This window comes from Micromonospora sp. LOL_021 (assembly GCF_048060215.1).
Lineage (GTDB): Bacteria > Actinomycetota > Actinomycetes > Mycobacteriales > Micromonosporaceae > Micromonospora_E.
Genome location: NZ_JBHMIN010000008.1, coordinates 1 through 57,306, shown reverse-complemented (window position 1 = coordinate 57,306; position 57,306 = coordinate 1). Strand labels below are relative to the sequence as shown.

The 57,306-nt window shown below is 71.3% G+C and carries 49 protein-coding genes, 1 tRNA gene and 2 pseudogenes (1 of these 52 only partly in view); 31 read left to right on the top strand and 21 right to left on the bottom strand.

Going from position 1 to position 57,306, the window contains the following annotated elements:
• The 5 genes in view from ACFHWT_RS08210 to ACFHWT_RS08190 are tightly spaced (at most 22 nt apart) and all read right to left on the bottom strand, a layout consistent with a single transcriptional unit that may run on beyond the window.
• Positions 1 to 1,454 carry the 5' portion of a heparinase II/III domain-containing protein gene (locus ACFHWT_RS08210; protein WP_416593972.1) on the bottom strand. It extends 121 nt beyond the left edge of the window, so 1,454 of the gene's 1,575 nt are visible here — the first part of the coding sequence; it begins with the start codon at positions 1,452 to 1,454; its stop codon lies beyond the left edge, outside the window.
• Positions 1,451 to 2,218 carry an SDR family NAD(P)-dependent oxidoreductase gene (locus ACFHWT_RS08205; protein ID WP_416593971.1) on the bottom strand — a complete coding sequence of 256 codons (768 nt, stop codon included), beginning with the start codon at positions 2,216 to 2,218 and terminating at the stop codon, positions 1,451 to 1,453. Before ACFHWT_RS08205 ends, ACFHWT_RS08210 begins: the two co-directional genes overlap by 4 nt.
• Positions 2,219 to 2,230: 12 nt before the next feature.
• Entirely contained in the window at positions 2,231 to 3,094 is an 864-nt protein-coding gene (locus ACFHWT_RS08200; RefSeq protein WP_281554214.1) for a carbohydrate ABC transporter permease, read from the bottom strand.
• Positions 3,084 to 4,013 (bottom strand): carbohydrate ABC transporter permease, encoded by a 930-nt coding sequence (locus tag ACFHWT_RS08195; RefSeq protein ID WP_416593970.1) that lies wholly within the window; start codon positions 4,011 to 4,013, stop codon positions 3,084 to 3,086. The genes ACFHWT_RS08200 and ACFHWT_RS08195 overlap by 11 nt, the downstream gene beginning before the upstream one ends.
• Before the next feature lie 22 nt (positions 4,014 to 4,035).
• A complete protein-coding gene (locus tag ACFHWT_RS08190) occupies positions 4,036 to 5,322 on the bottom strand; it encodes an ABC transporter substrate-binding protein (protein WP_416593969.1) in 1,287 nt (428 codons plus the stop codon).
• Between the two features lie 255 nt (positions 5,323 to 5,577).
• Between ACFHWT_RS08190 and ACFHWT_RS08185 the strand changes: the two genes are divergently transcribed.
• The 3 genes from ACFHWT_RS08185 to ACFHWT_RS08175 all read left to right on the top strand — a co-directional run bounded on the left by ACFHWT_RS08185 (position 5,578) and on the right by ACFHWT_RS08175 (position 8,662).
• Positions 5,578 to 6,639: a LacI family DNA-binding transcriptional regulator gene (locus ACFHWT_RS08185; protein WP_281554211.1), complete on the top strand. Its 1,062-nt coding sequence runs from the start codon at positions 5,578 to 5,580 to the stop codon at positions 6,637 to 6,639.
• A gap of 9 nt (positions 6,640 to 6,648) precedes the next feature.
• Positions 6,649 to 7,401 carry an IclR family transcriptional regulator gene (locus ACFHWT_RS08180; protein ID WP_416593968.1) on the top strand — a complete coding sequence of 251 codons (753 nt, stop codon included), beginning with the start codon at positions 6,649 to 6,651 and terminating at the stop codon, positions 7,399 to 7,401.
• A gap of 142 nt (positions 7,402 to 7,543) precedes the next feature.
• Positions 7,544 to 8,662, top strand: a complete 1,119-nt coding sequence (locus tag ACFHWT_RS08175) for a polysaccharide lyase family 7 protein (protein ID WP_416593967.1) — start codon at positions 7,544 to 7,546, stop codon at positions 8,660 to 8,662.
• A 141-nt stretch (positions 8,663 to 8,803) separates the two neighbouring features.
• Here the strand turns inward: ACFHWT_RS08175 and ACFHWT_RS08170 are convergent, their stop codons facing one another.
• The 3 genes from ACFHWT_RS08170 to ACFHWT_RS08160 form a co-directional block, all read right to left on the bottom strand.
• Complete coding sequence (locus ACFHWT_RS08170) at positions 8,804 to 9,655, bottom strand: fumarylacetoacetate hydrolase family protein (RefSeq protein ID WP_416593966.1); 852 nt, start codon at positions 9,653 to 9,655, stop codon at positions 8,804 to 8,806.
• A 364-nt stretch (positions 9,656 to 10,019) separates the two neighbouring features.
• Positions 10,020 to 10,094 (bottom strand) — tRNA-Val (locus ACFHWT_RS08165).
• A 61-nt stretch (positions 10,095 to 10,155) separates the two neighbouring features.
• On the bottom strand, positions 10,156 to 10,725 hold the full coding sequence (locus ACFHWT_RS08160) for a TIGR02611 family protein (RefSeq protein ID WP_416594049.1): 570 nt from the start codon (positions 10,723 to 10,725) through the stop codon (positions 10,156 to 10,158).
• Positions 10,726 to 11,024: 299 nt separating this feature from the next.
• Between ACFHWT_RS08160 and ACFHWT_RS08155 the strand changes: the two genes are divergently transcribed.
• The 5 genes from ACFHWT_RS08155 (at position 11,025) to ACFHWT_RS08135 (ending at position 13,931) form a co-directional block, all read left to right on the top strand.
• Complete coding sequence (locus ACFHWT_RS08155) at positions 11,025 to 11,456, top strand: SsgA family sporulation/cell division regulator (protein ID WP_416593965.1); 432 nt, start codon at positions 11,025 to 11,027, stop codon at positions 11,454 to 11,456.
• A gap of 181 nt (positions 11,457 to 11,637) precedes the next feature.
• Positions 11,638 to 12,627 carry a helix-turn-helix domain-containing protein gene (locus tag ACFHWT_RS08150; RefSeq protein WP_416593964.1) on the top strand — a complete coding sequence of 330 codons (990 nt, stop codon included), beginning with the start codon at positions 11,638 to 11,640 and terminating at the stop codon, positions 12,625 to 12,627.
• Entirely contained in the window at positions 12,582 to 13,037 is a 456-nt protein-coding gene (locus ACFHWT_RS08145; protein WP_123600883.1) for an RrF2 family transcriptional regulator, read from the top strand. Before ACFHWT_RS08150 ends, ACFHWT_RS08145 begins: the two co-directional genes overlap by 46 nt.
• An 89-nt stretch (positions 13,038 to 13,126) precedes the next feature.
• Entirely contained in the window at positions 13,127 to 13,306 is a 180-nt protein-coding gene (locus ACFHWT_RS08140; protein WP_416594048.1) for a DUF4236 domain-containing protein, read from the top strand.
• Between the two features lie 73 nt (positions 13,307 to 13,379).
• On the top strand, positions 13,380 to 13,931 hold the full coding sequence (locus ACFHWT_RS08135) for a potassium channel family protein (RefSeq protein WP_416593963.1): 552 nt from the start codon (positions 13,380 to 13,382) through the stop codon (positions 13,929 to 13,931).
• On the opposite strand, the gene ACFHWT_RS08130 is transcribed toward ACFHWT_RS08135, so the two are convergent.
• Both ACFHWT_RS08130 and ACFHWT_RS08125 read right to left on the bottom strand, forming a co-directional pair.
• Positions 13,882 to 14,847: a hypothetical protein gene (locus ACFHWT_RS08130; RefSeq protein WP_416593962.1), complete on the bottom strand. Its 966-nt coding sequence runs from the start codon at positions 14,845 to 14,847 to the stop codon at positions 13,882 to 13,884. The genes ACFHWT_RS08135 and ACFHWT_RS08130 overlap by 50 nt on opposite strands.
• 94 nt (positions 14,848 to 14,941) lie before the next feature.
• Entirely contained in the window at positions 14,942 to 15,463 is a 522-nt protein-coding gene (locus tag ACFHWT_RS08125; protein WP_416593961.1) for a VOC family protein, read from the bottom strand.
• A 50-nt stretch (positions 15,464 to 15,513) separates the two neighbouring features.
• Here ACFHWT_RS08125 and ACFHWT_RS08120 point away from each other — a divergent pair, with 50 nt between their 5' ends.
• Together ACFHWT_RS08120 and ACFHWT_RS08115 are read left to right on the top strand one after the other, a co-directional pair.
• Entirely contained in the window at positions 15,514 to 15,987 is a 474-nt protein-coding gene (locus ACFHWT_RS08120) for a MarR family winged helix-turn-helix transcriptional regulator (protein WP_416593960.1), read from the top strand.
• A 58-nt stretch (positions 15,988 to 16,045) separates the two neighbouring features.
• A pseudogene (locus ACFHWT_RS08115) lies at positions 16,046 to 16,975 on the top strand (tetratricopeptide repeat protein); the annotation flags it as partial.
• Positions 16,976 to 18,631: 1,656 nt separating this feature from the next.
• On the opposite strand, the gene ACFHWT_RS08110 reads toward ACFHWT_RS08115, so the two are convergent.
• Entirely contained in the window at positions 18,632 to 20,152 is a 1,521-nt protein-coding gene (locus ACFHWT_RS08110) for an ATP-binding protein (protein WP_416593959.1), read from the bottom strand.
• Entirely contained in the window at positions 20,149 to 20,805 is a 657-nt protein-coding gene (locus ACFHWT_RS08105; protein WP_416593958.1) for a response regulator transcription factor, read from the bottom strand. The genes ACFHWT_RS08110 and ACFHWT_RS08105 overlap by 4 nt, the downstream gene beginning before the upstream one ends.
• Positions 20,806 to 20,941: 136 nt before the next feature.
• Here ACFHWT_RS08105 and ACFHWT_RS08100 point away from each other — a divergent pair, with 136 nt between their 5' ends.
• The 3 genes from ACFHWT_RS08100 to ACFHWT_RS08090 all read left to right on the top strand — a co-directional run bounded on the left by ACFHWT_RS08100 (position 20,942) and on the right by ACFHWT_RS08090 (position 24,352).
• The gene (locus ACFHWT_RS08100; RefSeq protein WP_416593957.1) at positions 20,942 to 22,153 is read left to right on the top strand and encodes a LolA family protein; all 1,212 of its coding nucleotides are present in this window, start codon (positions 20,942 to 20,944) and stop codon (positions 22,151 to 22,153) included.
• Between the two features lie 257 nt (positions 22,154 to 22,410).
• Complete coding sequence (locus ACFHWT_RS08095; RefSeq protein WP_416593956.1) at positions 22,411 to 23,775, top strand: cellulase family glycosylhydrolase; 1,365 nt, start codon at positions 22,411 to 22,413, stop codon at positions 23,773 to 23,775.
• Between the two features lie 136 nt (positions 23,776 to 23,911).
• Positions 23,912 to 24,352 carry an NUDIX hydrolase gene (locus ACFHWT_RS08090; protein ID WP_416593955.1) on the top strand — a complete coding sequence of 147 codons (441 nt, stop codon included), beginning with the start codon at positions 23,912 to 23,914 and terminating at the stop codon, positions 24,350 to 24,352.
• 31 nt (positions 24,353 to 24,383) lie between these two features.
• Here ACFHWT_RS08090 and ACFHWT_RS08085 read toward each other — a convergent pair whose 3' ends face one another.
• Both ACFHWT_RS08085 and ACFHWT_RS08080 read right to left on the bottom strand, forming a co-directional pair.
• Entirely contained in the window at positions 24,384 to 25,082 is a 699-nt protein-coding gene (locus ACFHWT_RS08085; protein WP_416593954.1) for a DedA family protein, read from the bottom strand.
• 258 nt (positions 25,083 to 25,340) lie between these two features.
• Positions 25,341 to 26,882, bottom strand: coding sequence for an alpha-N-arabinofuranosidase (locus ACFHWT_RS08080; protein WP_416593953.1), 1,542 nt, complete (start codon positions 26,880 to 26,882; stop codon positions 25,341 to 25,343).
• 110 nt (positions 26,883 to 26,992) lie between these two features.
• Between ACFHWT_RS08080 and ACFHWT_RS08075 the strand changes: the two genes are divergently transcribed.
• Positions 26,993 to 27,196 (top strand): hypothetical protein, encoded by a 204-nt coding sequence (locus ACFHWT_RS08075; RefSeq protein ID WP_416593952.1) that lies wholly within the window; start codon positions 26,993 to 26,995, stop codon positions 27,194 to 27,196.
• A gap of 57 nt (positions 27,197 to 27,253) precedes the next feature.
• Here the strand turns inward: ACFHWT_RS08075 and ACFHWT_RS08070 are convergent, their stop codons facing one another.
• Together ACFHWT_RS08070 and ACFHWT_RS08065 are read right to left on the bottom strand one after the other, a co-directional pair.
• Complete coding sequence (locus ACFHWT_RS08070; protein WP_416593951.1) at positions 27,254 to 28,081, bottom strand: SAM-dependent methyltransferase; 828 nt, start codon at positions 28,079 to 28,081, stop codon at positions 27,254 to 27,256.
• 320 nt (positions 28,082 to 28,401) lie between these two features.
• Positions 28,402 to 29,067 (bottom strand): HAD family hydrolase, encoded by a 666-nt coding sequence (locus ACFHWT_RS08065; RefSeq protein WP_416593950.1) that lies wholly within the window; start codon positions 29,065 to 29,067, stop codon positions 28,402 to 28,404.
• Positions 29,068 to 29,210: 143 nt separating this feature from the next.
• Between ACFHWT_RS08065 and ACFHWT_RS08060 the strand changes: the two genes are divergently transcribed.
• From ACFHWT_RS08060 to pflA, 8 genes and pseudogenes are all read left to right on the top strand, one after another.
• Positions 29,211 to 30,071: a universal stress protein gene (locus tag ACFHWT_RS08060; RefSeq protein ID WP_416593949.1), complete on the top strand. Its 861-nt coding sequence runs from the start codon at positions 29,211 to 29,213 to the stop codon at positions 30,069 to 30,071.
• A gap of 109 nt (positions 30,072 to 30,180) precedes the next feature.
• Complete coding sequence (gene ppdK, locus ACFHWT_RS08055) at positions 30,181 to 32,874, top strand: pyruvate, phosphate dikinase (protein ID WP_416593948.1); 2,694 nt, start codon at positions 30,181 to 30,183, stop codon at positions 32,872 to 32,874.
• Positions 32,875 to 32,937: 63 nt separating this feature from the next.
• Positions 32,938 to 33,390, top strand: a complete 453-nt coding sequence (locus ACFHWT_RS08050) for a hypothetical protein (protein WP_416593947.1) — start codon at positions 32,938 to 32,940, stop codon at positions 33,388 to 33,390.
• Between the two features lie 96 nt (positions 33,391 to 33,486).
• A pseudogene (locus ACFHWT_RS08045) lies at positions 33,487 to 33,780 on the top strand (helix-turn-helix transcriptional regulator); the annotation flags it as partial.
• A gap of 179 nt (positions 33,781 to 33,959) precedes the next feature.
• A complete protein-coding gene (locus ACFHWT_RS08040; protein ID WP_416593946.1) occupies positions 33,960 to 34,409 on the top strand; it encodes a universal stress protein in 450 nt (149 codons plus the stop codon).
• Positions 34,410 to 34,425: 16 nt separating this feature from the next.
• On the top strand, positions 34,426 to 35,289 hold the full coding sequence (locus tag ACFHWT_RS08035) for a universal stress protein (RefSeq protein ID WP_416593945.1): 864 nt from the start codon (positions 34,426 to 34,428) through the stop codon (positions 35,287 to 35,289).
• A 107-nt stretch (positions 35,290 to 35,396) separates the two neighbouring features.
• A complete protein-coding gene (gene pflB / locus ACFHWT_RS08030) occupies positions 35,397 to 37,640 on the top strand; it encodes a formate C-acetyltransferase (RefSeq protein ID WP_416593944.1) in 2,244 nt (747 codons plus the stop codon).
• Between the two features lies 1 nt (position 37,641).
• A complete protein-coding gene (gene pflA / locus ACFHWT_RS08025; RefSeq protein ID WP_416593943.1) occupies positions 37,642 to 38,373 on the top strand; it encodes a pyruvate formate-lyase-activating protein in 732 nt (243 codons plus the stop codon).
• A gap of 51 nt (positions 38,374 to 38,424) precedes the next feature.
• Here pflA and ACFHWT_RS08020 read toward each other — a convergent pair whose 3' ends face one another.
• A complete protein-coding gene (locus tag ACFHWT_RS08020) occupies positions 38,425 to 39,723 on the bottom strand; it encodes an FAD-dependent oxidoreductase (RefSeq protein ID WP_416593942.1) in 1,299 nt (432 codons plus the stop codon).
• A gap of 412 nt (positions 39,724 to 40,135) precedes the next feature.
• On the opposite strand from ACFHWT_RS08020, the gene ACFHWT_RS08015 reads away from it, so the two are divergent.
• From ACFHWT_RS08015 to ACFHWT_RS07995, 5 genes are all read left to right on the top strand, one after another.
• On the top strand, positions 40,136 to 41,158 hold the full coding sequence (locus ACFHWT_RS08015) for an Acg family FMN-binding oxidoreductase (protein WP_416593941.1): 1,023 nt from the start codon (positions 40,136 to 40,138) through the stop codon (positions 41,156 to 41,158).
• Positions 41,148 to 43,892 carry a cation-translocating P-type ATPase gene (locus tag ACFHWT_RS08010; protein ID WP_416593940.1) on the top strand — a complete coding sequence of 915 codons (2,745 nt, stop codon included), beginning with the start codon at positions 41,148 to 41,150 and terminating at the stop codon, positions 43,890 to 43,892. Before ACFHWT_RS08015 ends, ACFHWT_RS08010 begins: the two co-directional genes overlap by 11 nt.
• A gap of 23 nt (positions 43,893 to 43,915) precedes the next feature.
• Entirely contained in the window at positions 43,916 to 45,010 is a 1,095-nt protein-coding gene (locus ACFHWT_RS08005; protein WP_416593939.1) for an Acg family FMN-binding oxidoreductase, read from the top strand.
• On the top strand, positions 45,007 to 45,885 hold the full coding sequence (locus tag ACFHWT_RS08000; protein WP_416593938.1) for a universal stress protein: 879 nt from the start codon (positions 45,007 to 45,009) through the stop codon (positions 45,883 to 45,885). Before ACFHWT_RS08005 ends, ACFHWT_RS08000 begins: the two co-directional genes overlap by 4 nt.
• Before the next feature lie 120 nt (positions 45,886 to 46,005).
• Positions 46,006 to 47,682, top strand: a complete 1,677-nt coding sequence (locus tag ACFHWT_RS07995; protein WP_416594047.1) for a GAF domain-containing protein — start codon at positions 46,006 to 46,008, stop codon at positions 47,680 to 47,682.
• 76 nt (positions 47,683 to 47,758) lie between these two features.
• On the opposite strand, the gene ACFHWT_RS07990 is transcribed toward ACFHWT_RS07995, so the two are convergent.
• Positions 47,759 to 48,397 (bottom strand): response regulator, encoded by a 639-nt coding sequence (locus ACFHWT_RS07990; RefSeq protein ID WP_123600861.1) that lies wholly within the window; start codon positions 48,395 to 48,397, stop codon positions 47,759 to 47,761.
• A 207-nt stretch (positions 48,398 to 48,604) separates the two neighbouring features.
• Between ACFHWT_RS07990 and ACFHWT_RS07985 the strand changes: the two genes are divergently transcribed.
• A complete protein-coding gene (locus tag ACFHWT_RS07985) occupies positions 48,605 to 49,582 on the top strand; it encodes an Acg family FMN-binding oxidoreductase (RefSeq protein WP_416593936.1) in 978 nt (325 codons plus the stop codon).
• Positions 49,579 to 50,454 carry a universal stress protein gene (locus ACFHWT_RS07980; protein ID WP_416593935.1) on the top strand — a complete coding sequence of 292 codons (876 nt, stop codon included), beginning with the start codon at positions 49,579 to 49,581 and terminating at the stop codon, positions 50,452 to 50,454. Before ACFHWT_RS07985 ends, ACFHWT_RS07980 begins: the two co-directional genes overlap by 4 nt.
• Positions 50,455 to 50,492: 38 nt before the next feature.
• Here the strand turns inward: ACFHWT_RS07980 and ACFHWT_RS07975 are convergent, their stop codons facing one another.
• The 3 genes from ACFHWT_RS07975 to ACFHWT_RS07965 form a co-directional block, all read right to left on the bottom strand.
• A complete protein-coding gene (locus ACFHWT_RS07975) occupies positions 50,493 to 51,596 on the bottom strand; it encodes a Vms1/Ankzf1 family peptidyl-tRNA hydrolase (RefSeq protein WP_416593934.1) in 1,104 nt (367 codons plus the stop codon).
• 145 nt (positions 51,597 to 51,741) lie between these two features.
• Positions 51,742 to 53,739 carry a glycogen debranching N-terminal domain-containing protein gene (locus ACFHWT_RS07970; RefSeq protein WP_416594046.1) on the bottom strand — a complete coding sequence of 666 codons (1,998 nt, stop codon included), beginning with the start codon at positions 53,737 to 53,739 and terminating at the stop codon, positions 51,742 to 51,744.
• Between the two features lie 32 nt (positions 53,740 to 53,771).
• A complete protein-coding gene (locus ACFHWT_RS07965) occupies positions 53,772 to 54,146 on the bottom strand; it encodes an SCP2 sterol-binding domain-containing protein (RefSeq protein WP_416593933.1) in 375 nt (124 codons plus the stop codon).
• Positions 54,147 to 54,388: 242 nt separating this feature from the next.
• On the opposite strand from ACFHWT_RS07965, the gene ACFHWT_RS07960 reads away from it, so the two are divergent.
• Positions 54,389 to 55,843 carry an RICIN domain-containing protein gene (locus tag ACFHWT_RS07960; RefSeq protein WP_416593932.1) on the top strand — a complete coding sequence of 485 codons (1,455 nt, stop codon included), beginning with the start codon at positions 54,389 to 54,391 and terminating at the stop codon, positions 55,841 to 55,843.
• 289 nt (positions 55,844 to 56,132) lie between these two features.
• The gene (locus tag ACFHWT_RS07955) at positions 56,133 to 57,218 is read left to right on the top strand and encodes a lytic polysaccharide monooxygenase auxiliary activity family 9 protein (RefSeq protein WP_416593931.1); all 1,086 of its coding nucleotides are present in this window, start codon (positions 56,133 to 56,135) and stop codon (positions 57,216 to 57,218) included.
• Positions 57,219 to 57,306: the final 88 nt, after the last annotated feature.

The window sequence follows — 57,306 nt, the reverse complement described above, 5'->3', positions numbered from 1 at the left end:
ACGTCGGCGTCGACCGAGACGGTGTGCCGGCCGTGCAGGGTCTGCCGGCCGGGCCAGACCGTTTCCAGGGTGCGGTCGGCGGTAGCCCGAACCGCCAGGTCGACATCCGGTCTGAGCTGCGCGCTGATCCGGCGGGGCCGGTCGGTCTCCACCCGCAGCTCGTCGACCAGCACACCGCCGCGCAGGGTCAGGTGGCGCCGGGCGGTCACCCCGGGATACGCGGTGTCACAGCCGATGGCGACCGAGTTGCTGTCGTACCCGATCAGATGCCCGGTGCACTCCGCCTGCTCGAGCCCGTCGACTGCGAAGGTGGGATGGGCGGCGGTCGAGGCGTAGTGGTGCCGCCAGCCACGGTGGCCGTACGGCACCTGACCCGGGTCGGGCTGCCAGGGAGTGTCGGCACCGTACAGGTACAGGGCCAGCTTGTCGCGGTGCCCGTGCGGGCCACCGTGCGGGCCGAAGTCGGCGACAGCGTGCAGCCCCGATCCACGCAGCACCACATAGCCCCCGTCGGGAAAGATCGTCACCGGCTGCGGCTCCGTCGGCCCACGGCCCAGCAGGGGCAGCAGTTCCCGGAGTTCGTCCAGCTCGTACCGGGCCGGTGGCCGGTCGTACGGGCCGTCGTGCAGGGCTGGTAGCAGACCTCCGTCGGTGGTCAGGGTCTCGAGCACCGTGGCCATGGCGGCGAGTCGGCTCTGCGTCTGCGGTGGCACCGGAGTCTGCGGCAGTGACTGCAGCGTCAACAGGTACGCCCGCAGGACGAAGCCGTGGTAGTAGGTGGCTGCCTCCCACTCCCACCCGTCCGGACGAATCGCCGTCGAGACGTGGTCACACAGCCCGTGCCGACCGGTCAGCCAGTCGGGGCGGCCCGAGCAGACCGCGCCGGCGGCAATCAGCCACGCGGTGTAGTTGGACTCGAACTTACCGGCGTCGACCAGCGCCTGGCGGGCCTGCCCGGCCGCCTCGACGAGGGCTTGGAGCAACTCGTTCACCTCCATGGGCAGTGGTTCACCGCCCGCCCGCAGCGCTGCGGCGGCCTGGCCGATGGTCACCGCCCAGATCGCCTCGGTCAGCGCCTGATGGAACAGCCGACCACGCAGCATCCAGCCGGCGGCTCCGTCGTGCGGTGCCGCGCCGAGTGCCGCGTACTGGCGGGCGTACGCGGTCAGCAGGTCGACAGCCGTGCGGCGGTCGTCGTCCCGGGGTGACCGGGCGAGCAACCGGATGCGCCGGGCACTCGCCTGATGCGCCAGGACGGTCCAACCGCCCCGCACCGACGGATCGTCGATCCGGCAGCCGTGGCGGCACCGCGCGCCGGTGTCCGGAAACTCGCCGTCGAGCAGCCGGTCGTGATCGAGTTCCACGCCGTGCGCGGGGCAGACGTACGCGTGCCACCAACCGCCCCGCTCGGGCGGGAGTACCGGCGGACGCAGGGTCGGCGTCGGCACGGTCACCGGAACCAGGCTCCACCGTCGATGTCGATCGTCGCCCCGGTGACGTAGGAGGCCGCCTCGGAGGCGAGCCACACGACTGCGCCGGCGACGTCCTCGGACCGGCCGCCACGACCGAGCGGCACCCCCGCGATGATCGTTTCCTGAGTCTGTGCCGGGGTGAACGTCTCGTGGAAGGCGGTGCCGCCGATGAATCCCGGGGCGACGGCGTTCACCGTGGTCCCGGTCGTCGCCAACTCCTTGGCGAGCCCCTTGGTCAGGCCCCGCACCCCCGCCTTCGCCGCCGCGTAGACCGCTGATCCGGCACCGCCACCGTTCTGCGCAGCCAACGACGACATGGTGATCACCCGCCCCGCCGTACCGGCGGCCCGCAGGTGCGGGATCGCGGCCCGCACCGTTCGGAAGGTGGCGCCCAGGTTGAGATCAACGACCTGGGCGTAGTGCTCGTCGGTCATCTCCGCCACCGGGCTGCGGCCGACCATTCCACCCGCGTTGCAGACCAGGATCTCCAGTCCGCCGAGAAAGCTGGTGGCCTCCCCGACAAGATCGGCCACCTCGCTGGTCCGGGTGAGGTCGGCCTGCCGGACGACGGTCTTGCGACCCAGCGTCTCGATGGCCGAGGCCACTTCGGCGGCCGGACCGGCGGAGTGTCCGTGGTGGACGGCCACGTCCGCCCCGGCCCGGGCGAGTGCTACGGCGATAGCGGCTCCGATACCGTGGCCGGCACCCGTGACCAGGGCCCGACGCCCAGCTAGATCGATATTCATCGAGATACCCCTTTACTTGATTCCGGCGGTGGCGAAGCCCTGCACGAAGTACCGCTGGGCGAACAGGAACAGCACGATCATCGGTACGGTGGCCAGCGTCGATCCGGCCATCAGGTAGGACCATTCGGTCCGCTCGGCCTGTTGGAAGGCCGCCAGACCGACCTGGATCACCCGCAGGTCGTCGCGGGTGGTGACCAGCAGCGGCCAGAGGAAGTTGTTCCAGCTGTTCTCGAAGGTGACCAGGGCGACCGTCGCGACGGCTGGTTTCACCAACGGGGTCATCACCCGGGCGAAGATCCCGAACTCCCCCATACCATCTATTCGGGCGGCCTCCTCCAGCTCACGGGGCAGAGAGAGGTAGAACTGCCGGAACAGAAAGATCGCGAACGGGGTGAGCGCGCCCGGAACGATCAGGACCCACCACGAGTCGAGCCAGCCGTAGCCGCCCCGGCCGAGGTGGTCGTTGCCACCGAAGAACGGCATCCCCTTGGCGATCAGATACTGCGGGACGATCTTCGTGTAGGTCGGGATCATCATCATCGCGAGGATGGCCATGAACAGCACGGTCCGACCCCGGAACGAAACCCGGGCCAGCGCGTAGCCAGCCATCGTCGCCAGCATCAGGTTGATCACCGTGTGCCCGATGGCGATCAGCAGGCTGTTGCGGAAGTACGTCCCGAACGGGGCGTAGTCCAGTGCTGCCTGGTAGTTGCTCCACACCCATTCGGTCGGCAGCAGTTGTGGCGGGTAGGCGGCGATGTCGGCGCGGCTCTTGAGCGACGTCAGGATCATCCAGACGAACGGAACGACCATGATGAGTCCGCCGAGGCCAAGCAGCAGGTGCAGCACCCAGCGGGCGTCGAACTTACGCTTCATCGCCGTCCTTCCCGGTCAGTCGGCGCCCGATCACCGTCAGGACGAGCAGGAAGGCGAAGAGCACCACGCTCTGCGCACAGGCCGCCGAGATGTCGAACTCGCCGAACGCCGTCCGGTAGATCTCGTACGTCATGACGGTCGTCGAGTTCGCCGGGCCGCCGTCTGGGGTCAGGACGTACACCTGGTCGAAGACCTGGAACGCGTCGATCATGGAGACGATGAAGACGAAGAACGTGGCGGGTTTCAGCAACGGCAGGGTGATCGCGAAGAACTTGCGGGGGCCGGAGGCACCGTCGATATTCGCCGCCTCGTACAGGTCGTGCGGAATGTTCTGCAGCGCTGCCAGGTAGATGAGCATCTTCAGGCCGATGCCTTTCCAGATGCTGACGAGGATGACCGCCGGCATCGCCCAGTCGGGGTCCGACAGCCAGGCCGGCCCGTTGACCCCGATCCAGCCCAGCAGAAGATTGAACAGTCCCAGGTTGGGCTCGAACATCCACATCCAGACCAGTGCGATCGCGACGGTGGCGGTGATGTGCGGCATGAAGAACGCCGCGCGGTACCAGGCCAGCGCCTTGATCCGCTGGTTGAGCAGCACCGCGATGACCACCGCGATCGCCATCGCCACCGGAACGGTGAAGAAGGTGAAGACGACGGTGTGCCAGATCGACAGGTTCCAGATGTCGTCGGCGAAGATCTGACGGAAGTTGTCCAGGCCGGCCCACTCGACGGTGCCGGCGATGATGTCGTAGTCGGTGAAGGCCAGGCCGAACGTGGCCACCACGGGTAGGCCGATCCACCAGATCAGGTGGATGACCGACGGGGCCAGCATCAGGTACGCCGCGCGACGACGTTCGGCACCCAGCCTTCGGCGACGGCGGGGCGGGCGTGGCGCCCGACTCGCGGACGCCACGCTCACGGTCTCGAGGGTGCTGGTCATGTCAGCCCTTGGCGATCGCTGCCTGGGCCTTGGCCACCAGCTCGTCGAGTGCCTGCTGCGGGTCCTTCTGGCCCAGCAGGACGGACTCGATGGCCGCTTTGAAGTCGCCCCGGATCTCCAACCAGGCCGGCACACCGCCTTCGGAGTAGGCGGCGTCGAGGTTCGCCATGGCGAACTGCGCGGCCGGGTTGCTCTGCACGTAATCGGAGTCGGACAGGCTGTTGAGGGCCGGCACGTTACCCCGCTGCTCGTTCGCGGCGAGCGACGCCTGTTCGTCGGTGAGGAAGCTGACCAGCGCCTTGGCCGCCGCCGGACGCTGCGACTTGGCCGAGACCGTTGCCAGCGTCCCACCCTGGAACATCGCGGGACGCTCGTTACTGATCATGAAGAAGCCGATCTTGTCTTCCTCGATCAGCTCCGGTGCCTGTTCCTCGATCGCCAGCAGGTGGTTGTTGTGCCCCACCATCATCGCCGCCCGCCCCTGGGCCAGCGGCAGGCCGGTGGCACCGGGCTGGGTGAAACCGAAGTCCTCGCTCTTGTCGGTGAGGATGATGTCGGCCATCAGTTGCAACGCCCCGACCGCCTCCGGGCTGTTGAAGGCCGGTCGCCCATCCGAGGTCCACAGCTCGCCGCCGTTGGCCCACATCAGCGGGAGGAACGTCTGGCGCAGATCGTTGGAGAGGATGTCCACGCCGGCGCGGGTGAGCTTGCCGCTTGCGTCTCGCACGGTCAGCTGGCGCCCGATCTCCCGCAGCTCGGCGAAGTTGCTCGGCGGGGCGGCGATGCCCGCCTCGGCGAAGATGTCCTTGCGGTACAGACCGAACCGGGTGTCCAACATGATCGGCAGGCCGTACACCTTGCCCTGATAGATGCCGGGCTCGACGACCCGCTCGTTGTACCGCTCGGCGAGCTCCTGCTGGTTCTCGTCCAACTCGGCCAGGGCACCCTTGGCTGCGAACGGCGGGATCCAACCGACCCCCATGAGCATCACGTCGTACGGCCGACCGCCTGCGATCGACGTGGTGAGCTTCTCGTTCAGCTTGCCGTACGAGGTGTAGTCGACCTCGACGGTGATGTCCGGGTACTCCTCCTTGAACGCGTCGAGCTGCTCCTCCAGCACGGTCTTGCCGTCGGCGCCCTCAAAGATCGGCGTCAACAGCCGGATCGTGCCGCTGGTCTGGTCGTCGCCCTCCGTTGTGCCCGCCGGTCCGCCGCACGCGGTGGCGAGCAGCGCGGCGACGAGCACCATCGTCACCGCACGGGTCCGACTCCCCCGGGTTCTGGTCATCCTGGCCTTCTCTCCCGCGGCGCGCTCCGCCGCTTCTGGGTAGCTGCGACACCACGATCTAGCTCGTGGCAGGAAGGACTTTGCATCGATTTACTGGTGGATCGTTGCAGCAAGGCTAGGAGCGAGGTACAGACATGTCAATGGCTAGACACGGCACCGAAACACCGGCTTTACTGGTAGGCCCAGGGGCGGTCACGAGCTGGTAAACCTCTACACTCAGCTGGTTCAGATCGCCAACAAGGGGGAGCACGCGACGTGAGCGGTGTGACGATCTACCAGGTAGCCCGCGAGGCGGGCGTCTCGCCCAGCACCGTGTCGAACTTCCTCAACGGACGCCCCGGCCGGATGCTCCCCCAGACCCGCATCCGGGTGGCCGCCGCGATCGACCGGCTCGGCTACCGGCCAAACCGGGCGGCCCGGCAACTGCGCACCGGCCGGATCCAGGTGATCGGGCTCGTCGTACCGTCGGTCGCCAATCCGTTCTGGGGCAGCTTCGCCCGCTACCTCGAACGGGCCGCGTTGAGCGACGGCTACCACGTCCTGCTCTGCAACAGCGAACGGGAACCCGACCGGGAACGGCGCTACCTCGAGGAGCTCTGGGCCGACGGCATCCGGGGCGTCGTCCTCTGCTCCTCGCTGCCCTCGCTGGATCACGTACTGCCACTCGTCGAGACCGGGCTCAGCCTGGTCGCGTTCGACCGCACCGCTCAGGCCGGTGACCCGGGAACCCTGGTCAACATAAGCGTCGACAACGTGGTGGGCGCCCACCTGGCCACCGCCCACCTGCTACAGCTCGGCCACCGACGCATCGCCTTCGTCTCGGGGTCGCTGCGCAGCGTGAACCGCCGGGAACGGTTCCGGGGTTTCACCGACGCACTCGAGCAGGCCGGCCTGGACCCGGCCGAAACGATTGTCTGGTCCGGTGGCGCAGAGCAGGAGCCCTACGGAGATCTCGACGCCGCCGGGCTCGGTCGCACCGCCGCGAACGCGCTGCTGCGGACCTCGGACCGCCCCACCGCCATCGTCGCCATCAACGACATGTGCGCCCTCGGAATCAGCGCCGGCATCCGGGACGCAGGGCTCCGGGTAGGCCAGGACATCTCAGTCGTCGGCTTCGACGACATCGTGCTCGCCGACCTCGCCGCACCACCACTGACGACCGTACGTCAGCCGGTCGCGGAGATGGCGGCAGCCGCGTTCCGGCACCTGCGGGACCGGATCGACAACACCGAATCCGGCCCGAGCCAGTCGCTGCTGCTCCGCCCAGAGCTGGTGGTCCGCACGTCGACGGGCCCGGTACCGGAAGTGAGGAAGTAGGGCACCACGATGACAACAGGCGGCGTCCCCCGGGTCAAATCGGCAGACCGCACCGTCGAGCTGCTGGAGCTACTCGCCGCCACCGCGGACCGGCGCACCCTCGTGGAACTCGCCCGCGCCCTGGGTATCCCCAAGAGCAGCATGCACGGACTGCTCCACACCCTCGTGCAGCGCGGCTGGGTTGAGACTGACACCGCAGGATACCGCTACGGGCTGGGCGTCCAAGCACTGCGGACCGGTGCAGCTTACCTGCGTACCGACCGCGCGGTCCGCCGGCTCACCCCGGTCGTGGACCTGTTGCACCGCCGGCTCAAGACCACCGTGCAACTGGGGCGGCTGGTCGGTGGCCACATGGTCGCCCTGCTGACGCGGGAAGAGGTCGACGTGGCACCGATGCTTCGGACGGGCTGGCCGGCCCCGGCGTACGCCACGGCGATCGGCCGCGTCGTACTGGCCCGAGTGGCCGACGACGACGAGTCGCTGGCACGGATGCTGTCCGCCTCACCAACCCTGCCTCCCGACGCTCTCGCAGCGCTCCGCGAAGAGCTCCGGCGGGTGGTCGAGCGTGGACATGCTGTCGACCAGGTGCCGGCCGGCCCGAACGGCGGCCGCGGCGTGGCGGTCGCCGCCCCGGCCAAGCTCGGCCCGCACGACGCGATCGGCGTCTGCGTCACCGACGGCGAGCTGACCGAGGCGCATGCCAGTGAACTCGCGGACGCAATCCGGGCAGCGACCACCGCCGGCCTGACGGGTCGGATCTAACAACTTCGAAATACGCCGTTGACCTTCCAGTCATCTTCTTCTATGGTCACTCGGCACTAGTGCGACGTAGTTCACATATAGGAACTCTCACTACTGAGGACCCATAATGAGACGTATCGCAGTCCTCGCGCTGCCCGTAGCCGTGGTCGTCGCCAGCTCCGCACTGACCACACTGTCCGCGCACGCCACGACCGGCTTGCCCGTTACGGCAGCGACTGCCAGCTCCCACGACGGCAACGGGCCAGCCAACGCCATTGACGGAAGTCTCTCCACTCGCTGGTCCGCCCAGGGCGACGGCTCCTGGCTCCGACTCGACCTCGGTGCCAACCAGCAGATCGGATCGGTCGGCATCGCCTGGTACAAAGGCGACCAACGCCGGGCCACCTACACCGTTCAGACCTCAACCGACGCCAGTTCGTGGATCACTGTCGTCCCCCAGCGACAGAGCAGCGGCAGCACCTTACAGGTCGAGGACCACGACTTCACCGACCGGTCGGCCCGGTACGTACGCGTCGTTGGCTACGGCAACACGGCCAACAACTGGAACAGCATCACCGAGATGCAGGTCTACGGCGCTGACGGGGGCGGTGGCGACTGCACCGTCCCGGCAGACGTGCTCGACCTGACCAATTGGAAGATCACGCTGCCGACCGGCTCCTCCGGCAGCCCGACCGAAATCAAGCAGCCCGCCCTGAACGACTTTCAGATCTCCCCCTATTTCGTCGCTGCGGACTCGTGCCAGTCGGTCCAGTTCCGCTCCCCCGTCAACGGGGTGACCACGGGCGGCTCCAGCTACGCTCGGTCGGAGCTGCGTGAGATGACGAACAACGGAGCCGCCCACGCGAGCTGGTCGTCGACCTCCGGCACACACACGATGGTCGTGGACGCCGCGTTCGACAGGCTTCCATCGACGAAGCCGCACGTGGTCGTGGCCCAGATCCACGATTCGGACGACGACGTCACGGTCTTCCGATTGGAGGGCACCAGCCTTTACGTCACCAACGACAATGACACCCACCACAAGCTGGTTACCAGCAACTACCAGCTGGGCACCCGCTTCGAGGCCAAGTTCGTGGTCAGTGGCGGGCAGGTGAGGGCGTACTACAACGGCGTCCTGCAGACCACCATCGCCAAAAACTTCTCCGGCGCCTACTTCAAAGCCGGCGCCTACACTCAGGCGAACTGCTCAAACTCTTCGCCGTGCAGCGGCGACAACTACGGGCAAACTCGAATCTTCGATATCACCGTTACCCACTCCTGAAGCTGGCCGCCGCCCGGGGGCTCACACCCCGGGCGGCGCGGCGTCCTCGGGTCGCTTCCGAACCTGGCGCCGCAGGTCAGAGCGGGCAGATTCCGCGGAAGCGCCCGACCTCGGCTCCGATAACCGGCACCGACGGCAGAGTCAATCGGCGGCGCGACAGACTTGGCGCTGCTCGCCCAGTCCTTCGATGCCGACCCGCACCACATCCCCCACGCGCAGGTAGGGGAACTGGCCAGACAACGCGACGCCCTCCGGCGTACCAGTATTGACGACGTCACCTGGCTCAAGCACCAGATACTGGCTCAGATACCAGATCAAGTGGCGCACATCAAAAATCATGTCCTGTGTGGTGGAGTGCTGACGAGGCTGGTCGTTCACAAAGCTGTGCAGGGTGAGGCGTTGCGGATCATCCAGTTCATCGGCAGTGACCAGCCATGGCCCCATCGGGTTGAACGACTCGCAACTCTTGCCCCTGACCCACTGGCCGCCGGCATCACCCATCTGGTAGTCACGCTCGGACAGATCATTGGACACGGCGTATCCCGCTATGACGTCGCCCGCCTCGGCTGGTGACGCGAGGTAACGTGCCCGCCGGCCGATGACGACCGCCAACTCCACCTCCCAGTCGGTCTTCACCGCGCCTCTCGGGATCACGATGTCATCGTAGGGCCCGACCACCGTGTTCGAAGCCTTGAGAAAAACGACCGGCTCGGCCGGCGGAGCGGTGCCGGACTCCGCAGCATGCCGGGAGTAGTTCAGCCCGATGCAGGCCACCGTGCCCGGCCTGGCGATCGGCGCACCGACGCGGGCACCCCGGACATCGACCTCCGGAAGACCCCCGGCGGCCATGGCAGCGCGTACCCGGTTCATGCCGTCACCGCCGAGAAAGGCCGAGTCGATGTCGGCGGTGACGCTGGTCAGATCGAAGTGACGGCCCCCGACGAGGAGTACCGGTCGCTCGCTGCCCTTTGGGCCGACCCGCATGAGCTTCATCATCAATTCCCTTCGGAGCAGGACAAGTCGCCGCAGACCGGGACGGCGCCATCGGCATCAGCCAGGCCCGTGCGCAGTAAATCGATACACTTGCAGTGTCGTCAACGCCCGCGTGGTCTGTCAATCGACGACGCACACCCTCGAAGCAGCCGGTGACTGATCAGCCGGGCGGGCAGGGTGGTCGCCACCCGTGCGACGCTGTGCCGCTGGCCCGTTGGTCAGCGCGGATGGACCGGGACACCGGTCCGGCGGCGGATCACCGCCGGACCAGGAGCCGGCACGCCATACGCCGAATCGAGCGGACCGCCCGTACGCGGATTTTGCATGACAAGGCCGCCACTGCGGGCCCCGCTCGCTTTGCAAGTGGTGGGCGATACTGGGATCGAACCAGTGACCTCTTCGGTGTGAACGAAGCGCTCTCCCGCTGAGCTAATCGCCCTCAGCGCGGATGACTGTACCCGATCGTCCCGCCCGGGCGCACATCCGGGGTGCCGCACCGGTCAGGTGGTGGCGAGGTAGCGCAGGAAGCTCGCGATCACGTCGATGCCGAGGCCGATCTTCAGCGAGACGATCACCACGACCGCGACGAAGACGAGGCCCACCCCGGCGATGCCGAGCCGCACCGGCCAGCTCTGCCGGGTCGCCCACCGGGTCCACCCCTGGACGTGCCGTCGGGTGAAGGCGAGCAGCCGCTTGGCCCAATGGAACTCCACGCCCCAGACCGCCAGTCCGCCGAAGACGATCAGCCAGCCCGGCCCGGGTAGCGGGATCAGCACCAGACCGAGGACCACGATCAGGGCCCCGAGCAAACCGACGCCGACCTTCAAGGCGATCCGGCCAGTGGGGTTGGAGCGGATCAGGGCGAGGGTCATTCTGATCCGTTGGCGCAGCCCGGACAACGTACGCGGTGCCTCCGGTTCAGGACGATCGGTGACGGCGACCGGAGCGCCGCTCCCACCCTGACGCCCGATCGGGTCACTGCCCACCTGGTCTCCCCCCGACTCGGCGTGTCCGACAGTCTCGTCCGCCGGGTCGTACGGCGCATGACCCGGTGTTGAATTCTCGGTCATCCGCTTGGCGGAGGAGGGTTTTATGGCCATTTTGCCCCTCATTGTCGCCCGCCCCGTCACCACAGGGCACCACTGGACGTTACCGGAGTGAGTCGACGTCTGAACCACCCGACGCCGGGCACGTCCCAGTACCTCAGCAGATCCGGACAAGCCACCTGAAAAGGACTTTTTAGTGTATCCCGGAACCGCTTCCCTCTACTGGGTGAGATCAGCGATAGACGGAGCGTAGTCAAATGCAAGGCCGGAGTATGGGGAAAGCGGGGCGGGCGTCCCGCAGCGGTGCCGGGGGGAGAACGTCCATGAGTGTCATCCGACCAACGACCGTCGAGGTCGAGACGTCACTACGGCTCATCGCGCCTGACGCTACCGCGCTGCCGGTACGAGCCAGCCTGCGTTACGAACCGAGCGATCCGTACGCGGTCCACGTGCTCTTCCACGCGGAGTCGGCCGGCGGTGAAGCGGTCAGCTGGTCGTTCGCCCGCGAACTTCTGGTGACCGGGCTCGACGAACCGGCCGGGATCGGCGACGTCCGGGTCTGGCCGTGGACAACTCCCCGGGGCGACTTCGTCGCGCTCGCGCTGAGTTCCCCGGACGGCAACGCGCTGTTCGAGGTGCCGCGCAGCGTACTGGTCCGATTCCTGCGCCGCACCTACGTGGTGGTGCCCCGCGGCCGCGAGTCCGACCACCTGGACGTGGACACCGCGGTGAACCGGCTGCTGGCCGGGCGCTGATCGGAACGGCCCGGCTCCGCCCGACCCGGCGGGGACCGCGGCTGTTTCGCGTGACGGGAGTACGGCGATGCGCCGTACTCCCGCCGCTGGTGCACCCCGGGCGCAGGTCGGGAGGCCGGGATATGGATGTGCCCGGCTACCGGGGTGCGGTTGCGGCGCGCTGCGGTTACCGTCGAAAACGATGGTTCAGCCCGATCAGCTCGCCCGCCGGATGTCCGACCCGGACCCGCTGGGGCCAGCGATCAGCGCAACTACTCTCAGTGACAGCTTGACTGCTGACGAACCACCCCGACCACGGCTGCTCCCCCACGACGAACTGCTACTGGTCACCGCCGGTCACGGCAGCCACGAGATCGACTTCGTCGCGTACCCGTGCCGACCCGGCACCTTGCTCTGGGCCCACGCCGGGCAGGTGGTCCAGGCTGGCGGACAGCACGGTCTGGACGCGATCGTGGTGCGCTGGACCGCCGCACCAGGCGTACCGGACCGGCCCCCCGCCCGCGCCCACTGGCAGCTCACCGGCGAGGACGCCGACGCCATCATCAACGAGGTCAGCCAACTCGTCGTGGACAGCCAGCGACCCCAGCGGACGGCGCTCGTCGACGAACTCCTCCGCCATGAGCTGCGGGTCCTGCTGCTGCGGATCGCCCTGCTGCCGTACGGCTCCTCCCCGGCGGCGCTCGGTGCCCCCACTGCGGACGACCGCCCCGGTGACGAACCCGCACCGGCGGACGAGGCCACCGGGGCCGGCTCGTCGAGGTGGGACACCTTCTGGCGGTTCCGGGCCGAGGTGGAGCGGGACCACGCGCGCAGCCGACGGGTCGAGGAGTACGCCGAACGGATGTCCTGCGCGGTCCGCACCCTCACCCGGGCCAGCCTCACCGTGACCGGGCGGACCGCCAAACAGGTGATCGACGACCGGGTGGCCCTGCAGGCCAAGCGGTTGCTCGCGGCGACCGACCTGCCGGTGGCCCAGGTCGGTGCGCGCCTCGGCTTCCCCGAGCCGACGAACTTCGGCCGTTTCTTCCAGCGCGAGGTGGGGTGCAGCCCGGGGAGCTTCCGCGCCGACCTGCGGGAACGCCCACCGGTGACCGACCGGGTAGCGGCAACCGGCATGATGGTGGCGTGCAGATCTCCGCGCGCGGCGACTACGCGGTACGAGCAGCGCTGATCCTGGCTGCCGCGTACCCGACGCTGATGTCCACCCAGGCGATCGCCGCCGAGCAGGACATGCCGCGCAAGTTCCTCGAGGCGGTGCTGGCCGACCTGCGCCGGGGCGGGGTGGTCCGGGCACAGCGCGGCGCGGAGGGTGGCTACACGCTGAGCCAGCCGCCCGGGGACGTCACCATCGGCATGATCCTGCGGGCGGTGGACGGGCCGCTGGCCGGGGTACGCGGGCTGCGTCCGGAGGAGACCCGGTACGCCGGTGCCGCCGAGAACCTGCCCCGGCTCTGGATCGCGGTACGTGCCGCGTTGCGCGAGGTGGTCGACGAGGTGAGCCTCGCCGAGGTACTCACCGGCCGGATGCCGGCGCACGTACGCAAGCTGACGCTGAAGCCGGACGCCTGGGAGTCCCGCTAGTCAGGCATGTGGACGGTCGGGTTTGCCGCTCGACGCGGCAGGGAACTGACCAGCCCACCTGCCGACGGCCGATGGAGGGAACGCAAGCGATGGGCGTCATGTTCCGTAAGCGGAAGCGGTTCGGCCCGATCCAGTTGAACTTCACCGAGAACGGGTTCTCGTCCTGGACCATCCGGATCGGCCGATGGTCGTGGAACTCGCGGGCCAGGAGGCACCGGTACGACCTGCCCGGCCCGTTCTCGTGGAAGCAGGACAAGTCGCGTAGCTGAGCGGCGCAGGACAACGATCGAAGGCTCGGCGGGATCGACCGCTGGGCCTTCGTTCTGTAGGAATAATGACCCTATGTCCGATATAGCTGGAGATGATGCCCGGTCCCGTACCCGGAATCCCCGCCGGGCCGAGGTCCGGCGTACCACTGCCATCTGCCTGCTGATGGTCCTGCTCTACTACCTGGTTCCGGTGGAGCCGGGGGTGACGGGGATGCATCTCGCGGTCCGCGCCGTGGTCACCGTCGTCGGCGTGGCGCTGGTGGCCGCGCTGGTGCTGCAGCAGATCCGCGACCAGATCACCGCCGATCCGTCCGACGTACGCCTCACCCGGCTGGCGATCGCACTGGTCGGCGGCGTGGTCGTGTTCGCGCTGGCCGACCTGGTCATCTCGTTCAGCGACCCGGACCAGTTCGTCAACATGACGACGAAGACCGACGCGCTCTACTTCGCGATCGGCACGCTCACCACTGTCGGGTACGGCGACGTGCACGCCGAGGGCCAACTCGCCCGCGCCGCGGTGTGCGTCCAGATGGTGTTCAGTGTCGGAGTGCTCGCCACCGGCGCGTCGCTGCTGGTCAGGCGGTGGACGGAGTACGCCCGCCGGCAGCCGGGGCGGTCGGGGTGATCTCCACGTCGCCGGCCAACCGGCCGTCCGCCGGCCGGCGCCGCACCTGGTCGGCGGCGAGCAGACCGGCCAGCGCCCGGTTGGCGTCGGTGGCCCGGTGGACCGTCCCGGTCACCGTGAAGCTGCGCAGCTCGGCGACCGTCCGAGAGCCGCACTCGACGAGATGAGCGTGCAGCCGGTCACGCAGCGCGGCGAGCCCGTGGTCCGGCTCCTGCCCGGCGACGGGCGAGTCCGGCTCCTGCCCGGCGACAGCCGTCGTCTGCGGATCGTCGGCGGCACGCAGCCTCCACCCCGGCGGGCCGACCTCCCAGAGCGCCTCCTTGAACGCCTCGATGCGTTTGCCGGACCCGGTGGCGAAGGCGACCGGGTACGGCGTACCGCCGTCGACCTGCCCGGCCGCCCCGGGCGGCACCAGTTCGACGACGCTGACCAGCGGAAAGCCGGCTGCGGTCAACGCCGGGCGCAGCTCAGCTGACGAAGCCGCTCCGACCACCAGCAGCTCGGCCGGGCGGCCGGCCGTCGACGCACGCCACACGGCGGATCCGGGCAGCGGGCCACCGGCCAGGTCGAGGTGGCACAACAGTGGTGCGTTGGCGGCTGCGGCGGCGGTCACGGCCACCGGGAGCAGCTCCGGACCGCCGGGCAGCAGATGGGCCGTCACCGCCGCCGGCAGCCCGGTCGGGTCCGCCTCGGCACCGGAGGAGGTGACCGTGACGACCGTCAGGTGCCGGCTGGTGACCAGTTCCGGGTGGTCGGCGACGGCGCGCAGCGCGGCGTCCGCGGTGGCCCCCGGCGGGCCCTGGTACGCCTGAACGAAGGTGGCGCGACGGGCCTGGCGCAGCGCGGCGGGAACCCAGGTGCTCAGGTGGCGGAGCAACAGGTCGCGCGGGACCCGGCCCGCCGGCTCGGCTGTCATGGCGTCCGTTCTACCGGCCCGGGTCACAGCCCGCACGGGCGGGGCCGGCCGAGCCGCCGGCGCGGCCGGACTCGGCTCGGTGCCGGCCAGGCGGTCAGCCCGGCACCGAGACGCCGACGCCACCGCGGGTCCGGGAGCCGTACCGCTGCTTCTCCCGGGCCAGGTCGAGCGGCCGGATCCGCTTGCGGGCGGCGAGCGCCTGCTCGTCGAGGCGGTCGGCGGGGACCAGCCAGACGACCTCGAACTCCAGCCCGTCCGGATCCCGGCCGTACAGGCTCTTGGTGGTCCCGTGGTCGGAGGTGCCGACCAGGGCGCCGGCGGCGGCGAGCCGGGTGGCGAGCAGCTCGAGTTCGTCGAGCGTGTCCACCTCCCAGGCCAGGTGGTAGAGGCCGACGGTGCCGCGACCGGCGCCGGACGGCGCGGCGTGCCCACCGATCTCGAACAGGCCGAGGTCGTGGTCGTTGGTGGAGCCGGGTGCCTGCAGGAAGGCCGCGCCGGAGAAGCCGTCGGGGGTCATCGGCACGACGGAGAACCCGAGCACGTCCCGGTAGAACGCCAGGCTCCGGTCAAGGCTCGAGATGTACAGCACGGCGTGGTTGAGACGGTGGATTCCCATGTCGTGAAGGCTAGCGCGAGTTAGTTTAACTCTCAACGACTTCCGGTATGATGGTGGTCATGACCCGCTGGCTCGACGACGACGAACAGTGCACCTGGCGCGCGTACCTCTACGCCACCAGGACGCTGGCCGCGACCCTGGACCGCGAACTGCAGGCGAGCGCGGGGATGCCACACGCGTACTACGAGATCCTGGTCCGGCTCTCCGAAGCGCCCCAGCGCACCCTGCGGATGAGCGAGCTCGCCGACGCCACCGACTCCTCCCGCAGTCGGTTGTCGCACGCCGTGTCCCGGCTGGAACAAATCGGCTGGGTCCGCCGTGAGGAGTGTCCGACCGACCGGCGCGGCCAGTTCGCGGTGCTCACCGAGCCCGGCTTCACCGCCCTCACCGCCGCCGCGCCCGGCCACGTCGACGCGGTCCGGCGACACCTGTTCGACCAGCTGACCCCGGAACAGGTCGATCAGCTACGGATCATCAGCGAAGCGTTAGTCAAGCATCTAGCCGGTAACAATCCGCCACCATGAGCGAACTGTCCCACATCAGACCCTTGTACAGACCGTCGTCGGACACGCACGATGGGACGTGTCTCTCGGCCTGGGCGAAATCACCACGCAGGCGCACGGCCTGATCAGCGTCGGCGACCTGCCGGGCGCGCGTAACTTGCTGGCCACGGCGTTGGCCGACACCGACCCGCGTCCCGCACACGCCAGCACCGAACAGGCGGAGGCCGCCGGACTACTCGCCCGGGTGACGGTCGCACTCGGCGAGGCACCGGCGGCGCGGGCGTGGGCCGCGTACGCGTACTCGGCGAACCAGCGGCTGCACGGCACGGCGGACGAACGGACCATCGGGGCCGCCGCCACCCTCGCCGCCGTCCTGCACCGGGTGGGCAGCGACGCCCGCGCCGCGCACCTGTACCGCGAGGTGATCGACGAACTCTGCGCCATCGACGGCCCGGAGTCGCTCCGGGTCCTGGCCGCCCACGCGGACCTCGCCACCGTCGAGTTCGCCTGCGGCGAGTGCGACATCGCCCGGGACCGGCTGGAGGATGCCTGGGAACTGCACCGGGAGGTGTACGGGGAGGGGCATCCGGCCGGGATCAAGATGCTGGCCCGGCTCGGCGCGATGCAGCGCGACTGCGGCCGGCTCGCCGAGTCCGACGTCAGCCTGTCGCTCGCCATCGACCTGTGCCGCACCCGCCTGCCGGCGGACCATCCGCTGGTCGGGCAGGTCGCCGCGCTGGCCGAGGCGCCAGCGGATCCGGCGCACCGCTGTGGCGGGCAGGGACCGGTCGACGATGGGCCGGACGACACCGACGGCCCGGGTCCGGACCGCAGTCCGGACGACAACGGCGACCCGGGCCCGATCCGTCGGCCGGACGACAACGGCGGTGCGGTCCACGACGGTGACGGCCTGGACCAGGGCAGCTGGCCGCCCGGCACCAGGCCGGCCAGTGGGTTGGCGGCTCCGGCGGCCGATCCCGCCGGGCGCGATCGGCTTACCGGTCCGGCCTGGGCCGAGCCCGGCTGGATCGAGCCGGAACCACCGGTCACTGAGGTAGCCGACCCCCGCTGGTCGGCGGCGTTCTGGACGCAACCGAGCGCACCGTCGGCGACGCCGACCACCGACCAGTCAAGCGACGACGAGACGCGCGCCCATCGGGACGGACGACACCGGGCCGACCCGCCCTGGCTCGACCCACCAGACCAGCCGGTGGACCAATCGGTGCCCGACCCGGCGGCTGAGCTGGGCAGCGGCCGGCCGTGGACCCAGCACGGCTGGATCGAACGGGAGCCGGCGGGCGGCGACGCCGACGACCCGCTCTGGTCGCCCAGTGGTTGGCTGACCGACGACCCCTCCCCTGCCGGGCGGAACACGACCGGGCGGGAGCAGGGAGGCGACCAGCGCCAACCGGACGAACCCGACCCGGCCGACGGCCGGCCGGCCAGCATCCCACCGCCCCGGGTGCCGGTCGATCTGCCATCGTCCGGCCCCGCCGACCAGGACGGGTCACCTGGCATCTGGCTCTTCGACGAACCGTGGTGGCCGCCCGAGCAGTCCGATGCCGGCGACGGCTCCGCTGCGACCGCTGCGGATCGACCGGACGGACCAGATCGACCGGATGGTCCAGATCGACCGGACGCCTCGGACGCCGCCGGCCCGGTCAGTCCGTTCGGGCCGGTCCGGTTCCGGCAAGCGACCGGCCCATCAGCGGCGGACAGTCCCACGGCCGGCAGTTCCATGGGCGACCCGGCGGCCGTACCCGGCGAGCCGGTGCCGCCGGAGAGTCCTGCCTTCGTGCCCAACCCACGGGTGCCCGACGGGGCAGGCGCTCGACCGGAGCCGGCACCACCGGTGACCGACGAGGGTTTCGCGGACCCGGACGCCTCGGTCGATGCCGAGGCCGCGGTCCGCCACGTCGAGGTCACGGACGGGTCGGGCACCGGAGCCACGGACGGACCGGCCGCGAGCGCCGCGGCCAGTGGAGCCGGCGCGACCATCGGAACCGGCGCCACCGGCACGGGCCGGAGCACCGGGACACTGTCCCGACTGCCACGGCGCGAACTCAGCCGGATACCCGACCGCCGCAGGAATCTTCCGGTCCGGCGGCAGCGAGGACAGTTGGTGCCGGTACCCAAGCCGGTGACGACCGCTGCCCGCCCACGCGGGCCGATGCTGGTGTTCACCGGAGTGGTCGTGGTCCTGCTCGGCGCGGCGGCGGTGGTGGCCGGCGTCAGCCTGGTCGACGAGACGCCATCCGGGCAGACCGGGGCACCGGCCGAGGTCCACCCTCCGACCGGTACGCCGACCAGCGCTGCGCCGACGGCCGCACCGGGTACCGCGCCGGGCGGCGTGGGTCTGCGCGACAACCGGGACAGTGTGACGTTGACCTGGACCTACCCGGCGGGCGCCGAGGGACAGGTGCTGATCTCCGGGGGAAGCAGCGATCAGCAGCCCCGGGCCTTCATGACGTTGCCGGCGGGTGCGGACAGCTTCGTCGCGTACGGGCTGGACGAGTCGATGGACTACTGCTTCACGGTCGCCGTGGTCTACTCGGCCGACGTGATCGGGCAGGCCGACCCGGTCTGTACGGACCGGGCAGCGAACGCCCGGTGACCAACCCGGTCTGTACGGACCGGGCAGCGAACGCCCGGTGACCAACCCGGTCTATGCCGGGCCGGGCTCGTCGTCCACCGGGTCTGCCGGAAGCCGGACCCGGGCCTGAAGTCCGGTACGGGCACCGCCGAATCCTGCCGCCCCACCGTCGCGTCCCGCCGCATCGTCCGCCAGCCCCACATCCGCCGCCCGCCCCACATCGGCCAGCTCGACAGTGCCGCCGTGCCGGCGGACCAACTGGGCGACGATGGCTAGTCCGAGCCCGGCGCCACCGGCGTCGCGGGCCCGCGCGTCGTCGAGCCGGGTGAACCGGTCGAAGACCCGTTGCCGGTCGGCCGGCGGAACGCCCGGACCGTCATCGGTGACCAGCAGCTCATGCCAGTGGGGCCCAGCCGGTCGGGCGGTCACCAGCACCTCGGAACGGGCGTGCCGGACCGCGTTGTCCAGCAGGTTGGCCAGCACCCGGACCAGCGCGTCCGGGTCGCCAGCGATCCACAGCGGCCGGCCCGGCGGCACCACCCGCACCGGCCGTGGATATCGGGCGGCCACCGTGGCGGCCAGCTCACCCAGTTCCACCGGACCGACCGGGCCGAGCACCACACCGGACTGGTCGGCCCGCTGGTCGGCGCGGGCCAGCAGCAGCAGGTCGTCGACCAGGCGGCTGAGCCGTTGACTGTCCGCCAGCAGGTCGTCGGCGACCGCCGGCCAGTCCGTCCGGCTACCGAGCCGCTGCGCCACCTCAAGCTGCGTACGCAGGCTGGTCAGCGGACTGCGCAGCTCATGAGCGGCGTCGGCGACGAACGCGCGTTGCCGGGCCCGCGCGGCCTCCAGCCGGTCGAGCATGTCGTTGAGGGTGACCGCCAGCCGGTGGATCTCGTCGCCGCCGCCCGGCACCGGCAGGTGGCCGGCCTGTTCGCCACCGGTGATCTCGGCCGCGCCGGCCCGCAGTTTCTCCACCGGCCGCAGCGTCGCCCCGACGGCCCGCCAGACGATCACCGTGACCGCGGCCACCAACAGCGGAAACGTCATCAGCAGGATCACCCGTACCAGGGCGAGGCTGCGGTTGATGTCGGCCATCGACCGGGCGACCAGCACGGTACGGGGCTGTGCCGGCCCGCCCGCCGGTTGGGCGATCACCCGGACCGGGCCGCGCAGACCGAGCCGGGCACCCGGCACGGTGACCGCCCCGGTCGGTTCGGCGGCGAGCTCCTCCCGCTCGCCCGCGTAGAGCATCGGGACGAGTCGGTCGGCGCCGATGGACGCGGCCCGTATCCGTCCCCGCTCGTCGACGATCTGCACCCGTACGTCGTTGCCGGCCACCGGCAACGGGTCGGGCACCGCGTCGGCGGCGACCAGTTGGGCGATCGCGTCGGCGGTGGTCCGGGCGTCGGCGTCGGCGCTACGTTCCAGTGCCAGCGCGAGAACGGCGGTGAGCCCGATCGCCCCGGCGGCCAGGCCGGCGGCGAGACCCAACACGCTGATCGCGGTCAGCCGGGTGCGCAGGCTGAGCCGGACCCGCAGGTACGCCCGCCACCGACCGGGGTACGCCACCGAAGACCGTCGACCGGTCATGGGACCAGCCGGTAGCCGGCACCCCGGATGGTCTCCAGCCGATCCCGGCCGACCTTGCGGCGCAGGTACCCGATGTACACCTCGACGGCGTTCGGCGCGGTGTCGACGCTGGCGTCCCAGACGTGGTCGAGCAGTTCGATCTTCGAGACCACTTCGCCGGCGCGTCGCATCAGGTACTCCAGCAGGGCGTACTCACGGGCGGTGAGCGCCACCTCGGCGTCGGCCCGGGTGACCCGGCGCCGAGCCGGGTCGAGGCTCAGGTCACCGGCGGTGAGCACGGCCGGCCGCTGCGGCGCGCCGCGCCGCAGCAGCGCGCGCAGCCGGGCCAGCAGCACCACGTACGAGAAGGGCTTGGTCAGGTAGTCGTCGGCACCGCAGTCGAGGCCGTCCGCCTGGTCGTACTCGCCGTCCTTCGCGGACAGAATCAGCACCGGCAGCCAGTTCCGCTCGGCACGCAGCTGGCGCACCACCCGGTAGCCGGACAGTCCGGGCAGCATCACGTCGAGGATCATCGCGTCGTAACCGCCGCGCCGGGCCAGCTCCAGCCCGGCCGGCCCGGTCGCGGCGACGTCCACGACGAAGCCTTCCTCCTGCAGACCACGCCGCAGGGCATCGGCCAGCCGGACCTCGTCCTCCACCACCAGCACACGCACCGGTCAAGGGTGCCATCATGGGTGGACGACCGGGTTACCCGTGACCGCCCTCGCTGAGCGTGTTCTCAGCTTGGCCACCCGCTCTCAGCAACGTCTCAGTACACCCGACGCACGATGGGTGGCAGGAGGTACGAAGATGTCGGTATTCACATCCCGGCCGGCGATGCGCTGGCTGGTCCCCACCGCGTCGGCGGCGGTACTCGTCGGCGGCGGCGTGGCCGTGGGGGCACTCGCCGCGTCCGCTGACCCGGTCCTGCCACCGCGCAGCGCCGAGCAGCTGCTGGTCGACCTGCAGACCGCCGAGGTCGACGGCATGTCCGGGACGGTCGTGCACCGCGCCGAGCTGGGCCTGCCGGCGGCGCTCAACCTGGCCGGTCAGATCGGCGCCGGCAACGGGCTGGGCTCACTGATCAACGGCACGCAGACCCTGCGTGTCTGGTACGCCGGTCCGGATCAGGCCCGGTTGGCGATGGTCCGCACGCTGGGCGAGACCGACGTCATCCGCAATGGGCGGGACGTCTGGATCTGGTCCAGCCAGCAGCAGCAGGCCACCCACTTCGAGTTGCCGGCCGAGGGCGACGACGCCGACGCGGCGGACCGGCGGGCCGGCGCCGATCCGGCGCCGGACCTGCCCGTCACCCCGCAGGCGGCAGCCGACCAGGTGCTGGCGGCGATCGACCCGAGCACCGAGGTGTCGGTGGGCCGCTCGGCGGAGCTCGCCGGGCGTACCGCGTACGAGCTGGTGCTCACCCCGCGCGACGAGGACTCGCTGGTTGAGGAGATCCGGATCGCGATCGACTCGGTGGAGTACGTGCCGCTGCGGTTCGCGGTCTATCCGACCGGTGCCGACCGGGCCGCTATCGAGACGGCGTTCACCCAGGTCAGCTTCGATACACCGGATGAGGAGCAGTTCGTCTTCAACCCACCGCCGGGCACCGAGGTGATCGAGGCGGGCGAGGACGAGGTCGCGGCGCCGGGTGACGGTTCCCGGGGTCCGGACCAGCTGCCCGGCGACGCCGAGATGGGCGGCATGCTGGATGAGCTGGCGCAGGGCTGGGCGGACAGCGAGGATTCGGTCCGTACGGTCGGCAGCGGCTGGGGCACCGTCCTGGTGGTCACGCCGCCGGCCGAGGCGGCAGCGGCGGCCGAGGAGCACACCGGGGACTCTGCCGAGGGCGCCCAGGTCATGCGGATTCTGGGTGACCTGCCGGCGGTCGACGGGCCGTGGGGCAGCGGCCGACTGTTCTCCAGTGCGCTGCTCACCGTGTTGATCGCCGACGACGGCCGGCTGTTCGCCGGCGCGGTGACGCCGGAGCGGCTGTACGAGGTGGCGAACGAGACCCGCTGACTTGACCGGTCCACTACCGGCGTCGACCCCGGATCACTGGGCATCGACGCCGGTAGTGCCGTTTGCAGGGCATGATCAGGCAGAGGCGTGGACCGATACCAGGGCTGGATCAACTTAACCGGTTGCGTAGCGGGAAAGCGCCGGTCTACTCTGATGCCTGCGCGAAGGGCCGGGTAGTCGCCGACACCGTGCTGGCCAGGTCAGCCGGTGTCTTTCGTCCCCGTGGGTCACCCACGGGCCGCTACCCGAGGTAGGTCATGAAGACACGTCTGAGCGTCGCGGCCGCGACGCTACTCGCCCTGGTCACGTCCGTCGTGGTGCTGGTCCAGCCCGCGCACGCCGCCGTCGGCCTGCACGTCAGCGACGGCCGGCTGGTCGAGGCGAACGGCACTCCGTTCGTCCTGCGCGGGGTCAACCACGCACACACCTGGTACCCCAGCCAGACCAACTCCTTCGCCAACATCAAGTCCCTGGGCGCGAACGCGGTCCGGGTGGTGCTCAGCAACGGCCACCGGTGGACCCGCAACGATGCCAGCGACGTCGCCAACGTCATCTCGCTGTGCAAGGCCAACCGGCTGATCTGCGTCCTGGAGGTGCACGACACCACCGGGTACGGCGAGGAGGGGGCCGCAGCCACCCTGGCGTCCGCCGCCGACTACTGGATCGGCCTGGCCAGCGTGCTGCGCGGCCAGGAAAATTACGTCATCATCAACATCGGCAACGAGCCGTTCGGCAACAGCGGCTACCAGAACTGGGCCAGTCACACCACGAGCGCCGTGCAGCGGCTGCGCGCCGCCGGTTTCGAGCACGCGATCATGGTCGACGCACCGAACTGGGGACAGGACTGGACCTTCACGATGCGCGACAACGCGCAGGCGGTGTGGAACGCCGACCCGGCCCGCAACCTGATCTTCTCGATCCACATGTACGGCGTGTTCGACACCGCCGCCGAGATCAGCGACTACCTGGGCCGGTTCCGCTCGGCCGGTCTGCCGATCGTGGTCGGCGAGTTCGGGCACAACCATTCCGACGGCAACCCGGACGAGGACTCGATCCTGTCGTACACCTCCCAGCATGGCATCGGCTGGCTCGGCTGGTCGTGGAGCGGCAACAGCGGCGGCGTCGAGTATCTCGACATGGTGAACAACTTCAACGTCAACAGCCTCACCTCGTGGGGCCAACGGCTGTTCAACGGCACCAACGGGATTCGGGAGACCGCACGGGAGGCGACCGTCTACAGCGGCGGGACGCCGCCGCCGACCACCGCGCCCCCGACCACGGTGCCGCCCACCACAGTGCCGCCGACCACCGCGCCCCCGGCCGTGGCGTGCACCGCGACGTACGCGGTGGTCGGTCAGTGGCAGGGCGGTTTCCAGGGTGAGGTACGGGTGACCGCTGGCGGTTCGGCGCTCAGCGGCTGGCGGGTGAGCTGGACGTTCGCCAGCGGTCAGTCGGTCAACCAGGCGTGGAACGCCACCGTCACCAGCAACGGGGCGAGTGTCTCGGCGACCAACGTCAGTTACAACGGCAACCTCGGCGCCGGACAGAGCACGACCTTCGGCTTCATCGGCAGTTGGAACGGCAGCAACCCGGTGCCGACGCTGTCCTGCGCCGCGCGGTAGTCGCAGCCGCCACTGCAGGTGTGACCGGTGGCCGGGCGGGTACCCGTCCGGCCACCGGCACACCCGGCGTCGCTCAGCTGAGCCGGCCGGCGGCCGGTGTGGGCATTGGCAAATCGCTACGAGCTGGAGGTTTACGGTGAGCGAAGGTCCTCGTCTGCGGGTGGGCGCGTACGCGGTGATCGTCCGGGACTCGGCGGTGCTGCTGAGCCGGTTGTCCGATGCGTCTCCGGTGTTCGAGCCGGGTGCGTGGCATCTGCCGGGAGGTGGTCTCGATCCGGGCGAGCAGCCCGGCGAGGCGCTCACCCGGGAGTTGCAGGAGGAGGCCGGGCTGGAGGTGATGTCGTCGCGGTTGCTGGACGTGCGGTCGTACCTGGCGCACCGCAACGGCACGGACTGGCATGTGGTCGGGCTGCTGCACAGCGCCCGGGTCGGGCCGGGCGAGCCGGCGGTCACCGAGGTCGGCGGCAGCGCGGACGCCATCCGGTGGGTGCCGATCGACGAGATCGACCGGCTGCCGCTGTCGCCGCCCACCGCGGACGCGCTGCGGATGGCGGAGTTGCTGCCGGTGCCGGCGTAAGGGTTCGTCGTCAGGCGTAGCTGGTTGGTCGTCAGACATGGTCACCGGACCGGTCGCAGCCGTCACGGCCTCGGCCGGGCCGGTGACGACCGGATTTCGGCTGGCCGGCCGCCGCGTCGGGTGCACATTCGCGGCGGGCGGCCCGTAGCCGCCAGATGACGAGCGCCCCGAGCGCCAGCACCGCGACCACGACGGCGGCCGCCCGCCCGGCGAATTCCTCGATCGCGGCGTACGAGGTGCCGGCCAGGTAGCCGATCAGCACCGTGCCGATCCCCCAGACCAGCGCGCCCGCGACGTTGTAGAGAAAGAACCGCCGGTACGGCATGTGTGCCGCGCCGGCCAGGGCGGGCATCACCGCGTGGAAGAAGGTCACGAACCGGCCGACGAAGACCGCGGTGCCGCCCCGTACGGCCAACTGGTGTTGCGCCCGCCGCACCCAGGCCTGCCGCTTGCGCAGGAAGCGCATCCGCAGCAGCCGCGGCCCCAGGGCCCGGCCGATCAGGTAGCTGGTGGTGTCGCCGGCCACGGCCGCGCTGACCACGACCACGGTGATACCGGGTAGCGAGATGGTGCCGAGGCTGGCGGCGACGCCGCCGAGCACCGCAGCGGTCTCGCCGGGGAACACGAAGCCGACAAACAGCGCGTCCTCGGCGAAGACCAGAAGCCCGACCAGCAGGTAGATCAGCGCACCGTCCATCGACAGCAACCGCTGCAGCCAGTCGCTCAGCACAGCACCCCCCGCTCGCGGGGGGCGGCGGACCCGACGTTAGCAGTTGCGGGGCGGTGCCCGTGACGGTCCGACGGATGCGGCGCCGGGGCGTCATGGGCGTACTCCCCACCACAGAGAGGTGACACCCGACTTCTTAACCGGTTAAGCGCTACGCGACGCGCGCCCGGCGAACGCCGTCAAGCACACACGTGGTCGTCAGACCACAGACAGTCGCGAGCCGGCACGGCGCCGACGCCGCCCGCCGGACCGGCAGGCGGGTCAGCCCGACGTCGCCAGCCGCACCATCGTCCAGGAGACGGACGGCAGCATCACCGACAGCCGTCCCTGGTCGACGGCCGGACCGGGAAGGGTCCGGGGACGTACCCGGTCCGGCTGCGCCGACGTGTTGGCGGCCCGCACGTCCGGGTCGGTCAGCACGCACTGCTCGACGACCCGGTAGCCGGGGAACGCCCGCAGATCGATGTCGAGCACGAGGGACTCCCGCTGCCCACGGTTGACAGCGAAGATCACCAACTGATCCGCGTCGTCGTCGTGGGTGGCCACGACGTCCAGCAGCGGCACCTCGCCGTACCGTGCCGTCTCGACGACCGGCCCGGTGGTGCCGCACTCCACCCGCAGCACCGTCCCCCGGGCGTGGCGCGCCGTGTACGCGAACGGATAGAAGATCGTCTGCCGCCAGGCTGGACCGCCCGGCTCCGCTCGGATGGCGGCGATCGTATTGACCAGCTGAGCCTGGCAGGCGGCGGCCACCCGGTCGCTGTTGCGCAGCAGGGTGATCAGCGAGGTGCCCACCACCACGGCGTCGGCGACGGTGTAATCGTCCTCGCTGAGCGACGGTGCGTGGACCCACTCGGTCGGTACGCCCTCGGCGAGGAACCGGCGCATGTACCAGACGTTCCACTCGTCGAACGAGATCTGCATCCGCTTGCTGCTACGGGTCTTGGCCCGGACGTGGTCACAGGTAGCCACGATGTCGCCGATGAATCGGTCCATCTCCACCGATGAGGCCAGGAAACTGGTCAGGTCCCCGTCCTGTTCCTCGTGGTAGAGGTGCGCGGAGACGTAGTCGACCTGGTCGTAGGTGTGTTCCAGGACGGTCGCCTCCCAGGCCGCGAAGGTCGGCATGGCGGGACCGGAGCTGCCGCAGACGATCAGCTCCAGATCGGGGTCGATCATCCGCATCCCCCGGGCCGTCTCGGCGGCCCGTCGCCCGTACTCGTCGGCGGTCTGATGGCCCAGCTGCCACGGCCCGTCCATCTCGTTGCCGAGACACCACATCCGGATGTCGTACGGGGCCTGCCGGCCGTGCGCCCGGCGCAGATCGGACAGCTGCGTGCCGCGCGGATGGTTGGCGTACTCCAGCAGGTCCATCGCCTCGCGGGGACCCCGGGTGCCCAGGTTCACCGCCAACATCGGCTCGACCCCGGCGGACCGCGCCCAACTGACGAACTCGTCCAACCCGAAAGCGTTGGTCTCGATACTGTGCCAGGCCGGGTCGAGCCGGGTGGGACGCTGGTCTCTGGGCCCCACCCCGTCCTCCCAGCGGTAGCCCGAGACGAAGTTGCCCCCCGGGTAGCGGACCACTGATACGCCCTGCTCCCGGACCAGGTCGAGCACGTCACGGCGCAGTCCGCGCTCGTCGGCGGTCGGATGGTCGGGTTCGTAGAGCCCGGTGTACACGCACCGGCCCATGTGTTCGACGAAGGATCCGAAGGTACGGCGTCGAACCGGTGCAACCGCGAACGCCGGATCGATGTGCACCGTCACCGGGCGGGGCACTGCCGGGTCGACCATCGCCATCGGGACGTACCTCCACAAAAGGTGCACGGGTGCGGTCGCAGAGCGACCGACCACGGACATCGACGGTCGCCCGCCAGCGCCCCAGGTTGTCGGACGCTAACATGCGCAGCGTGGCCCTGTCTGCCGGCAGATTTCCAGCCGCCGTACCCGTGGCGGGCATGTCCGGGCGGTCGTCGGGGTACGAGGCCACCGTGAGAATCGGAAACACCGAGATCCGGCCGCTCGGCGGTGGTCTCGGATGCCTGGTGATGGTCCTGCTATCGCTGATACTGTCGGTCGCCGCCACCATCGCGCTGAACGTGGCGGTGCGCTGACGCGGGCGGCGAGCCCGGTCCCGCCGGGCTACCCCAGGTGCGGCGGGTGCGGCGGGGTCAGGGTTTGCGGGCGACGCCGCCGACGAAGGTGTAGTAGGTCTCGGTCTGCTCCGACGGCGCGTCGTCAGGAGCCGGACGCCACTCCGCAAGGGGCACCAGACCGGGTTCGAGCATCTCGAAGTCACCGAAGTACGAGAGGATCTCGTCGCGACGACGCCACCGGCCGGTACCCAACGTCTGGTTGAAGATCTTCTCGACCACGAGCGCCTTGCGGGCAGCCTCCGGCTGACTGTCACCCGGGTTGTGGAAGTGAGACAGGGCCAGGTAGCTCCCGCTCGCGATCGCGTCCCGGTAGACCGTCGCTACCGCAGCTGGATCCTCGTCGTCACCGAGGTGGTGCAGGATGCCGAGCATCAGCAGGCCCACCGGCTGATCCAGGTCGATCATCGACTGTACGCCGGGATCGGCCAGGATCTGCTCCGGGTCACGGGTGTCCGCCTGGACGACGGTGGTCATCGGAGAGCTGTCGAGCAACGCCCGACCGTGTGCCAGCACCATCGGATCACTGTCCACATAGACCACCCGCACCTGCGGGTCGACCTGGTGGGCGATCTCGTGCACGTTGCCCTGGGTGGGCAGACCCGAGCCGATGTCGAGGAACTGCCGCACGCCGGCCTCGGCGACCAGGTGCCGCACCGCGCGGCGCAGGAAGCCGCGGTTGGCTCTGGCCGCCAGCGGACCGTCGGGGGTGACCTGCAGCGCCATCTGGCCGGCCTGGCGATCGACCGCGAAGTTGTCCTTGCCGCCGAGCATGTAGTCGTACACGCGGGCGACGCTGGGACGGGTGGTGTCCACCCCGACCGGGACTCGTTCCTCAGTGCTCACGGCGGAGACCTCCGGGGGTGTGGCCGACCAGGATCTCGTGGTCGGCTGGGAGCGCTGCCGTGGTGGAGTCTAAAGGATGCCGATCATCACCGAAGGCCTGCCCGGTGCGGTCGTCAAGCCGCCGGCCGCAGCGCGTTCAGCACGAACCCCGTTCCAATGTAGTCGCCTCGACCCACACCGAACACCCACTCGACCCGCCGCGCGGACCGCGTCGAGGTCGATCCCCATCTCGTGGGATGCCGCAGCGTCCGCAGCGAGGAGGTGCTCCGGACCAACCGCCGTCAGCACGCCTGCTTTGAGGGACTTGCCAGCCGTGCGGCCTAACGCACCTTGTCGGCGAGGGCGAGCACTCGGTCAGCCGTCAGCTCGTCGAGGCGGTCGACGACCAGCGTCGCGCCAGCCAGGGCGTCGGCTGCCGGCGGGTACGCGGGGTGCGGCACCGCGACCACCACCAGACCGGCGGCCGCGGCGGACCGCAGCCCGTTGCTCGAATCCTCCACCGCCAGGCACCGCTGCGGCGGTACGCCGAGCAGCCGTGCCGCCACCTGGTAGACCTCGGGGTCCGGCTTGCCGGCTGCGCACTCCTCGGTCGACACGGTTGCCCGGAACGCCTCGGTGAGCCCCGCCGTGGCCAGCACCTGTTCGATCAGGCGGCGGGGTGAGGAGCTGGCCAGGGCGAGCGGGAACCGCCCGGCGAGGTCGCGGACCACCTCGATCGCGCCCGGGATCAGCGGCAGCTCGGCCCGGTACCGCGCCGCCATGGCGTCGATCACCTCGTCGGCGATGCGGTCGACACCGCGCCCGACGCCGAGCTCCGCGTCCAGGTAGCCGGCCCACTCCGGGGTACTCATCCCCATCAACCGCTGCTGGGCGTCCGGCAGCCACCGACCACCGGCTCCGGTCACGTAGTCGCGCCGGACCTGCTCCCAGACCGGTTCCGTGTCGATGAGTACGCCGTCCATGTCGAACACCACCGCGGAGATCATGACCCCATCCTGCCCGGTCGACCGGAATCCGCCCGGACCGGGGTCACTGAGCGCTATCCTCACAGGTGAGCTCCCTTTTCTCGATCCGACCCGGGTCGCTGCAGTGGCCCAATGACCGGACATAAGCGGTGAAAGGAGCAGTGATGTCGGAGCACGCCGCACCGGCCCGCGACCGGATCGTGGCCGGCGTCCACGACTCGGCATCCAGCTGGGCCGCGGTCGCCCTGGCCGCCCGGGAAGCCGCCACCGCGCACCGGCCGCTGCGGCTGGTGCACGCCCTCAACTGGATTCCGGACGACCTGTCCGGCGGCGACGAACCCCAGCCGGACGCCTACCAGCTCGTCGAACGCGCTCTGGAGATCGCCACCCGGACGGCCCCCGGGATCGACGTCACCACCGAAGTGTCGGAGAATGCCCCGGCCACCGCGCTGCTCCGGGAGTCCCGGATGGCGTCGCTGGTCGTGATCGGCGACGGGGACCTGGCCCGGTGGACCTGTTTGCCGCTGGACGCACTCGCCGTACAGATCGCCGCCCGCGCGGACTGCTCGGTGCTGGTCGCCCGGGCCGGCTCCGAGCCGGCCCCCGAGCCGGCCGCGCCGGTGCTGGTCGGTGTGGACGGCTCGGCCGGTTCGGAGCGGGCGCTCGGCTTCGCCTTCGACGCCGCCGCGCAACGGGGCAGCGAACTGATCGTCGTACGCAGCTGGGAGAGCGAGTCGAGCTGGGCCGACGCCTCGGCGGCGACCGCCGACGAACTCGCGGCGGCGGTGACCCCGTGGCAGGAGAAGCATCCCGACGTCGCGGTCCGCCAGCAGGTGGTGAACGGCCCGCCGGCCCGGGTGCTGATCGAGCGTTCCGCCCGGGCCGGGCTGGTGGTCGTCGGAGCCCGTGGCGATCATCCGCTGCGGGTACCGCTCGGCGCGGTCAGCCAGGCGGTGCTGCACCACGCCGGGTGCGCGACGGCGATCGTCCGCGAAGGTGGCCCCCGGCCGCCAGCCGGCGACTGACCGGGACCTACGCCCTGGGAGGTGGCCCGACCGGCCCTGCCCCGCCCGCACCGACCACTGCTACCACGGAAGGAGAGAGATTCGCCGACCAGTGCAGGAGGCGGGCGCCATGCCGAAATTCGTCTACGACTTCATCGAAGGTAACCGCGAACTCACCGACCTGCTCGGCGGCAAGGGCGCCAACCTGGCCGAGATGACCCGGCTCGGCCTGCCGGTGCCGCCCGGCTTCACCGTCACCACCGCCGCCTGCCGCGCCTACCTCGCCGACGGCACACCGCCGGCCGGGATGTTCGACGAGGTCAACCGCCACCTCCGGGGCATGGAGGCGCGGCTGGGCAAACGGCTCGGTGACCGGCACGACCCGCTGCTGCTCGCCGTACGGTCCGGTGCCCGGTTCTCGATGCCCGGCATGATGGAGACCGTCCTGGACATCGGGTTGACCGACACCACCGTGCACGGCCTCGCCGCGCAGAGCGGCGACGATCGCTTCGCCTGGGACTCCTACCGCCGGCTGGTGCAGATGTTCGGCCGGACCGTGTTCGGCGTGCCCGACGAGCTGTTCACCACCGAGTTGGAGACGGTCAAACGGACTGCCGGGGTCACCGCGGACTCGGCGCTCGGCGCCGACGACCTACGCGCCCTGGTCGAGGCGTACCAGAAGGTTTTTCACCAGCACACCGGCCGGGACTTTCCGCAGTCGCCGCACGAACAGCTCGACCTGGCGATCCGGGCGGTCTTCGAGTCGTGCAACGCCGAACGCGCGGTGCTCTACCGCCGGCAGGAACGGATCCCGGCCGAGCTGGGCACCGCGGTGAACGTGATGGCGATGGTGTTCGGCAACCGGGGCCCGGACTCCGGCACCGGGGTGGCGTTCACCCGCGACCCGGCGACCGGGGCGCGCGGCGTGTACGGCGACTACCTGGCCAACGCTCAGGGCGAGGACGTGGTGTCCGGGGTCCGCAACACGGTCCCGTTGCAGGAACTGGAGCGGATCGACCCGCGCAGCTTCCACCGGCTGATGACGATCATGGACACCCTGGAGCATCACTACCGCGACCTGTGTGACGTCGAGTTCACCATCGAACGCGGCACCCTGTGGATGCTGCAGACGCGGGTCGGAAAACGGACCGCCGAAGCCGCCTTCGTCATCGCCGCGCAACTGGTCGACGAGGGGGTCATCGACCTCGACGAGGCACTCGACCGGGTCACCGGGGCCCAGCTCGGTCAGCTGATGTTCCCCCGGTTCGACCCGGCCAACGCGCCCACGCCACTCGCGGTCGGCGTACCGGCCGCTCCGGGCGCGGCCGTCGGCCGGGTGGTGTTCGACTCCGAGGCGGCGGTCGCCGCCGCCGGTCGGGGCGAGCAGGTCATCCTGGTGCGTCGGGAGACCAACCCGGACGACCTGCCCGGGATGATCGCCGCCGCCGGCATCCTGACCAGCCGGGGCGGCAAGACCTCGCACGCAGCCGTAGTGGCGCGGGGCATGGGCCGTACCTGCGTCTGCGGCGCCGAGGCGTTGACCGTCGACGCGGCGGCCGGCCAGATCACCGTCGCCGACGGTACCGGGGCGGCGCCGACCGTGCTGCGCGCCGGGAATTTGATCTCGGTCGACGGGGCGACCGGCGCCGTCTACGCCGGTGCCGTCCCGGTCCACCCGTCACCGGTGTTGCGCTACATCGAGGGCGAGTTGGCACCGGAGGCAGATCCGCTGGTGTCTGCGGTGCACCGGCTGCTGGGCCACGCGGACGTGGTGCGCCGGCTCGCGGTGCGGGCCAACGCGGACACCGCCGCCGACGCCCACCGGGCCCGGGCGTTCGGTGCCGCCGGAATCGGCCTGTGCCGGACCGAGCACATGTTCCTCGGCGACCGCCGGGAACTGGTCGAGCGGCTGATCCTCGCCGAGACCGACGCCGACCGCGAGGCCGCGCTGGCCGCGCTGCGCCCGCTGCAGCGGCAGGACTTCGAGGCGCTGTTGGCCGAGGCGGACGGCCAGCCGGTCACCATCCGGCTGCTGGACCCGCCGCTGCACGAGTTCCTGCCCGCCCTCGACGAGCTGACCGCCTGGGTGGCCCGGGCCGAGGCACGCGGCGAGGACCCGGGGCACGACGGGCGGCTGCTCGCGGCGGTCCGCCGGATGCACGAGGCCAACCCGATGCTCGGCCTGCGCGGTGTCCGGCTCGGCCTGATGGTGCCGGGCCTGTTCGCCACCCAGGTGCGGGCGATCGCGGAGGCGACCGTCGCCCGGTCGCGGGCCGGCGGCGACCCCCGGCCGCAGATCATGGTGCCGCTGGTCGGCGCGGTGCAGGAGCTGGAGGCGGTACGGGATCAGGCCGAGGCGCTGCTCGCCGACATCGACGGTCTGCCGCCGATCCCGGTCGGCACCATGATCGAGGTGCCGCGAGCGGCCCTGACGGCCAGCGCGATCGCCGAGGTGGCGGACTTCTTCTCGTTCGGCACCAACGACCTCACCCAGCTGGGTTGGGGGTTTTCCCGCGACGACGTCGAAGGGGTGTTCTTCGGCCGCTACCTGGAGCTCGGCATCTTCCCCGTGTCGCCGTTCGAGTCGATCGACACCGCCGGTATCGGACGGCTGATCCAGATCGCGGTCGCGGACGCCCGGGCCACCCGGCCGGACCTGGAAATCGGCGTCTGCGGCGAGCACGGCGGCGACCCGGACTCGGTGCGGTTCTTCCACGACGCCGGGTTCGACTACGTCTCCTGCTCGCCGTACCGGGTGCCGCTGGCCCGCCTGGAGGCCGGACGCGCGGCGGTGCGCCCAGCTCACCGGTCCGACACCCGTTGACCGCTCGCCCGGTGGGCAGGTGCGCGGGCACCAGCCCACCGGGCGCCGCTGAGGAGGCAGATGATGAGCACCGCTGAGGCCACGCCGACCCCAGCGCCGGTCGGCCGTACCCGGTCGGCTCCCCCGCCTGGTCCGCTGGCCGGCGTCGCCGGTCCACAGTCCGGTCCGTTCGGCCCCGTGATCGGCACCGGAGGTCCCGATCCGGCCGTGCTCGTCCCGGTGAGCAGCGGCGGCCGGCCGCTCGGCGCGTTCGTGTGCGCCGCCGGCCGGGTCCGCTACCGGCCGGTGGTCGCCGCCGACCGGATCGCCGCGGCGACCGTAGCGGTCGCGCTGGTGGGCGCCGCGGCGGTCGCGGCAGTCGCTCGCCGCCGTCCCGTCGCCGTCGGTACGGTCGCCATGGGACCGGGCGGCTGGGTCAGCTTCAAAGGGTTGCCCGGTCCGGCGCCACGGGTCGTCGCCGACGGCCGTCGGCCCTGGTGGGCCCGGCTGCTACGGGCCCGGCGGTTGAGTCGGTGAGCCTGCCCGCGCGGTCGGTACACCGCAGCCCGGCGTGGTCGGGGGACGGCAGCCACGTGGACGATGTTCACGTATTGGTACTCATATGATTACCCTGTGACAACCCCCGACACGTGGCGCCTTCCGCCCTGGACCCTGCTCAGCAACCACGGACACGTCCTGCTCGCCATCGCCCGCGACCCACGGGCCCGGCTGCGGGACGTGGCGGCGCGGGTCGGGATAACCGAACGCGCGGCGCACACCATCGTCGCCGACCTGGAGGAAGCCGGATACCTCACCCGGCACCGGGTCGGCCGGCGCAACGAGTACACCGTCAATCCGCACGTACCGTTCCGACATCCGGCCGAATGCGACCACCTGGTCGGCGAACTGCTCGCGCTGTTCACCGACGGCCAGTCGGCATCGGCCGGACCGACGCCGACGCCCGTATCGCCGCCGGCCGGGCCACAGCCGACGCCGGCCGGTCTACCGACGGGACCCCAGTCCCGCAACGGCGGGTCCTTCGCACCTGTCCCCCACCCGTCGACGGAGGTGGACTGTAGTCAGGTGCAACTGAAGGAGTGAGGACCATGAGCGCCAGTCACCTGATCGTCGTCGGTCTCGACGGCTCCGAGGGCAGCCGCCGGGCTCTCGACTGGGCCGCCCGGGAAGCCGCTGAGCGGGGCGGCGCGCTGCGCGCCGTCGTCGCCTGGCGGTGGGACGGTGGAACCGCAGTCAGCCCCATCGAAGAGCGGCAACGCGCCAGCGAACTGCTGGACCAGGAGATCGCCGAGCTGACCGCCCGGCTCGGATCGGCGACGCCGGTCGTCGGCGAGGTGGTCGAGGGCCGCGCCGCCGACGTGCTGAGCACCGCCGCCCGCGGCGCGGACCTACTGGTCCTGGGCAGCCACGGCCACGGCCGCCTGCAGCACACCGTGCTCGGCTCGGTCAGCGAGGAGTGCATCCGCAAGGCCACCTGCCCGGTCGTGGTGATCCCGGTCCCCGCGCTGGTCTCCTCGGCCACCGACACCACCAGCTGAGCCGGAGGTGATCGCCATGGTCAGGCCGATCGTCGTCGGCTACGACGGGTCGTCCAGCGCCGACGCCGCAGTCAACTGGGCTGTCGCCGAAGCCGTCCGGACCGCCACCCCAGTGGTCCTCGCGTACGCATTCGAATGGCCGACCGGGGCCGGGCCGCTGGTCCCCGTGCCGACCAGCTGGCCAAACGCGGCATCCCGGCGCGACGCGGAGACGATGCTGCGGGCCGCGGCCGCCGAGACGCACCCGGACGCCGACATCAGCACCGTCGTCCTCGACGGACCCGCCGCCCTACGGCTGCGCGACAAGTCCCGGGACGCGGCGTTGCTGGTGGTCGGCAACCGGGGGCACGGCGGCTTCGCGGATCTGCTGCTCGGGTCGACCAGCGTGACCGTCTCCGCGCACGCGCGCTGCCCAGTGGTGGTGGTCCGCGGCGCGGCGCACCCGACCGCACCGGTGGTGGTCGGCGTGGACGGCTCCGAGCCGTCGCTGGCCGCGCTGCGCTTCGCCGTCGAACAGGCGGCCAGCCGGATGGTGCCGCTGCGGGTGCTGCGTGCCTGGCACCCACCGGCACCACGGTGGCAGCCGCCGGCCTTCGACCCCCGGGAGATCGTCGCCGCCGAGCGCGCCCTACTCGACGACGAGCTGACCGGGTGGCGGGAGAAGTACCCCGAGGTCACGATGACCGCCGAGGCGGTCGTCGACAACCCGGGCCGGGTCCTGGTCGACGCGTCGCGCACCGCCAGCCTGGTGGTGGTCGGCTCGCGCGGCCGGGGCGGCTTCACCGGCCTGCTGCTCGGCTCGGTGTCGCAGCAGCTGCTGCACCACAGTCACAGCCCGGTCGCGGTCATCCGCGACACCATCCCGGCCGACGCCCGCTGAGCGGGCGCGCCGACGCCCACCCCCGCCGACGCCCACCGCGCCGACGATCACCCCGCCCGGCGGGCCGGCCCCCGACCCGCCGGGCACATACCCCAATGGAGGCTGACGTGTTCGCCGAGCAGATCCGCGATCCGTGGCGGACCTTCCAGGGACGACGGTGGCGGGACACGATCGACGTGGCCGCCTTCGTTCAGGCCAACTACACGCCGTACACCGGCGACGCCGAATTCCTGACCGGCGCGACCGACCGGACCCGGGCGGTCTGGGACCGGCTGCGGGACATGTTCGTCGAGGAACGCCGCCGGGGCGTCTACGACGTCGACGCCGCGACGCCGTCCACCATCACCGCGCACGCCCCCGGCTACATCGACAAGGACCGTGAGCTGATCGTCGGCCTGCAGACCGACGCGCCGTTGCGTCGGGCGATCATGCCGCACGGCGGGCTGCGGATGGTGGAGAACGCCCTCGCGGCGTACGGCTACCCGGCCGACCCGCAGGTGCACCGGATCTTCACCACGTACCGCAAGACCCACAACGACGCCGTCTTCGACGCCTACCCGGCCGACGTGCTGCGGGCCCGCCGTTCGCACGTCGTCACCGGGCTGCCGGACGCCTACGGACGCGGCCGGATCATCGGCGACTACCGGCGGGTCGCCCTGTACGGGGTGGACCGGTTGATCGCCGAACGCCGGGCCCACCGTGAGGCACTGGACCTGGTTCCGTCCACCGACGACGTGATTCGCGACCGGGCGGAGCTGGCCGAGCAGATCCGGGCACTCGGCGAGCTGGTCGAGATGGCGGCGGCGTACGGCTACGACGTGACCCGGCCGGCCGCCGACGCCCGGGAGGCGGTCCAGTGGCTGTACTTCGCCTACCTGGCCGCCTGCAAGGAACAGAACGGCGCGGCGATGTCACTCGGCCGGACCGCCACGTTCCTCGACGTCTACCTGCAGCGCGACATCGAATTCGGGCAGCTGACCGAGCTGGCCGTGCAGGAGCTGGTCGACGACTTCGTGATCAAGTTGCGGATCATCCGGTTCCTGCGCACCCCCGAGTACGACGAACTCTTCTCCGGCGACCCCACCTGGGTGACCGAATCCCTCGGCGGGACCGGCACCGACGGGCGGACCCTGGTCACCCGGACCACGTTTCGCTACCTGCAGACGCTCTACAACCTGGGGCCGGCTCCGGAGCCGAACCTGACCGTACTCTGGTCCCCCACGCTGCCCGACGGGTTCAAGAGGTTCTGCGCCCAGGTGTCGCTGGACACCAGCGCCATCCAGTACGAAAACGACGACACGCTGCGGTCCTGGTACGACGACGACACCGCGATCGCCTGCTGCGTGTCGGCCATGCGCCTCGGCCGGGACATGCAGTTCTTCGGGGCCCGGGCCAACCTCGCCAAGGCCCTGCTGTACGCGATCAACGGTGGCCGCGACGAGGTCACCGGCGAGCAGATCGCCCCGGTGAGCCAGCCGGTCGGCGGGGAGATCCTCGACTACGACGAGGTCCTCGCGGCATTCGACCGGACGTTGGACTGGCTGGCCGCCACCTACGTCACCGCGCTCAACGTCATCCACCACATGCACGACCGGTACGCGTACGAACGGTTGCAGATGGCGCTGCACGACTCCCCGGTGCACCGGTTCCTCGCCTGCGGGATCGCCGGCCTGTCGGTGGCCGCCGACAGCCTGTCGGCGATCCGGTACGCCCGGGTCAAGGTGCTGCGCGACGAGACCGGACTGGTGGTCGACTACGTTGTCGACGGCGACTACCCGGCGTTCGGCAACAACGACGACCGGGTGGACGAGATCGCGGTCTGGCTGGTGGAGACGTTCATGGCGAAGCTGCGCCGGCAGCCGGCCTACCGCGAGGCCGAGCACAGCCTGTCGGTGCTGACCATCACCTCGAACGTGGTGTACGGCAAGCACACCGGGCACACCCCGGACGGCCGGCGGGCCGGCGAGCCGTTCGCCCCGGGTGCCAACCCGATGAACGGCCGGGACCGGCACGGGCTGGTGGCAGCGGCGATGTCGGTGGCGAAGCTGCCGTACGACTGCGCCCGCGACGGCATCTCGCTGACCACCACGGTGACCCCGGCAGGCCTGGGACGCACGCCGGCGGAACGGGTGGCGAACCTGGTCGGTGTGCTGGACGGCTACACCGACGCCGGCGGTTTCCACCTCAACGTCAACGTGCTGGACCGGGCCACCCTGGAGGACGCGATGGCGCACCCGGAGCGGTACCCGCAGCTGACCATCCGGGTCAGCGGGTACGCGGTGAACTTCGTGCGGCTCACCGCCGAGCAGCAGCGCGACGTCATCTCCCGGACGTTCCACGGAGGGCTGTGAGGTGACCACCGGGGCGGTCCACTCGTACGACGTGTCGATCGGGGTGGACGGCCCCGGTACCCGGTTCGTCGCCTTCCTCGCCGGCTGTCCGCTGCGCTGCCAGTTCTGCCACAGCCCGGACACCTGGTTCCGGCGCGCCGGCACCCCGACCACCGACGACGCGCTGGTCGCGCAGGTGCTGCGCTACCAGCGGTTCATCTCGGTCGCCGGTGGCGGGGTGACACTCAGCGGCGGTGAGCCGCTGATGCAGCCGTATTTCGTCCGCGCGGTGCTGCGCCGGTGCCACGACGCCGGGCTGCGCACCGCGCTGGACACCTCCGGGTTCCTCGGCGCCCGCGCCGACGACGCCCTGCTGGACGCCACCGACCTGGTGTTGCTGGACATCAAGTCGTCCGATCCGCTGACCTACCGACGGGTGACCCGCACCGGGCGGCTCGACCCGACGCTGCGGTTCGCCCGCCGGCTGGCCGACCGGGGCACCCCGATCTGGGTCCGGTTCGTGCTGGTGCCGGGGCTCACCGACGCCGAGTCGAACGTGGCCGGGGTGGCCGAGGTGGCGGCCGGCCTGCCGACGGTGCAGCGGGTCGACGTGCTGCCGTTCCACCGGCTGGGCGCGCACAAGTACGCCGAGCTGGGTCTGGAGTTTCCGCTGGCGGCGACGGCACCGCCGGACGACGCGCTGCTGGACCGGGTCCGGGGGCAGTTCCGCGACCACGGGCTCACCGTCTACTGAGACTCGCCGGCTACAAGAACTCGCCGGTGAGACTCCGGTTACCGATCGGGCTCACCGGCTACCGAGCTGGTCGCCGTGGGCCACAGCGACCGGGCGGTCGGCCCGCCACGCCGGTGACCAGCGGAACCGGTGGGTGACGCCACGCCAACCACCGCCGGCTGTCGCGCCGGCCAGTTCGGCCGCGATCTGCCGGACCTGGCGGTAGCCGGTGGCCATCAGGAAGGCCGACGCCCGACCGTAGCTCTTGATGCCAACGACGAAGTAGCCGGGCTCGGGATGGCGCAGCTCGTTGACCCCGGACACCGGCACCGAACACCCGCGGGCCGGCCCAGGGTCGAGGAGGGTGGCGAGGCCACGGCTGGTGCCGAGCACCGGGTCCAGGTCGAGGCGGAGCTCGGCGGCGATCCGGTGGTCGGCGCGGAAGCCGGTGGCGACGACCACCCGGTCGGCGACGATCATCCGTCCGTCGCGGCTGGACAGCCGTACCGGGCCGAGATCGGACCGCTGCTCCACCCGGTGCGTGACGAATCCGGTCTCCAGGACGATCCGACCGACGTCGACCAGCTGGCGCAGCCGGGTGCCGATCGCCCCGCGTGCCGGCAACGCGTCGGCGGCACCCGGGGCGAAGACCGGATCGACGGTCACCCGGCGGACCGCCCAGGTGATCCGGGTGCCGGGCTGCTGGTCGGCCAGCTCGATCAAATCGAGCAGGGTAGTGGCGGCCGAGTGTCCTGCGCCCACCACGACGGTGTGCCGGCCGGCATGTGCCGCCCGGTCGGCGCCGAGCACATCGGGCAGGGCGAAGTCGAGATGCGCGGCTGCGGCCGGCTCGCCGAGCGCCGGCAGGCCCTCGCCACCCAGATGGTTGGGGGTGTCCCAGGTCCCCGACGCGTCGACGACGGCGCGGGCGAGCTGTTCGGTGCCGTCGGCCAGGCGGGCCACGAACGGCGCGTCGACGCGTCCGGGGCCGCGCAGCCGGTCGACGCCGAGCCGGGTGATCCCGGTGACCCGGGTGCCGTAGCGGATCCGGTCGGCCAGCACCGGCAGCTTCGCCAGCGGCAGCAGGTACTCATCAATCAGTTCGGCGCCGGTCGGGTGGTACCCGGGTTCGGGCACCGACCAGCCGGCGGCGTCGAGCAGTCGGCCGGCAACCGGGTCGATGTTGTCCCGCCAGCTGCTGAACAGCCGTACGTGCTGCCAGTTGCGGATCGCGGCACCGGCGGCGCTACCCGCTTCCAGCACCAGCGACGGGATCCGGTGCCCGGCGAGGTGGACGGCGGCGGCCAGTCCCACCGGGCCGGCGCCGATCACGACCACGGGCAGCTGCCGGGCGGCGTACTCGATGCTCATCTGTCTCCTCTCGACGTGGTGGCGGCCAGCCGAGATGCAGCGCGCAGCGGGAACGTCCGGAAGCCCGGCCCGTCACCCCATCAGCCGAATCGATGCCTGTCGAGACAACGCATCATGCTGTACCGCGCCCTGAGCTCCGGCTAGGCGGACACGCTTCCAACGACCACCCCGCTGCGGGCGCTCGCACACCGGGTCCGATTTCCCGCTGGTCATTTCGCCGCAGGCCGTTGCCCGTCATGGCCGGCCGGGACGCATCAGCCGATAGGGCCGGAGGTCCCGCCCGGGCGGGACGCAGTGCCTGCCGGCAAGCGGCGCAACGCCCCTGCCCTGGCGGACCGGTCCGGACGAAAGTGGAACCGGGTGAGAGTGCAACCGAGTAAGGCGCGACGTGCGGAAAGGGTGGTGGGCGGCGATGAACGCCGGATGGATCAGGAACGGGCGGTCCGGTCCGCTGATGGCGGACTGCCTGGAGGCCGCAGCCGCGGCCCCGTCGGTGCACAACAGCCAGCCGTGGCGGTTCCGCCCGCACCCGACCGGCATCGAGGTGCTCGCTGACCGGCGCCGGCAGGTCGACCTGGTCGACCCGGCTGGCCGGGAGTTGACCATCAGCGTCGGCGCCGCGGTGTTCAACCTGCGGGTGGCGATGCTGGCCCACGGTCGGATACCGGTGATGCGGCTGCTGCCCGAGTCCGACGATCCGGACCTGCTGGCCCGGATCGCGGTCGGACCGCCGGCCGAGACGGACGAGACGGTACGGCTGCTCGCCCGGGCCGTCGCGCACCGGCGCACCAACCGACGCCCGTTCGCCGATCTGGCGGTGCCCGGCGAGGTTCTCGACGAACTCGCCGCCGCCGCTCGGACCGAGCACGGCCGGCTGGCCGTGGTCGACCCGATGATGCGCTCGTCGGTGCTGGCGCTGATCGGCACCGCCGAGGATCGCCGCCGGGTCGACCCGGCGTACTGGACGGAGCTGGAACGGTGGACCCGGGACCGACCGGGCCGGCTCGACGGCGTACCGCCGCAGGCCTTCGGACCCTGGCCGGTCCCCCGCACCGTGCCGGTACGCGACTTCGGACTGGTCTGGCCGGCCCCGCGACGGCGGGTCGCCGGGTTCGAGGAAGACCCGGTCCTCGCCGTGCTGTACACCGTCGGCGACAGCCCGCGGGACTGGTTGCGGGCCGGGCAGGCGCTGCAGCGGGTGCTGCTCACCGCGACGGTACGTGGCCTGGCCACCACGCTGCTGACCCAGCCCCTGGAGTTTCCCGAACTGCGTGACCTGCTCGGCCGCCAGCAGGACGGACGGCGGGCGCAGGCGATCATCCGGATCGGCTACGGACCGCTGAGCCCACCGGTGCCCCGCCGGCCGCTCGCCGAGTTGCTCGAACCCGCGCCGACCCGGCCGGTTGACGCGGTGGGGGTGGCCGGTGCCAGTTGACACGCGACCGATCGTCGATCCGGGCGTACCCGGCGTCGATCCCGTGCCCACCGTCGATCCGGGTGGGCTGGACGCCGCCGAGGTCGCCCGGCGTGCCATCGAGTACGGGCCGAACATCGTGCCGGGCGAGTCCAGCCGCACCGGGCTGGTCCGCAGGGTGGTCCGCCAACTGAGCGACCCGCTGGTCGTGCTGCTGCTCGCCGCCGGGGTGGTCACCACGGCACTCGCCGACTACCCGAACACCGTGGTGATCCTGCTCGTCGTGGTGGTGAACACCGGTATCGGCGTGGTGCAGGAGGTCCGGGCGGACCGGGCGATCGCTGCCTTGGACCGGCTGGCGGCGCCGGTGGCCCGGGTGCTGCGCGACGGAGTCGACCGGGTCGTGCCGGCAGCCGAACTGGTCCCGGGCGACCTGGTCAAGGTCACCGCAGGCGACATCGTCCCCGCCGACCTGCTTCTCACCGCCGTGACCCGGCTGCGCTGCGACGAGTCGACACTGACCGGTGAGTCGGTGCCGGTGCGGCACGACGACGGTGACTCGGCCCACGCCGGCACCGTCGTCGTCGCCGGCCGGGCGAGCGGCATCGTCACCCGGACCGGTGCCGACAGCGCGTTGGGGCGGATCGCGACGTTGATGCGGCGTACCCACCCCGGGCCGACGCCGCTGCAGCTGCGGCTGACCCGGCTGAGCCGGGTACTCGGGGCCACCGCCGTGCTGCTGTCCGGTCTGGTGTTCCTGATCGGCCTGGGCGGCGGACGGCCGGTCGCCGACCTGGCGGTGACCGCGGTAAGCCTGGTCGTCGCGGCGGTGCCAGAGTCGTTGCCGGCGGTCGTCACCCTCGCTCTGGCGCTCGGCGCGCACCGGATGGCCCGGGCCCGCGCGGTGCCACGGCGGCTGCCGGCGGTCGAGGCGCTCGGCTCGGTGACCGTCGTCGCCGCCGACAAGACCGGCACCGTCACCGAAGGACGGATGGCCGTGCAGCGGGTGGTCACCCCGGTCGCCGAGTACACCGTGGACGGGGTCGGTTACCGGCCGACCGGGGGGATCGTCCGCCGCAACGCCGACGGTGCCGCCGGCGTACCGGTCGGTGTCGCCCCGGACGACCTTCGGCGGCTGGCCCGGGCCGGGCTGCTCTGCAACGACGCGGAGCTGACCGCGCCGGACCGGGACGGCGACGCCGCGGACCACAGCCCGCGACACGGCGGCGGGCCGGACCGCAGCCGGGCAGGCGGCGGCCGGACGGCCCACTGGCGGGCGGTCGGCGATCCGTTGGAGGCCGCGCTGGTCGCCTTCGCCGGCCGGACCGGTCTTGACGCCGACGAGATCCGCCGGGCCTGGCCCCGGGTCGCCGAGCACCCGTTCGACCAGACGCACCGGCGGATGACCACCCCGCACCGCACCTGTGACGGCCGGTACCTGGTCGTCTGCAAAGGCGCTCCGGAGACGGTGCTGACCCCTGAGGTCACCGCCGCCGACCCTGGTCAGCTCACCGTACTGCTCGACCAGGCCCGGCGCCTCGCCGACGCCGGACTGCGGACCCTGGCGGTCGCGGCGGCGGTCGGTCCGACGCTGCCCGACCTGGCCCACCCCCACGGGTTGCGGCCGCTGGGGCTGCTCGGGATCGGTGACCCGGTACGGGCCGACGCCCCCGACGTGGCCCGGACCTTCGCCGCCGCCGGGATCCGGCTGCTGCTGGTCACCGGAGACCATCCGGGAACCGCCGCCGCCGTCGGCGGCCGGTTGGGGATCTGGTCCGCCGGTGACCCGGTCGCCACCGACCCGACCGCCCCGGAGCAGGCGCGGGTGTTCGCCCGCATCCAGCCCGAGCAGAAGCTCGACGTGGTCGCCGCGCTGCAGGCCCAGGGACACGTGGTGGCGATGACCGGGGACGGGGTCAACGACGGCCCGGCGCTGCATCGGGCCGACGTCGGGGTGGCGATGGGCGGCGGCACCGACGTCGCCCGGCAGGCGGCCGACCTGGTCCTGGTCGACGACCACCTCGGTACGGTGGCGGCCGCCGTCGGTGAAGGGCGGCGGATCTACGACAACGTCCGGCGGTTCCTGCGGTACGCGCTGGCCGGTGGGCTGGCGGAGCTCGCGGTCATGCTGCTCGGCCCGCTGTTCGGGCTGGCGCTGCCGCTGCTGCCCGGTCAGATCCTCTGGATCAACCTGCTCACCCACGGCGTGCCCGGCGTGGCGCTGGGCGCCGAACCGGCCGAGCCGGACGTGCTGCGTCGGCCACCCAGACCGCCCACCGAGTCGGTGCTCGGCGCCGGCCTGCTCGCCGGGGTGCTCACCACCGGCGCGTTGATCACAGCGGTCACCCTGGCGGCCGGTGTCGCCGCGTACCACGCGGGCCGGCCCTGGCAGACGATGGTCTTCGTCACCCTCGGGCTGGCCCAGTTGGGCGTCGCGCTCGCGGTCCGGGCCCGCCGGGGTACGGCGGCGGAAGGTCCGCAACGGGGTACGGCGGCGACCGGCGACCGGCGCCGGATGGCGAACCCGGCACTGGTTTTCGCGGTGGCCGGGGCGGGTCTGCTGCAGCTCGCCGGGGTCTACCTCGGCCCGCTGCGGGCGCTGCTGGACACCGAGCCGCTGGCTCTGACCGAGTTGGCGGCCTGTGCCGCTGTCGCGGCGCTGCCCGCACTGGTGTTACATCTGTCCCGGAGCGGGAACGGACGTGGTTCGGGTCCGGATTCCCCGCGTCCCGTCGGCCACGAGCCGGCGGCGTAGCAGACCTGACCAGGAGGCAGCAGATGGACGAGGCGACCACCAACGGCACCGGGACCGGGACCACCGTCGACACGGCGGTGACCGGCGCCGACGCCGCGACCGCCGACCGGCCGTTGGCCGCCGTACTGGCCGAGGCTGCCGCGGCCGCCGGCTACGCGCCGTCGGTGCACAACACCCAGCCGTGGCACTGGCGGGTCCGGCCGGACAGCCTGGAGCTGCGCGCCGACCGGGAGCGGCAGTTGCCGGCCACCGATCCGGACCGCCGGTTGTTGATTCTCAGCTGCGGTGCCGCGCTGCACCACGCGAGGATCGCGCTCGCCACCCAGGGTTGGACGGCCGAGGTACGGCGGTTGCCGGACCCGGCCGAGGAGGATCTGCTGGCGGTGCTGCGACCCACCGAACGGATCGCGGTCCAGCCCGACACCGTCCGGATGTTCCAGGCGATGCAGGTGCGACGCACCGACCGTCGGCCGGTCAGCGACGAGCCGCTGCCGGTCGCGGCGGTCACTGCGATCACCGCCGCCGCCGGAGCCGGCGTCCAGCTGCAGATCCTCTCCTCCGACCAGGTGATGCTGCTGGCGGCGGCGGCGAGCCGGGCGGAGGAGGTCGAGTCGGAGGACCCGCAGATCCGCGGCGAACTCGACTACTGGACCGGGCTGGGCACCCCGCCCGGCACCGGACTGCCCGACGAGGTCCTGCCGGAACGCGCCGCGCAGACCACGGTGCCCGGACGCGACTTCGGCCGGGCCGGCACTCTGCCGGTCGGCGGCGGGCACGACCGGGCTGCCGTCTACGCCCTGCTCTTCGGTGACGACGACGAACCGGCGTCCTGGCTGGCCGCCGGCGAGGCGCTCTCCTCGGCCTGGCTGACCGCGACCGAGCTGGGCGTCTCGGTGGTGCCGCTGAGCGGGGCGGTCGAGGTGGCCGCGACCCGGCAGACCTTGCGGCACATCCTCGCCGGGCTCGGCTACCCGTACCTGGTGCTGCGGCTCGGTATCGCCAGCCCGGACCACGCCGGCCCGCCGCACCCGCCGAGGATGCCGGCGGCGCAGCTGGTGGACACCAGTGCGGTGGACACCGCGAAACCCCACGCCACCGACCCCGAGGAGGGGCGATGAATCCCGAGGGACCCGTACTGGTCGGTGTCGACGGTTCCGAGGCCGCGGTGCAGGCCGCCCGGCTGGCCGCCCGGGAGGCCGTGATGCGACGGCGCCCGCTGCGGATCGTGCACGCCTTCGTCTGGCCGGCGTTGCGGGCACCGATGGCGTTGGCACCAGCGGTGCCGCCGGAGGGCGAGGTTGAACGGTACACCCGGGAGATCGTCGACGAGGCGGCCCGGGCGGCGGCCGACGAGGCGCCGCAGCTCGAGACCGTCACCCAGGTGATCGACGGGGCCGCCACCGTGGTCCTGCTCGCCGAGGCACGCTCCGCCGCGCTGGTCGTCCTCGGCGACCACGGGTTCGGACCGATTTCCGGTGCGCTGATCGGCTCGGTCGCCTCCCAGGTGGCGACCCACGCCGACGGCCCGGTGCTGGTGGCCCGGGGCGACTGTGACCGCAGCGGTCCGGTGATCGTCGGGGTGGACGGCTCCGAACTGTCCGCACAGGCCGTCGAGTTCGCCGCCGAGGCGGCCGACCTGCGCGGTACGGAGCTGCTCGCGATCCACACCTGGACCCATCCGCCGTCGATCGGCCCGGGTGACATGCAGCCCTTGGTCTACGACGCGGCGGCGCTGCAGACAGAGGAGGAGGCGCTGCTCGCCGAGTCGGTGGCCGGGGTCCGCGAGCGGCATCCCGACCTGACCGTACGGCAGCTGTCGGTCCAGGGTCGGGCGACCAAGGTGCTGACCGAGGAGTCGGCCCGGGGTCAGCTGCTGGTGGTCGGTGCCCGCGGGCGGGGCGGCTTCACCGGGCTGCTGCTCGGCTCGGTGAGCAACGCCCTGCTGTACCGCAGCCAGTGTCCGCTGGTCGTGATCAGGCCGGCCCGACACTGATCGGGCCCGGATCGGCGGGCGGCGAGCCGAGCCGGTCCGGGCGACGGGCCGGCTAGCATCGTCGCTGTGAGCGCCGCGAACCCCCCGCCGGACGAGCACCGCGACGCGCCGTCGCTCGGGCTGACCCCGCTGTCCCGGGTCCGACTGGACCAGCTGCTGCAGGAGATGCTCGACCGGGTCGGCGAGGTCGTCACCAGTCGGGAACGGCTCCGCGCGTTGCTCGACGCGGTGGTCGGCATCGGCACCGACCTGGAGCTGCACAGCACCCTGCGGCGCATCGTCGAGGCGGCGTGTGGGCTGGCCGGTGCCCGGTACGGCGCCCTCGGGGTGATCGGCCCGGACCGCCAGCTGGTCGATTTCGTCACCCACGGCATCGACCCGCAAACGCACGCCGCGATCGGGGACCTGCCGCACGGTCGCGGCGTTCTCGGCCTGCTCATCGACGATCCGGCACCGGTCCGGATGCCGGACATCACCAAGCACCCGCGGTCGTACGGATTCCCGCCACACCATCCGCCGATGCACAGCTTCCTCGGGGTGCCGCTACGCATCCGCGACCAGGTGTTCGGCAACCTGTACCTGGCCGAGAAGCAGGGTGCGGCCGAGTTCACCGAGGACGACGAGGAGATCGTGACGGCGCTGGCCGCCGCCGCCGGCGTGGCGATCGAGAACGCCCGGCTGTACGAGTTGGCCAACCGGCGCGAACGTTGGCTGGCCGCCACCGCGGAGATCACCGGGGTGCTGCTCGGCACGGTGCGACGCACCGACGCGCTGACCCTGGTGGCCCGGCGGGCGCGCGAGGTGGCCGAGGCAGAGATGGTCCTGGTCCTGGTCAACGACGACGAGGCGGCCCAGTTCACGGTCGAGGTGGTGGACGTACCACACGGGTCGACCTCCGGGCTGGTCGGCGCGGTGCTGCTGGCCGGTGAAACCAGCTTCGCCGACGCGATCACCAGCGGTGAGCCGATCATGGTGGAAAGCCTGGCTAAGGCCGCGCCGTGGCCGGTACCGGTCACCGCCGGACCGGCGGTGATCTCTCCCCTGACTGTCGCGGAGACGCTGCACGGCGTGCTGGTGGTGGCGCACCGGGCAGATGCCGCCGGGCCGACCGACGGGGACGCGCCGCTGCTGGCCAGCTTCGCCGGTCAGGCGGCGCTGGCCATCGAGCGGGCCCGGGCGCAGGAGGAACGCGAGCTGCTGGTGGTGCTGGAGGACCGGGAACGGATCGCCCGCGACCTGCACGACGTGGTGATTCAGCGGCTGTTCGCCACCGGGCTGCAGTTGCAGAGCGCGATGCCGCTGTGCAGTGGCCGGCCGGAGATCGGAAAACGAATCAATACCGCCGTCGACGACCTGGACTCCACCATCCGGGACATCCGCCGGGCGATCTTCGAGCTGCGTACGCCGATGAGCGCGACGCTGCGCACCGAGGTGCGCGAGGCGGTCGACCTGGCCGCCGACGGGCTGGGCTTCCGGCCCGCCCTGCAACTGGACGGGCCGGTGGACAGCGCCGTACCGGACCAGATCCGTCCGGACCTGCTGGCGGTGCTGCGGGAGGCGCTGTCCAACGTGGTACGGCATGCCCGGGCGAGTCAGGTGGCGGTACGGGTGTCGGCGCTCGAAGGTGAACTCGCGCTGACAGTGGCCGATGACGGGATCGGGGTGGACCCGGCCGCCGCCCGGAGTGGGCTGGTCAACATGCGGGAACGCGCCGAGCAGCGTGGCGGTGCCTTCTCGGTGGTCGCCGGCGATCCACGCGGCACCATCCTGACCTGGAAGGTCCCGCTTCGGGACTAACCTGACCCGGCATGGTCCCGCTACGGGACTAACCTGACCCGGCATGGTCCCGCTACGGGACTGACCTGACCGAGGGTCAGTGACGCGGGCCGAGCAGCCGGGTGGCGAGCACCGCCGCCTGGGTCCGCCGTTCCAGGCCGAGCTTGGCGAGCAGGCTGGAGACGTAGTTCTTCACGGTCTTCTCGGCAAGGAACATCTTGCCGGCGATCTCCCGGTTGGTCAGCCCTTCGGCGACGTACTCCAGGATCCGGCGTTCCTGCTCGGTGAGCGACTTCAGCTCGTGCGGCTCCTCGACCCCGCTGCGGATTCGCTCCAGCACCCGGCGGGTCACCGCCGGGTCGAGCAGCGACTGGCCGGCCGCCACCCGGCGCACCGCGTCCACCAGGTCGGTGCCCCGGATCTGCTTGAGCACGTAGCCGGCGGCACCGGCCATGATCGCGGCGAAGAGCGCTTCGTCGTCCTCGTACGAGGTGAGGATCAGCCCGTTGATCGACGAGTCGACGGCCCGCACGTCCCGACAGACGTCGATACCGTTGCCGTCCGGCAGTCGAGCGTCGAGGATCGCCACGTCCGGGCGCAGCGCCGGGATGCGCCGGGCCGCCTCCTGCGCGGACCCGGACTCGCCGATCACCTCGATGTCGCCGCTGCTCTGCAGCAGGTCGGCAAGGCCACGGCGGACGACCTCATGGTCGTCGAGCAGGAAGACGCGGATCATCCCCTGTTTCTATCCTGTCCCGGGGCGCTGCGGCCAGGGACCAAAGTCCCGGGTACCGGGGCCCAGCCGGGCCGGACGGGGCAGGTGACGGCGCGGCGAGGCAGGTGACGGTGGGCGAGGCGGTCGAGACGGACGGGCCCGGTGGCCCGGGAGAATCCGGGACGTACGACCCTGCCGGTGCCGACCCGGACCGGGCACCGTGTAGGCATGCTGACCACCACGTTCACCATGGCCCAGCTGCGTACCGCGGTGACCGCGGCGGTCCGCGCCCCGTCGCTGCACAACAGCCAGCCGTGGCGGTTCCGACTGGTCGGCGGCGCGATCGAACTCCGGCTCGACCCGGACCGGCTGCTCACCGCCTGCGATCCGACCGGCTGGGCCGCCCGGATCGGCTGCGGGGCAGCCCTGTTCAACCTGCGGCTCGCTCTGGCCGCCGGCGGCACACCGGCCGAGGTCCGGCTGCGCCCCGAGCCGGCCGACCCGTGGCTGCTGGCCCGGCTGGTGCCCGGACCGCCGCGGCCCGCCACGCCGGCCGAGTCCCGGCTGTACGCCGCGGTGCCACGTCGGCACAGTAACCGGCTGCCATTGCGGCCGGACCCGGTGCCGCCGCCGGAGCGGCGGCGGCTGATCGAAGCGGCCCGGGCCGAGGGCGGCTGGCTGGAGCTGGTGGTCGGCTCAACCGCCGTCACCGCCGTCGCGGAGATCGCGACCAGTGCCAACCGGGTGCTCGACCGGGATCCCGGGTACCAGGCGGAAGTGGCGCGGTGGACCCGGCACTTCCCGGCACCGGACGGGGTGCCGGCGGCCGCCGGTGGACCGGTCGCGGAGCCGCACGACCTGCTTCCCCGACGACCGTTCGGCAACACCCGCCGCGCCCCGGGACGTGATTTCGAGTCCGAACCGCTGGTGGCGGTGCTCGGCGCGACCGGCAACACGCCGAGCGACCAACTGACCGCCGGGCAGGCGCTACAGCGGGTGCTGTTGACAGCCACCGACGCCGGGCTGGCGGCGTCGATGCTGTCCCAGCCGATCGAGGTCGCTCAGGCCCGCGAGCAGCTCCGGCTGGCGCTCGGCCGGTTCGGAACACCACAAATGGTCATCAGGATCGGATACGGTCAGCCCGGCCGACCGACGCCACGTCGGGATCCGGCCGACGTGATCGACACGGTCCTGGAGGAACGATGAGTGACCCGATCGTCGCAGGGGTGGACGGATCACTGGCCAGCCTGTGCGCCGCCAGACACGCCGCCGAGGCCGCGGTCCGGCACGGCGCGCCGTTGGTGCTGGTCCACGGCTATCTGCACGCCTTCGGGTACGGGATCCCGATCAATCCGTACGACGGCGAACTGCCCGGGCCGAACGAGGAAGGTGAGCGGATGCTCGCCGAGACCGCCGCGCAGCTGCGCGGCGAGCGGCCCGGCATCACGGTGCAGACCCGGCAGGTGGCGGCCGGCGGGGCACCGACGTTGATCGAGGAGTCCCGGCACGCGGAGCTCGTGGTGGTCGGCAGTCGGGGCCTCGGCGGTTTCACCGGACTGCTGCTCGGCTCGGTCAGTTCACAGGTGGCCGGGCACGCGCACTCCCCGGTGCTGGTGGTCCGACCACCGGACGCGCCGGTCGAGGCGGACGGCCCGGTGCTGGTCGGCGTCGACGGGTCGGCGCACGCGGAGCAGGCCCTGCACGCCGCGGCCGACGAAGCCGCCGCGCGCCGGGTCGGGCTGGCTGTACTCCACGTGTGGTGGCCGAGTCCGATGCGGGACAGCACCGAAGTCGCGGCGCCGGCCGACAGTGCCCGCCGGGAGGCCGACGAACTGCTCGACGCCGCAGTCGCCGCCGTCCGGCGACGCCATCCGGACCTGCCTATCGAGCAGCGGCCGTTGGAAGGGGTCGAGGCGGACGCGGTGATGGTCGAGGCGAGCCGCAAGGCAGGTCTGGTGGTGGTCGGTTCCCGCGGTCGGGGTGGCTTCACCGGGCTGCTGCTCGGCTCGGTCAGCCAGACACTGGTGCACCACGCCCACTGCCCGGTGCTGGTCGCCCGCCCGCATTCGCACCGCTGACCGGCCCGCCAGCCGGGTCGGATGTCCCGGCCGCCCGGTCAGACGGTGTAACGCAGGATCGCACCGATGCCGTCGGGCACCTGGTCGGCGAGCTTGTCCGGCACCACCACCAGCTGGGCGCCGCCGGCGAGGGCGGCCCGCACGGCGGCGTCACCCAGCGGTACCTCGACGGGGTCCGACACTCCGAAGACGGCCACCGCGCCGGTCGTGGCACCCACCTGGTCGGGCTGCGGACCGGCGTACGCCGAACGGGCCGTCAGCTGCGGGCCGTCGACCAGCAGTAGGGTGTCGACCTGGCGGCGGGCCAGCGTCGCGAGGGTGTCCGACGCCCCACCGGCGGCCCGGTCGGCCTGGCCAATTTCCCGCCGGTAGGCCGCCACGGCGGCGGCCACGTCCGCATCAACGATGCCTTCCGCCACGTCGACGGCCTGTTCGACCGCCGCGTCGGTGGTGTCGTAGGCACCCTGCACCTCGTGCAGCAGTTCGGCGACCCGGGTTGGCGCCTTGTCCCGCAGAAACTGCACCGCCCGGACGTCCCCGGTGACCACGACCGCCCGCGGGCGGACCTCGTCAACCAGTTCGGCGAGCCGCTCGGCCACCAGTGTCGCGTTGGCCTCCCAGCGGTCCTCGGCCCGCTGCTGGTACCGCCGCTGGGACCAGCCACCCGGATGCGACCGGGTGATGTGCAACGTCTCACCGGCGACCGTCTCGGTCACCTCCACACCGTCCGGCTGCAGCGCGACGATCTCGGCACCGACCCGGTCGGTCGCCACCACCAGCACGGGCAGCTGCCGCTGCTCCCAGCGCAGCAGCGGCAGCAGGTGCGCGACCGGACCGTAGCTGGCGATCTCCCGCTCCGGTGGTTCCGGCAGCTGGCGTACCAGTCGCACCCGCTCGGTGTCAGCGATCACCACCAGGGTGTCGCCGTCGGGATAGGCCCGCCCGGTCAGCCCGCCGATCACGTCGAGCAGGTGGTCGGGCGCGCCTGCCTCGGCCAACTGCCGACGCGCCGCCCGCCAGCGCAGCTGGACCTGCTCGGCGGTGTCCGGGGCCCGGCCGCTGGTGTCCAGGTAGAGCGACACGAACGGTCCGGGTGCGGTGGCCAGGTCGACGAGGGTGGTACGGGGCGTGGTCGAAGTCACCGTTGGTCCTTCCCTTGGTCGTACGGGATCGGGCAGGTCGTCACTTCGCGATACCCGGTCGCTGGTCCGGCTACTCCCCTAGCGCGTCGTCGTCGGATGCCCGCGGCCGGCCCGGGGTGACCGACAGGATCGGTGTCAGCGCGGGTCAGTGCCCGCGGCCGAACGCGTCGACCAGGCCCCAGCGGCCGGGAATGTCCAGCAGCTCGATCCGGCCGATGTCGCGCGGCAGGTGCGGGCGGACGATCAGGTGTTCACCCTTGGGGTCCAGGCCGAGCATGGAGCGCAGGAACATCAGTACCGCCCCGGCCGACCAGGCGTGCGGGCTGCAGGCAGCCGGAAACTGCACTGGGTACTTGGTCAACGCCCGGTCGTATCCGGTGAACGCGCCGGGCAGCCGGCCGTCGAAGAACTGCGCGGCCTCGATCATCGCTCCGGCGACCTTGGCCGCCTCCTCGTCGAAGCCGTAGCGACGCATCCCGCAGGCGATCAGCGCGTTGTCGAACGGCCAGATCGTGCCGTTGTGGTAGCCGACCGGGCTGTAGCGTCCGTCGCCCTCGGCGAGGGTACGGATGCCCCAGCCGGAGAACAATCGAGGGCTCATCAGATGGCTCACGACGTGCCGGGCCTTGTCCCGATCGGCGATGCCGCTCCACAGCAGGTGCCCCATGTTCGAGGCGCAGGCGTCGATCAGGTTGCCGTCGGCGTCCATGCCGACCGCGTAGTACCGGCCGTCGGGGATCCAGAATTCCCGGTTGAACCGACGCTTGAGCTCGGCCGCCTCGCGTTCCAGTCGGTCGGCGTACGCCGCATCGCCCCAGAAGCGGCGGGCCAGCCGGGCGCCGCGCCGTTTCGCGTCGTAGGCGTAGCCCTGCAGCTCGCAGGTTGCCCGGGGGCCGACCGGCAGCCGGCCGTCGCGGTAGGAGATGGCGTCGGCGGAGTCCTTCCACCCCTGGTTGCGCACCCCGAGGCGTTCGTTGCGGCAGGCGTACCAGATGTATCCGTCGCCCATGATGTCGCCGTACGCGTCGATCCAGTCCAGGGCGAGCCGGGTGTGGAACTCGAGCTCCCGCACCAGGTCCGCGTCGCCGGTCCACCGTTCGTACTCGTCGAGCACGATGACGAACAGCGGGGTGGTGTCGGCGCCGCCGAAGTAGGGGCAGGCGGCGATTTCCTCGTAGCCGGCGCGTTCGCCGTACCGGAACTCCTGGAGGATCTTGCCCGGCTCCTCCTCGGCGAAGTCGTCGAGCCGGCTGCCCTGCGCGTCGGCGAGGGTGTGCAGTACACCGGGGGTGAGCTGCGGAGCGAACGGCAGTGCCTGCAGGCAGGTGATGAGCGCGTCCCGACCGAACAGTCCCATCAGCCACGGCAGCCCGGCGGCGAACGTCATCTCACCCCGGGTGTTGCCCCGGTAACGCAGCGCGGCCAGATCGGTGAGGCTCCGCCGGTACGCCTGGTCGAGGCTCGCCGAGTCGCAGGTGAGGGTCGGCGCGTCGGCCAGCCATTCGTCGAGCGCCTTGCCCAGCTCCACCTTGGCAGGGGTGTCGTAGGTGGGCACCGCCTCCCGGATGTCCCGTCCTTCGGCTCCCCGGCTCCAGAGCACCACCTGGAAGGTGGTGTTCCAGGCGTCGTGCGGCCCCACCTGGATGTCGAAGGTCATGCCGTGATCGTCGATGGCGGCGTCGGCGCTGCTGGAGACGACCACCTCACGTCGCTGGTTGTCCCGCTGGTAGAGCAGACGCAGCACACCTTTCTCGACGGCAGCCGAGATCTTCCCCTTCTTCCGTACGTCGGGGACTTCGGTGATGTCCGCGAAGTCGGTGCCGATGTCGAGGCGGATCCGTAGGTCCACCGGCACTTCCTGGTGGTTGAGGACGGTGAGCTGCTCCAGGAACAGGCCGCCGCCGACCGACCGCTGCCGGATCACCGAGAGGTTGGCGTCCACGTAGTGGGTCGGCTCGCCGGGCACCAGGAAGTACCGCGACTCGAAGTACTGCAGGTCGTCGACCGACAGGGCAGTGAGCCCTTCGCCGTTGACGGTGAGGTCCCAGGTGGAGAGCACCCGCACGTCGAACGAGAAGAGCCCGGTGGGCAGTTCAGCCGACGGCAGGATGTCCCCCCGACCGTCGCTGATCATGAACATCATGCCGTCGAGGATGCTGGTGTAGCTCAGGTTCCTCACCGCGCTCTCCCCCAGCCTTCGGCCAACTGCCGGGGGTGACGGGCGCCGACCGTGTCGGGCAGCAGCCACTCGAAGGCCGGCACCATGGTGAAGTCGCCCTCGATGGTGAACGCGAACCGGACGAACGCCGCGGACAACCGGTCCTCGCCGCGCAGCAGCCGCTCGAACAGTGCGCCGTCGACGACGGCGACGCAGTCCGCGTCGGCGCCGGACTGTTCGGCCTGCACGCCGCCGGCGGCGAAGCGCAGCAGCCACTGCTCGGTGTGGTCGCGGTACCGCACGTCGAACCGCACCGTGCCGTCGATCGTCGGCGGTATCCGGGGAGCGCGTTCGTCGAGACCGGCGAAGAAGGCCTCCGTGGTCGCTGACAATCCGCCACCTCCGTCGTCCGCTACTCAGCGAGCTTCCCGGCTGGGCCGTCGGGGTGCAGGCGGTTGCGCCGAGAATCACCCGGCCGGGTGCCGGACCGAGATCACCGCAGTCCGTGCGGGTGTCCGGGTTCCGGCCGGCGGACGTGTTGACTTGATCGGCGCATGTCAATACCCTGCGAGGAAAGCGCTTTCTCCTGCCACGGCAGACCTGCCGTGGTCCGTCCCCGGAGGTATCGCACAAGATGACCAGAAGCACCGCCGCCCCCGGCGGCACCCGCCAACGCCGACGGATGGCGATCCTCGCCGGCGTCACCGCCGCGATCACCGCCGCCGCCATCGGCGCGATCGGCGTCACCACCGCGTCGGCCGCCACCGTCGACACCAACGCCACCTACGTGTTCGTCAACCGGCACAGCAACAAGGCGATGGACGTCTACAACTGGGCCACCAACGACGGCGCCGAGATCCGCCAGTGGGCCCGCAACGACCAGGCAGTCCAGCAGTGGCGGTTCGTCGACGCCGGCAGCGGCTACTACAGGATCCGCTCCGTGCACAGCGGCAAGTACCTCGAACTACCCGACGCCAACGACGGCACCCGACTGGTGCAGAACTCCGACAACGGCACCACCCGCCAGCACTTCCGCCTCGCCGACTCCGACGGCGGCTACGTCCGCTTTGTCAACCGGCACAGCAACAAGGTGATCGACGTCTGGGAGTGGTCCACCGCCGACGGCGGCTACCTCGCCGGGTACAGCGACCTCAACGGCTGGAACCAGCAGTGGCAGCTGAACACCGTCGGCGGCGGCAACCCCGACCCGACGACGCCGCCGGGTCCGACCCCGACCGGCATGGTCGGCTGGGCTACCCGCAACGGCGGCACCACCGGCGGCGGCAACGCCGGCACCACCACCGTCACCACCGCCGCCGCCCTCGAATCCGCCGTCGGCTCCTCCACCGCCGCCGTCATCCGCGTCTCCGGCACCATCAACTGCTCCGGCATGCTCCGCGTCCGCTCCAACAAGACCATCCTCGGCACCGGCAACTCCGCCACCATCTCCGGCTGCGGCCTCAACATCAACGGCGACCGCAACGTCATCATCCGCAACATCAACTTCCGCAACTGGGACGACGACGCCATCAACGTCCAGGAATCCGCCACCAACATCTGGATCGACCACAACAGCTTCACCAACGGCTACGACGGCGCCGTCGACATCAAACGCGGCTCCGACTACATCACCGTCTCCTGGAACCGCGTCTTCGGCCACGACAAGTCCATGCTCCTCGGCCACTCCGACAACAACGCCGGCCAGGACGTCGGCCACCTGCGCGTCACCTACCACCACAACTGGTTCGACGGCTCCGGTACCCGTCATCCGCGGGTCCGGTTCGGCAACCCCGTCCACGTGTTCAACAACTACTACTACAACAACGAGTACGGCGTTGCCTCTACCATGGACGCTGGCGTCCTGGTCGAAGGCAACTACTTCGAGAACGTAGACGATCCGACCCTGGTCGGCTACGCCGCCTCGGACCCAGGCGACCTCGTGCAACGCAACAACCACTTCGTCAACTCCGGTAGCCCGCAGTCGGCAGGCAGCACGGCCGGCATCCCGTACGGCTACACGCTGACCACCCCGAGTCAGGTCAAGTCCGTCGTCACCAACGGCGCCGGCACCGGCAAGATCGGTCTCTGATCGTCCGGTGGCAGGGACGGCCGGTCCGCACCACCGACCGTCCCTGCCACCGGCAGCGACTGTCCAGCACCCGGGGACAACCACTTTTATTGACAAGTATCGATCATGATGGCACGCTCAGGGCATCTGCATCGCATCGATTCGGAGCCCGACGTCCGCAGGGGAAGCAGGGCAGCTCTCCATTGACGCGGCACGCGACGACGGCCACGCGCATCTTCCGGGCAGAAAGTCCACGCAACCCAGGTAACGCCCGTCCACCGGTGCGTACCAACCACAGTTGGAGATCGTGATGTCCCTATTCACCACCGCCGGCCGCCGGCCGCTGGGGCTGTACGCCCTGGTCGTCGCAGTCGCGGCCGCGCTACTGCTCAGCACCGCGCTGGCCAACGTCGCCTCGGCGCACGGTTCGGTCGTCAGCCCCGCGTCGCGCGTATACGACTGCTTCGAGCGCTGGGGCGACCGTCACATGGCGCCGGAGATGGCCACCGAGGACCCGATGTGCTACCAGGCCTGGCAAGCAGACCCCCAGGCCATGTGGAACTGGAACGGCCTCTTCCGCGAAGGCGTCGGCGGCAACCACCAGGGCGCCATCCCGGACGGTCAGCTCTGCAGCGCCGGGCGCACCCAGGGCGGCCGTTACAACGCGATGGACACCATCGGCGACTGGCACGCCACGTCGATCAACAACTCGTTCAACGTCCGGTTGTTCGACGGGGCCAGCCACGGCGCCGACTACATCCGGGTGTACGTGACCCGGCAGGGCTTCAACCCCACCACCGAGGCGCTCGGCTGGGGTGACCTGGAGCTCGTCGCCCAGATCGGCAACACGCCGGCGTCGCAGTGGCAGAGCGCCCCCGACGGGGTGCAGATCGACATCCCGGCGACCGCCCCCGGACGCTCCGGCCGGCACATGGTCTACACCATCTGGCAGGCCAGTCACTTCGACCAGTCCTACTACTTCTGCAGCGACGTGAACTTCGGCGGCAGCAACCCGCCGCCGACCACCGCCCCACCGACCACGCCGCCGCCGACCACCGCCCCACCGACGACCCCACCGCCGACCACGCCGCCACCCGGATCGGCCGGCTGCACCGCCACCTACAGCGTCGCCTCGACCTGGTCCGGCGGCTTCCAGGGCGACGTGCGGGTGACTGCCGGTTCGTCGGCGATCAGTGGCTGGACGGTGACGCTGAACTACCCCAGTGGGCAGACCGTGCAGCAGGCGTGGAACGCCACCGTCTCGGCCAGCGGCTCGACGGTGACCGCCCGCAACGTCAGCTACAACGGCAGCCTCGCCGCCGGAGCCAGCACCAACTTCGGCTTCATCGGCGGGACCTCCGGCGGTACGCCGTCGGTGACCTGCACCGCCTCCTGACCTGACAACCTGACCTGACGGTCAACTGGGGCCGCAGCCCGAGTCGGCGTTCGATGGCGGGCCAGGGCACCGCCGACGCGGCAAGCGC

Bases quoted from the DNA above. Each gene is read 5' to 3' on its own strand.
- ACFHWT_RS08205 (WP_416593971.1), bottom strand. From the start codon at position 2,218: ATGAATATCGATCTAGCTGGGCGTCGGGCCCTGGTCACGGGTGCCGGC.
- ACFHWT_RS08200 (WP_281554214.1), bottom strand. From the start codon at position 3,094: ATGAAGCGTAAGTTCGACGCCCGCTGGGTGCTGCACCTGCTGCTTGGC.
- ACFHWT_RS08190 (WP_416593969.1), bottom strand. From the start codon at position 5,322: ATGACCAGAACCCGGGGGAGTCGGACCCGTGCGGTGACGATGGTGCTC.
- ACFHWT_RS08180 (WP_416593968.1), top strand. From the start codon at position 6,649: ATGACAACAGGCGGCGTCCCCCGGGTCAAATCGGCAGACCGCACCGTC.
- ACFHWT_RS08170 (WP_416593966.1), bottom strand. From the start codon at position 9,655: ATGAAGCTCATGCGGGTCGGCCCAAAGGGCAGCGAGCGACCGGTACTC.
- ACFHWT_RS08160 (WP_416594049.1), bottom strand. From the start codon at position 10,725: ATGACCGAGAATTCAACACCGGGTCATGCGCCGTACGACCCGGCGGAC.
- ACFHWT_RS08155 (WP_416593965.1), top strand. From the start codon at position 11,025: ATGAGTGTCATCCGACCAACGACCGTCGAGGTCGAGACGTCACTACGG.
- ACFHWT_RS08150 (WP_416593964.1), top strand. From the start codon at position 11,638: ATGGTTCAGCCCGATCAGCTCGCCCGCCGGATGTCCGACCCGGACCCG.
- ACFHWT_RS08140 (WP_416594048.1), top strand. From the start codon at position 13,127: ATGGGCGTCATGTTCCGTAAGCGGAAGCGGTTCGGCCCGATCCAGTTG.
- ACFHWT_RS08135 (WP_416593963.1), top strand. From the start codon at position 13,380: ATGTCCGATATAGCTGGAGATGATGCCCGGTCCCGTACCCGGAATCCC.
- ACFHWT_RS08130 (WP_416593962.1), bottom strand. From the start codon at position 14,847: ATGACAGCCGAGCCGGCGGGCCGGGTCCCGCGCGACCTGTTGCTCCGC.
- ACFHWT_RS08125 (WP_416593961.1), bottom strand. From the start codon at position 15,463: ATGGGAATCCACCGTCTCAACCACGCCGTGCTGTACATCTCGAGCCTT.
- ACFHWT_RS08120 (WP_416593960.1), top strand. From the start codon at position 15,514: ATGGTGGTCATGACCCGCTGGCTCGACGACGACGAACAGTGCACCTGG.
- ACFHWT_RS08110 (WP_416593959.1), bottom strand. From the start codon at position 20,152: ATGACCGGTCGACGGTCTTCGGTGGCGTACCCCGGTCGGTGGCGGGCG.
- ACFHWT_RS08100 (WP_416593957.1), top strand. From the start codon at position 20,942: ATGTCGGTATTCACATCCCGGCCGGCGATGCGCTGGCTGGTCCCCACC.
- ACFHWT_RS08095 (WP_416593956.1), top strand. From the start codon at position 22,411: ATGAAGACACGTCTGAGCGTCGCGGCCGCGACGCTACTCGCCCTGGTC.
- ACFHWT_RS08080 (WP_416593953.1), bottom strand. From the start codon at position 26,882: ATGGCGATGGTCGACCCGGCAGTGCCCCGCCCGGTGACGGTGCACATC.
- ACFHWT_RS08065 (WP_416593950.1), bottom strand. From the start codon at position 29,067: ATGATCTCCGCGGTGGTGTTCGACATGGACGGCGTACTCATCGACACG.
- ACFHWT_RS08060 (WP_416593949.1), top strand. From the start codon at position 29,211: ATGTCGGAGCACGCCGCACCGGCCCGCGACCGGATCGTGGCCGGCGTC.
- ppdK (WP_416593948.1), top strand. From the start codon at position 30,181: ATGCCGAAATTCGTCTACGACTTCATCGAAGGTAACCGCGAACTCACC.
- ACFHWT_RS08050 (WP_416593947.1), top strand. From the start codon at position 32,938: ATGAGCACCGCTGAGGCCACGCCGACCCCAGCGCCGGTCGGCCGTACC.
- ACFHWT_RS08040 (WP_416593946.1), top strand. From the start codon at position 33,960: ATGAGCGCCAGTCACCTGATCGTCGTCGGTCTCGACGGCTCCGAGGGC.
- ACFHWT_RS08035 (WP_416593945.1), top strand. From the start codon at position 34,426: ATGGTCAGGCCGATCGTCGTCGGCTACGACGGGTCGTCCAGCGCCGAC.
- ACFHWT_RS08020 (WP_416593942.1), bottom strand. From the start codon at position 39,723: ATGAGCATCGAGTACGCCGCCCGGCAGCTGCCCGTGGTCGTGATCGGC.
- ACFHWT_RS08015 (WP_416593941.1), top strand. From the start codon at position 40,136: ATGAACGCCGGATGGATCAGGAACGGGCGGTCCGGTCCGCTGATGGCG.
- ACFHWT_RS08005 (WP_416593939.1), top strand. From the start codon at position 43,916: ATGGACGAGGCGACCACCAACGGCACCGGGACCGGGACCACCGTCGAC.
- ACFHWT_RS08000 (WP_416593938.1), top strand. From the start codon at position 45,007: ATGAATCCCGAGGGACCCGTACTGGTCGGTGTCGACGGTTCCGAGGCC.
- ACFHWT_RS07990 (WP_123600861.1), bottom strand. From the start codon at position 48,397: ATGATCCGCGTCTTCCTGCTCGACGACCATGAGGTCGTCCGCCGTGGC.
- ACFHWT_RS07985 (WP_416593936.1), top strand. From the start codon at position 48,605: ATGCTGACCACCACGTTCACCATGGCCCAGCTGCGTACCGCGGTGACC.
- ACFHWT_RS07980 (WP_416593935.1), top strand. From the start codon at position 49,579: ATGAGTGACCCGATCGTCGCAGGGGTGGACGGATCACTGGCCAGCCTG.
- ACFHWT_RS07970 (WP_416594046.1), bottom strand. From the start codon at position 53,739: ATGATGTTCATGATCAGCGACGGTCGGGGGGACATCCTGCCGTCGGCT.
- ACFHWT_RS07960 (WP_416593932.1), top strand. From the start codon at position 54,389: ATGACCAGAAGCACCGCCGCCCCCGGCGGCACCCGCCAACGCCGACGG.
- ACFHWT_RS07955 (WP_416593931.1), top strand. From the start codon at position 56,133: ATGTCCCTATTCACCACCGCCGGCCGCCGGCCGCTGGGGCTGTACGCC.